Origin of the sequence: Mucilaginibacter sp. SJ, from assembly GCF_028993635.1 — a bacterium.
Classification (GTDB): Bacteria; Bacteroidota; Bacteroidia; order Sphingobacteriales; family Sphingobacteriaceae; genus Mucilaginibacter.
The window spans coordinates 2,592,298-2,649,968 of the sequence record NZ_CP118631.1; the positions used below are offsets into that span (position 1 = coordinate 2,592,298).

Below are 57,671 nucleotides of genomic sequence, written 5' to 3' on the forward strand. Positions count from 1 at the left end.
TTGTGGTTCCGGGGATGTGGCTCACTATGGCACGCTCTTCATTAAGCAGGGCGTTCAGCAGGGTTGATTTACCCGCATTTGGCCTGCCTGCTATTACAGTGTTTACACCATTTTTAATGGCATTACCCAACTCAAATGAGTTAACTAACCGGCCAACGATTTTGGTGATTTCATGGATCAACTGTTTCAGCTGATCACGGTTGGCAAACTCTACATCTTCCTCAGCAAAATCGAGTTCCAGTTCAATGAGCGAAGCAAAGTTTACCAGTTGCTCGCGCAGGGCCTGTAACTGAGTGCTGAAGCCTCCGCGAAGTTGTTGCAGGGCCACCTGCTGCGATGCTTTGGAGTTGGAGGCGATCAGATCGGCAACAGCCTCGGCCTGGCTCAGGTCGAGCTGACCATTGAGGAATGCCCTTAGGGTAAATTCACCGGGTTTGGCCGACCGTGCACCTTTTTTGATGAACAGTTTAATGATACTTTCAATAATATAACCCGAAGCATGGCACGAAATCTCAACCACGTTTTCGCGGGTGTATGACCGCGGACCAACAAACAACGATACCAGTACCTCGTCCAAAATCAAATCGCCATCAGCAATACTGCCGAAATGGATAGTATGCGATGCCTGTTTGCTCAGGTCTTTGCCTTTAAAAACACTGTTGGCTATGTTTATGGCATCAGGGCCCGAAAGGCGGATCACAGCAATGGCGCCCACGCCGTTTGGTGTGGCAAGGGCAACTATGGTATCGGTATTATCTGTCATTTTTTTGTTGATAGTTAATGGTTCATAGATCATGGCCTAAGCCCGCCTAATTTACCAAAGTGCAAAGGTCGTTATTTCGTGGTGATTTTTCTTATCTACTCCTTCTAATCCATCTCCATATGACTTGAACATGAAAAACGCAGGCACGCCATGAACTATGATCCGTGAACCATTAACTAAAATCTTTACCTTCGCAGGCAATTATGGTAACTTTTTTTGAAGCTTCGCTCGATACTATTTCGGTACATCACGTTGGTAATCAGTCGCAGGAAGAGATGTATGCACTTTCCGAACAGCCGTTGGAATTAAAGGATGAGATTATTCCCAACCTGCTTATGCAATATTTTCTGAAACCTTTTGAAAAGGCTAACGAGGTTTATCACCTGATGCATAGCAGTGGCGACCTGGAACTGAACGAACTCCATCACTTTGCCACACAGGTATTTGATGACAACACTAAGTTTCATGAGGCATCTGAGAAAATAGCGAAACATTTGTACAAGGTTACCAATCACCCTAATATTAAAGGCGGTGAACTTTATGTGGTTTACTTTAATAAAGTACAAATTGAAGGCAACCCACTGGATGTCATCGGGATCTTCAAGTCGGAAAACAAGGAAACTTACCTTAAAGTTTATCCCGACAAGGGTGGTTTCCAGGTTGACTATGAGCAGGACGCCATCAACATCAATAAGCTGGATAAAGGTGTATTGATCTTCAATATCGAAAAAGAGAACGGCTACAAAGTAGTGGTTGTTGATAAAATCAACGGCGGACAGGAAGCTGCCCGTTTCTGGAAAGATGATTTTTTGCAGCTAAAGATCCGGAATGACAGTTTTAACCAAACCAACAATACGCTCGGTATCTACAAAAACTTCGTGACCGAAAAGCTTGATGATGAGTTTGAAATGAGCAAAGCCGACAAGATAGACCTGCTGAACCGCTCCATGAAGTATTTTAAAGAAAAGGAAACCTTTGATATGGAGGAGTTTTCGAACGAGGTAATCGGCAACGAACAAGCCATCGAATCGTTCAAAAATTTCAAAAACCAGTACGAGCAGGAATTTGACAGCCCTATTGCCGATAATTTTATTATATCAGAAAATGCTGTAAAAAAACAGGCCCGTGTTTACAAAAGCGTTTTAAAGCTTGATAAAAACTTCCACATCTATATTCACGGCGATAAAGAACTGATTGAGAAAGGCTTTGACGATGGCCGGGCGATGAATTATTATAAAGTTTATTTTAAGGAGGAGGCGTAATGGCAAAAAACAACAGATAGTGAATAAACCTTTGTTTCTCGCGTGAGTCATACCTGCAACACAAGAAAAATAAACTAAGTCACATGTCTGCTCTAAAAAACACGCTCATTATTCTGTCAATTCTACTGATATTCTCCGGTTGTAGTGTAAAACATTATACTATTGGGATGAGTGAAAGCGAATTTAAAAATTCCGAGAAATACAATTTGGAGTTAGTCGAAGAGACATCGCAACACGCAGTTTACAGGCGAATAGCTTCAGCAGATGCCCAATCAAAACCATTATCATATCATTATTATTATTTCAATAACGGCACATTGGTACGCACAGAGCTTGTTGATGCGCCTAAGCCAGACATTGTAGTTTTGGGCAAATAGGATACTACTATATTTAAAACTGCACACCCCAGCGTTCTTCAATCCCCAAACCAAACAAAGCAAAATCATATTTAACCGGGTCGTTAGGATCGAACTCGCGGAGTCTTTCGGTCAGTTCAACGGCCGTTTGCCAATCGGTTTGCTTGCGGTTAATAAGATTGAGTTTGCGCGATACCCTGTCAACATGCAAATCAAGCGGACAGATCAGACCGGCCGGTTTGACGCGGTTCCAGATGCCAAAATCAACGCCGTTATCGTCCTTCCGCACCATCCAGCGCAAAAACATATTCAGCCGTTTGCATGTTGATTTTTGTGACGGTGATGATACGTGTTTTTTTGTACGATGGGGAAAATCAGGCAGGGAAAAGAAATATGACCGAAAGTAATTTAAGGCAACCTCAACTACCTGATCCTTTTGCTCCCCCTTTAGGGGGCCGGGGGACATCGGCATAAACGCGTCTTCCAACGATTCAAACTTTTCGTAATGCTGCCTAAAAAACGCGATAAAATACAGCGTATCCACATCATTAAATGTCCGGTGCTTAAACTTCAGCAGTTTTTTCAGATCGGGTTCTTCGTGGTTGATGATAAAATCAAATGGAGCACCATCCATCAAGGCTATCAGTTCCTTACATTTTTTGATGATGGTAACCCGTTGTCCCCAGGCCAGTGTAGCAGCCCAAAAGCCCATAATCTCGATATCCTGTTTTTGGCTAAACATATGCGGGATGGAGATCGGATCATTCTCAATAAATTCGGGGCGGTTATATTGGGCAACTTTCGCGTCGAGGAAGGCTTTGAGATTTTCTGTCATGATTTTATTAGTGGCAGTTGCGGTAGCAGTAGCAGTTACTCATTTAACTAAATTAAAACAACTGCTACTAACCGCTGCCACTGCTACTTTAACTTAAAGCTTGTTTAATATCCTCGAGCAAGTCCTCAATATCTTCCACACCAACGCTCAGGCGCAGCAGGTTATCAACTACGCCGGCTTTTTCACGCTCGGCTTTGGGAATTGAGCCGTGGGTCATGCTTACCGGGTGATTGATCAATGATTCAACTCCTCCTAATGACTCGGCCAATGAAAATACTTTAAATGACGAAGCAATACGGAAAGTCTCCTGCAGATCGGCACCTTTCAATACGATGCTGATCATACCACCAAAATCGCGCATTTGTTTTTTGGCGATATCATGATTAGGATGATCGGTAAAGCCAGGCCAATAGATCTTTTCAACCTTAGGGTGATCTTTCAAAAACTCGGCAATCTGCCTGCCGTTTTCGCAATGGGCTTTCATACGCAGGTGCAGGGTTTTGATACCTCTCAAAACGAGGAAACTATCCATCGGTCCAGGAGTGGCTCCGCAGGCGTTATAGATGAACCAGAGCTTTTTATAAAGTTCTTCATCGTTCAGCATCAGTGCACCCATTACCACATCGCTATGGCCGCCAATGTATTTGGTTACCGAATGCATTACAATATCAGCACCCAGATCTATAGGATTTTGCAGGTATGGTGATGCAAAGGTATTATCAACCACAAAAAGCAGATTCTTTTCTTTGGTGATCTTACCGATGGCTTCCACATCTACAATGCGCATAGTAGGATTGGTTGGTGTTTCAATCCAAACCAACTTGGTTTTATCATTCACATGAGCGCGAACAAGCTCCGGATCAGACAGATCTAAAAAGTGGAACTTGATACCGTAGTTGGCAAAGATCTTAGTAAAAATCCGGTATGAGCCTCCGTAAAGATCGTTACCGGTAATAACCTCATCGCCCGGGGCAAGCAGCTTCATCACCGCATCGGTAGCGCCCATGCCGCTCGAAAACGCCAAGCCAAACTTTGCATTTTCCAAAGCAGCCAAACAATCTTCCAAAGCCTTACGGGTAGGGTTGGTACCACGCGAGTACTCATAGCCCTTATTATCCCCCGGCGATTTTTGCCAGTAGGTTGATGTTTGATATATTGGCGTCATGATAGCGCCGGTAGTTGGATCGGGCTCCTGCCCTGCGTGTATTGCTTTAGTTGCGAATTTCATGAGTGGTGAGTGGTTGTATTTTTTAGGTGAGTGGTTGATCGGGTTGATTAAGTGAGTGGTTTGCTTTCGGAATTAACAACTCACTCAATCAACCATTCACTTAATCAACTGTTCCTTTTTTTGTCTTTAAATACTGAATGTAACCATTTATTAATCTCAGGCAACTATCGTATTCTACCTGAAACGCTTGCAGTGTCTCGTTTGTTATAATCTCTTCATCTAATGCGATTATCAAATGATCGAGTGTTTCTGTTAAGGATCCTCTGGCCATTATACAAAAGCGAATATTATCCTGATAATGAAACCTGCCGTGTCCCTCAGCTAAATTATTGCCTATAGAACGAGAAGAACGGACAATTTGATCTGTAAGTCTATACCTTTCTTCAACAGGAAAGTTTTTTACAAATCCAGAAATGATATTTCTAATTTTCCGTGCTTGTTTCCATGTTTCAAGATCTGTAAATGAAGCCATTATTATTCAATTAGTGAATAGTTGTTTAGGTTATCCGATTGATAAAGTTATGAAGAAATTCTAATCCTCAGCAAGAAGATTGAAATACCAACCACTCACTTAATCAACCCATTCAACCACTCACTAACATTTAATACGCCCTCGCAAATAACACCCGCTGCGTCGATGGCTTACCTGTCAAAATACATTTACCTTCTTCCTGTTTATTATTTAAAGGTATGCAACGGATTGTCGCCTTAGTTTCCTCTTTTATTTTTTGTTCGGTTTCGGATGTGCCATCCCAGTGCGCGCTGATAAAGCCGGGTTGCTCGTCGAGCATGCGTTTAAACTCGTCCCAGGTATCCACCTCGGTGGTGTTTTCGGCACGGAAATCAAACGCTTTTTTATAGATATTTTGTTGGATCTCTTCAAGCAGGTTTTCGATAGTTTGTGCAAGACCTTCCTGGTTAACAGTTTCTTTAGTCTTGGTATCACGACGGGCCAGCTCAACTGTTCCGTTCTGCATATCACGGCTACCGATAGCTACACGTACCGGTACACCTTTCAATTCATATTCAGCAAATTTAGCACCCGGGCGGTGGGTATCGCGGTTATCAAATTTAACCGATATGCCTTTGGCCTTAAGTTCTTTGCTCAGGGCTGCTACGTACGCCGAAATGTTATCAAGCTCTTCCTGGTGTTTGTAGATAGGTACTACAACCACTTTTATAGGCGCAATTTTGGGAGGCAATACCAAACCGGCATCATCACTATGCGCCATGATCAGCGCGCCAATCAAACGGGTTGAAACACCCCATGAAGTAGCCCAAACATAATCGAGCTTATTTTCTTTATTGGTGAACTTTACATCAAAAGCTTTGGCAAAGTTCTGTCCTAAAAAGTGCGATGTACCGGCTTGTAAAGCTTTACCATCCTGCATCAGCGCCTCAATGCAATAAGTATCCAAAGCACCGGCAAAACGCTCATTAGCAGTTTTACGGCCTTTTACTACCGGCAATGCCATCCAGTTTTCGGCAAAATCGGCATATACGTTCAGCATTTGCTCGGTTTCGGCTACCGCTTCTTCAGCCGTTGCATGCGCGGTGTGGCCTTCCTGCCATAAAAACTCGCTGGTACGCAAAAACAAACGGGTGCGCATTTCCCAGCGCATTACGTTGGCCCATTGGTTAACCAGGATAGGCAGGTCGCGGTATGATTGGATCCAACCCTTGTAAGTGTTCCAGATAATAGTCTCTGATGTTGGGCGGATGATGAGCTCTTCTTCAAGCTTGGCTTCCTCGTCAACAATAATATTTCCTTCGCCATCATTTTTGAGGCGGTAATGGGTTACAACAGCACATTCTTTGGCAAAACCGTCAACATGGCTGGCTTCTTTACTAAAGAATGACTTGGGTATTAAAAGCGGGAAGTAAGCATTACTGTGACCGGTATCTTTAAACATCTCGTCAAGTACCGCCTGGATCTTTTCCCATATCGAATAACCGTACGGTTTAATGATCATACAGCCTCTGACCGGCGAATACTCGGCCATGTCAGATTTAATTACTAAGTCGTTAAACCATTGCGAATAATCTTCGTCTTTACTAATAACACCTTTGCTCATATTGATTGGATAGAATTTGGACTTGTGTAATTGTTGTATATTGCTGCCAAATTTATAAATTTAAAACTTATTTGACCTTGAACTTTTTACTAACCTGCATATGAAACGGAACATCGCGATAGGAATGTTTATCATCGGTGCCATGGCATTGAGTTCCTGCTCTACAACCAAGCTTGCATCAAACCAAAGTAATGACAACGTTTATTTTTCTGATGCACGAGCGGGCGATGAACCTGTTTATGCACAACAGCCGGCTTATAACCAAACCCCGATTGCAGAAGATGGATATAGTGATGATGACGATGATTACTTTTACTACGATGATTATTCGGCACGTATAAACCGTTTCAGTTATTTTTCCCCTTTTGGTTATTACGATGACTTTTATTCAGCATATAATAGCTATCCTTACTACAACTACGGCCTTGGTTATGCTGGCTTAGGCGGCTATTACGGCGGCCTCGGTTATGGCGGCTACGGCGGCTGGGGACCAGGATACGGATATGGCCTTGGCTGGGGATATGGCGGTTGGGGATTAGGCTACGGATATGGTGGCTGGGGTTATGGAGGTTATGGATACGGCGGTTATTACGGCGGCGGTTACGGATACGGTGGATATGGCGGTTACTATGGTGGAGGCTATGCTTCATCAGGTACAGCACGTCCTTACCGTGGTAATGGCAATCCGTTTGCAGGCAGTGGTGGCCGTCCTGTTAGCAGTGCCGTTTCAGGCATAGGTTATGTTCCCGGAGGCCGCAACAGACCATTGGGCAGCCGCACAAACACCTACAGTACCGGCAACAATAACGCAAACAATACCTATAACAACAGCAATGGCACCCGTTATGCACGTCCTGCCCGTACGGATGCAGCACCATCACGAGGTGACGCACAACCGGTTTACAGACAACCACAGGTTGAACGTACAACACAACAACCATCATATACACCATCATCAAGTTCAAGCAGCGGCGGCAGCTCACGTAGTACCGGCAGCAGCAGTGGCGGTGGTGGCGGCAGACCATCAAGACCTTAAACCTAAATCTTATATTTTTACCTGAATTTTATGAAAATCAAGTATTTACTAAGCGTAATTGCTATAGTAGCAATTACTAAAGATAGCTTTGCGCAATACTCACAGGATGCCATCAGGTTTTCAACCTTTCAAACCGGATCAACCTCACGTATCAAAGCTATTGGCAACGCCGGCACAGCTGTAGGCGGCGATTTGAGCTCGGTTAGCGGCAATCCCGCCGGCTTAGGCTTTTTTACACACTCGGAGGTTAGTATTACCCCCGAGTATGATAACTCCAAAATAAGCTCCAGCTTTTTTGGGCAGGCAGGAAGCGCCAACCGTAACGATGTGAACATGAGCAACGCAGCCATCGTATTTTATCAGCAGCTAACCACTCGTGGGCGCGACAAAAGCAAAGGCTGGCTAAGTATCAATTATGGCGCTGGCTACAGCCGTACCAATAACTTTTATGAAAACGTTGCTTACGGCGGCACCAACCAAACCAGTTCTATTTCTGATTATTATGCAGGTATTGCCAAGCGCGAAGTATCTCAATATGGCAGTGTTAACCCCACCGGGCTCGATGGCTGGGCATATGATCATATCCTGATCGATAATTTTGGCCCTGCAACTGACCCAAATTCGTATGCAAGTACAGTGAATGTTCCGGTAAGGCAGCTGGCAGGGATTACCCGTACCGGCGGCCAGTCGGAGTTTAACCTTTCGTTTGGCGCCAATTACAGCAATAAGCTTTATATAGGTTTGGGACTGGCTATTACCGATATCAGGTATAACTCGCATGCCAGGTTTACCGAAAATGGCAACGCCATTATAACCAATGGCGGCAACCCTACCGACTTTTCATCCACTTTTGCGCAAGACCAAAGTACCAAAGGCTCGGGCTTCAACGCCAAATTGGGTATTATTTATAAACCTATACAGGCCTTACGTTTAGGTTTTACATTTACCTCACCAACGTTTTATAATATTGATGATTCATATGCCGAAGGGCTTGCCACACAATACACAGGTGGCAAGAGTTATCAAAACGTATCCGAACCATATCAGCTAAGCTACAATCTGCGTACGCCGTTAAAATTGGCAGGTGGCGCGTCTGTTTTCATAGGCAAATATGGTTTCATAAGCGGCGATGTTGAATATATCGATTATACCACTACTCATTTAAGCAGTAACGACAGCTATACTGCCGATGGTGATAACAGCGATATCAAATCACTTTACCGCTCAACAGTGAACCTTCATGTGGGCGCCGAAGTAAACGTGAACAGCCTCGTTTATCTGCGCGGCGGTTACAGCCAGCAGGGCAACCCGATGAAAGACCTGGGCAGCAATATTAAAACAGTTAGTGGCGGCATAGGCTTCCACTTTGGTGCTTATTTTGTTGACGCTACTTACGCGAGGGTAACCGGCAAACAAACCATTTTCCCTTATGAAGTAGGTGCGACCAGTCCTTTCGCCGATTTGAAAAAAACTAACAACAATGCATTCCTTACTTTAGGGTACCGCTTTTAACCGTTGATTTTTTTGACTGATTACGCTGATTGCGTTGATCTGTTCTACAGCCTGTCTTTTCGCTACGAAAAGACAGGCTGTTTCATTTAACGTATATCGTTGTGCCGTCGTTGATGTCGTCGCCAGCAATGCCGAAAAAGTCAAAATGTGCTATTATCAGCGAAATCAACGTAATCAAAAATATCAACGGTCAAATTAAGTAACTTGCCATTCATAATTTAAATTGACCATGAACAAAAATCTACTTAAAAGCACCGGTTTGTTAGTGCTATTGACTGGTATCGGCATTAATGCCCGGGCGCAGCAATCGGCCGAAACAAAAGCCTGGGTAGCCAAATCAAATGAGTATACCAAAATCATCATCGATCTGGATAAAAAATACTCGCCCGAATACGGATCATCGCAAGGCCTTGCAGAGTACGACAGCGACATCGCTGTACCAACCCTCAAAAACATCATGGCCGAACGCAAGGATGAAGAGGCCGTTGTCGCTAAACTTACCGAAGCCCTTAAGACTGAAAAAAATACTTTTATTCAACAGGATATCAATATCATTATAACCCACCTCAAACTGGGTTTTCGCCAGCAGGACTTTGAGTTGAGCCGCCAGGTCCCTTTTTTAAATGCGTCCTCAACCATTTACAGCGGACTGGAAACACTGCTTGACGATCAAACCCCCGAAGCCCGTCGCCAGGCAGCGGTAATGCGTATCCGTAAGTATGTAGGACTGGAAAAAGGTTATAAACCATTGACAACCATTTACAGGGAACGTGTACAGCACCAGATGGAAGGTAAAAACATGATCTATCCGTCAAAGCAACGCATGGAAACCGATCTATCGCGCAATGCGAGTATCGTAAGCGGCATCGCCGAGCTTTGTACCAAATACAAGGTGACCGGATGGGAACAACCTTATGCAATCCTGAAAAAACAGCTGGAAGATTATGACAAATGGGTAAAAACAAATGTACTGATAAAAGCCCGTACAGATTTCAGGCTCCCACCCGAAGAGTATGCTATGAACCTCGAAGCTTATGGCATAGATATTCCCCCTGCGAAAGTAGCTGAAATGGCACATGCCCTGTTCAACCAGATCCAGGACGAGATGAAGCCTATTGCCGGGCAGATAGCTAAGAAACGTGGCCTGCCCTCAGGTGACTATCGATCTGTAATTCGTGAACTTAAAAAAGAGCAAATCCACGGAGATTCTATTATTCCGCTGTACGAGCAGCATTTAAAAGATATTGAAGGCATCATTCGCGATCATCAACTGGTAACGCTGCCAAACCGCCCGGCTATTATCCGTTTAGCTACGGCCGCCGAAACCGCGCAGAGCCCGGCCCCACACATGGTGCCGCCGCCGTTCCTGAACAATACCGGCCAGCGCGGTGTATTTGTGTTGCCTTTGAACATGCCTTCGTCACCCGGTGAAAAGGCTACGGACAAATACGATGACTTTACTTTTGATGCCGCTTCATGGACTATCATAGCCCACGAAGCCAGGCCAGGTCACGAACTGCAGTTTGATAAAATGGTAGAGGAAGGAGTATCACAAGCCCGTGCATTATATGCATTTAACTCAACCAACGTAGAAGGCTGGGGTTTATATTCCGAATACATTACCCGCCCTTACATGCCTTTAGAAGGTCAGTTAGTATCGTTAGATTACCGCCTGCTCAGGGCAGCCCGCGCCTTTCTTGATCCCGAATTGCAGGCCGGTAAAATCACCCAGCAGCAGGCGCTTGACGTGTTAATGAATGATGTGGTACAATCACGTGCATTTGCCCGCCAGGAGGTTGAACGCTATACCATTAACGCCCCCGGACAGGCTAACAGTTACTTTTATGGCTTTACCAAGATGATTGCCCTCCGTAAGGATACAGAAGTAGCCTTAGGCAGCAAATTCAACGCTTTGCATTTTCATGATTTCATCCTGTCGCAAGGTATTCTGCCACCGGCATTGATCCGTGAGGCAGTGATGAATGATTTTGTGCCGAAGGAGAAGGCGTTGTAAACTTATCTCAGGAATTAGATAAGCCCAAAAACGTCATTGCGAGGTACAAAGCAATCCCAAACTATACAGAGCAGCTCTGCTTATCGGGGATTGCTTTGTACCTCGCAATAATGCTTTTTTATTCGATGCTTCCTTTTACTTCTTCGCCTGTTTCAAAAGCCATTGTGCGATATCATTCGCAGCCTTATCATTCTCATAGCCGGCCGGCAACCTGCCATTCACGTACTCATTATACAGCCATGGATCGCCAACGGCGATTACCGTTCCTTTACCATATTTGGCAGATGCTATAATAGTTGCTCCTTCTTTATTTTTAAGCACAGATACAGCAACACCGCTTAAGCCAATTGAACATGCATCCTTCATGAAAACCTTGGTTGCTGTTTTAAGTACCGGATTATTTTTAACATAGATAGCGCCATTTTCAAAATGGGCATCATCAATAACATGGTTTTGCAGATCATTGTTAAAATGCATCCCGAATTTGGCAGCAAGGTTGTTGAAATGCGATAGTTCTACGTTTACACTGTCATTCGCCATCATCAATAAAACACCGCCCTTTTTCACCCATGCGCTTATCTGCTCAATATCATCTTCCTGGATATAGTTAGGGTTCAGGCTCTCCTTTTTGGTATCAGGATCAACTATGATATAAACAGATGAACCTTTCAGGTTGCTCAAAGTTGGTGCTACATCAAGTGTATCCAGCTTAGCGCCGCGGCTTGTAAAAGCCTCGCCAAAGATCTTGAAACCGTTGTTGTCCGCTTCATCCCACAGATAATGAAAGCGTTCCGGTTGCCCGGTTACTCCTTTATGTACTTCGTGGTTGAAGTAATAATCGAGCGTTACGGTTTGTGCACTTGCGGCAAAGCCGGCAAGGGAGAACAGGGTTATAATGGATAATCTTAGTTTCATAGTAGGTCTATTATTTGGTTAGCCTGTGGTAGGTGTTATCACCATAGATTTAACTTTTTTATCTATTTTCCAGGTGTTCAATTTTTTTAGGTGTAAACACTTTCACTTACCTTCAAAAAAACAATACTGATAATCAACAAGTTAACTTTATTAAAAAGCACCTCTTTAACAGAAATGAACACATACCCATTGATAATCAACAAGTTAATATTTTACAAGATCAAAAATTGAACACTGTGTTTTTTAAAAAATTGAACACTTGTGTTTGTGCCCAGTTTTACGGCCATATATCTCAGCGGTCATGCTGAACTTGTTTCAGCACCTCACTCGCCAGGTAACCGTCATGTATGAAGCCGACCTTAACAATGGGATCCCGAAATAAATTCGGGATGACCTTAGTTATATTATTCCCCTAAACTCCTCCAAAAATCGAAAACCCTCCGTCAACGCAGATCATCGAACCGGTTACAAATACCGAGGCATCGCTCAGCAACCATACCAGTGCTCCTTTCAGTTCGTCGGCATGGCCAAAGCGTTTAAAAGGTGTTTGTTTGATCACCAGTTCGCCCCTTTGGGTATAACCGCCTTCGGGTTTAGTGAGCAGGTAACGGTTTTGTTCTGTAAGGAAAAAACCAGGCGCCAACGCGTTCATCCTTATTGCATCACCATAACGGTTAGCCAGCTCAACCGCAAACCATTGGTTATAGCAATCAACAGCGGCCTTGCCTATATTATAGCCTAATACCTTGGTTATGGCGCGTTTTGAGTTCATTGATGATATATTAACGATGCTGCCCCTACCTGTTTTGGCAATGGCTTCGCCGAAAACCTGTGTAGGGATCAGTGTACCCCAAAGGTTCAGCTCCATTACTTTTTTCATGCCATCGATATTCATTTTAAAAATATCCTCATCGGGCTGTAAAACGCCTTCGGGCATGTTGCCGCCCGCACCGTTCACCAGGCCATCTATCCTGCCAAAAGCTGCCAGCAATTTATCTTTGGCGGCCACCAGTTCAGCCTCGTTCATTACATCGGCCACCAATGCTATGGCTTTGCCCCCGGCTGCATTTATGGCGTTGGCACGTTCTTCTGCTACCTGGGCATTACGGCCAAGAATGCCTACCGCGCCCCCCGCCTCAACAATACCATCTATAAATGCTTTGCCTAATATGCCTGTTCCGCCTGTTACTACAATTACTTTACCGGCTAATGAAAATTGATTCTCCACTTAAACTATATTTTTAAGGTTGATGTATAATTATTTCAGATCTGTTATAGCTATGGCGTCCATGTCGGTGTAGTCGAGGTTTTCGCCTGCCATACCCCAAATAAAGCTGTAATTTGCCGTACCGCTGCCCGAGTGGATGCTCCACGGCGGCGATACCACAGCATCGTAATTATCCATGGTGATATGCCTCGTTTCCTGTCCTTCGCCCATATAATGAAAAATCTTCTGACCGGCAGGTACATCAAAATAAAAATATGCCTCCATACGCCTGTCGTGCACATGGGCCGGCATGGTATTCCAAACACTGCCTTCATGTAGTATGGTAAGGCCCATTACCAGCTGGCAGCTCCGTACACCTTCCAGGTGGATATATTTATTAATAGTGCGTTTGTTTGCCGTTGCTACCGAACCCAGCTCAACCTTAACCGCATCGGCGTGCGTAAGCAGGGTTGTGGGGTATACCGCATGCGCCGGTGATGACAGCAGATAAAATACAGCCGGTACTGATGGATCGGCACTTTCAAAAGTTACGTTTTTTGTCCCTTTACCAATGTACAGGCAATCAAGCTTGTTCACTTCAAAGACCTGCCCGTCGGCTTTTACTATACCGGGGCCGGCTACGCTGATGATCCCGATTTCGCGGCGTTCTAAAAAATATTCTGCACGCAGGTTTGGGTAATTTGGCAGCTCAAGTGTTTTACTTACCGGGTTGGCCATACCTACAATCATTCTGTCGTAATGGGTATAGGTACAATTGATCTGGTCGGGCTGAACCTGTTTATCTATCAAAAATCTTTCGCGTATGGTAGTGGTATCGTAGCTTTTAAAATCCGTTGGGTGGACGCTGTGTATTGTTTTCAAAGCAAATATGTTTTAGAAAATCTTTTGTTAATAAATACAATTCTACAATCTTATAAACGATTTCAAAAGCCATTTAAGCCTTATTTTCACTCCAACGTTATAGTTTATCTGCCGTACATTAGCACAAATAAAAATCAAACTATAACGTTAAAGTAAATATTTAACGGTTAGTATATTGTTTTATTTATTTAAGCTTGTATAATTGATACTTAATGAGCTGCCGAACCAGGGCAACGCCAATTCAATAACCGGTAAACTAATAAACTATGAAACAATTAGCAGCCTATAAAAACATCGCGCTACTAACCGTCTTTTTGCTTGTTGCAGGCATTGCTAATGCCCAGCAGCAGGAGCTTACAACTAAAAGCGCAAAAACATGGGTAAAAAGCCGCATCTGGGCTAATGGCTTAAAGCTTAAATTAAACTCCTCAACCAATAACCTCGAATTTGCAAAACAATATGCCGCCAATAAAGCGGTATGGGATAAGGCTTTTGAATTTCTGCGCGAACGCAATCTTGACCAGATAGCTCCCGGTAAATATCCTATAGATGGCGATAATGTTTATGCATCCGTTACTGAAGGCCCTTCCAAAGAGTTTGAACAATCGGCCTGGGAATCGCACCAAAACTATATCGACCTGCAATATGTAATCAAAGGCAAGGAAAAGATCGGTGTCGCCCCTATTGAAAGTCTTACGGTTACCAAACCCTATGACCCGGCTAAAGACGGTGCCAACTACAGCGGCGAGGGTAAATACTACACCGCCACTCCCGACGAGTTTTTCCTTTTTTTCCCCGGCGATGGTCACCGGCCTAATATCAAGGTTGACGGCTATGATAAGGTGAAGAAATTGGTTATTAAGATAAAAGTGGTGAAGTAAATTTTACCTGTCATTGTGAGTGTTTAAATCCATGTACTCTGAAGGTTAGATGAAAAAGGAGGGCTTGTCAGTCTGAGCCTGTCGAAGACTCGTGTGCAGAGGCCTGCCCGCCATACTTCGACGGGCTCAGTATGACACCCATTTTTTAAGTTGTCATGGGTGGGAGGAACGACAAAGCAATCGCACGGAAACACAGCCGCTCTACATAGTATGCGATTGCCATGCTATCGCTTATAACGACGTGATGGTAAGTTGCCGGTTATTAAATATATTTCTCGATCGATATTATAAATATGAGCGTTGCCTACGGCCCGTGCTATACGCTCATACTGCACAGGCATTAACCACATTGGCCGGTATCCGCTACTATCACTAACGCGCCCCACACACACCTCCGCTAAAATGTATTTTACAACTCATCACAGTTTTTTCAGGATTCCCTGACGATTACTCACAATAACATATTTTTCAGGTATCTACCTACACCTGCACCGTTTTCACCAGTTTCCTTACGTCAAATCCCTGATTGGCAGCCTGCACCACCAACTGATTATAGATCTGTTCATCAAGTGTTGAACGGCGGCTCAGGATCCATAAGTAATTTCTATTCGGGTGCCCTACCATGGCATAGCTGTAATCATCAGCCAAAGCAATGATCCAGTATTTACCTTTAAACGGCCACTGAAATTGTACGTCCAACTTTGCGTTACTGGTTTTATCAGCAACAACAGCACTGCCCTCGGCAATTTTTATCTTAGTATCTTTTATACAACGGTTTTTAACAATGATACTACCATCTTTTGCTAAACCATAGGCTGCCGAAGTAAAACTGCAACCCGACTCAAAACATTGCGGGAAAGCTGCAATTTCAAACCAGGAACCAACATATTTTTTCAAATCTACATAAGGAACAGTTTCAAGCGGTTTGCAGCGGGTTGCCTGTAAGGCTAAAGCAGTTAAACCTAATGCTACAGAGGTTGCAATGATCTCTTTCTTCATAAACCAATAACGCCTGTTATGCCCAAAAAGTTTAAAACAAAAGCATATTAACGAAAGCCAAACGCCATATCATTATTTAATTACCTTTGCGCCAAAGCATTATTTTTATAACATGCCCGGTAAAACGAACATCAGTATTTTGGGCTGCGGCTGGTACGGCAGCGCATTGGCTAAAGCGTTAATTGCCGATGGCATGCAGGTAAAAGGCTCAACCACTTCTACCGCAAAAATGGATAACCTGGCTGCTTTGGGCATCCGGCCCTATGTAGTTAACTTTTCGCCGGGCGAGGAAATATATGATGCCGATTTTTTTGATTGCGATGTTTTGTGGATAGCCATTCCGCCCAAAAGCCGCAGCGGTGAGGGTGATATTTTTTTAGAGAAGGTTAAAGGCATTGTCCATGCCATAAAAAGGTTTGCTATACAGCAGGTGATTTTCGTCAGCTCCACAGCGGTTTATGCCGATAACAACAGGCACGTGAATGAAGAAACCAATCCCCAGTCCAATACCGCAGCCGGCAAAATATTATTTGAAGCCGAGAACCTTTTCCGTGCTGAAGATAGCTTTAAAACAACCATTATCCGTTTTGCAGGGCTGATTGGCCCCGGACGCAATCCCGGCAGGTTTTTTGCCGGTAAAAAGGAGATCCCTAATGGATACGCGCCAGTGAACCTCATCCATCTTGATGATTGTATCGGCATTAGCAAAGCGATATTGGCGAAAGAAGCATTCGGTTATCTTTTTAATGGATGCGCGCCGGTTCACCCTGCTAAGGCTGATTTTTATACACAGGCTGCTCTTGATTCGGACTTTGAAAAGCCGGAGTTTGTTCGTGAATTGAAAGAATGGAAGATTGTGGACAGTGTAAATGTAGCAGTTGTGCTGGGTTATGAATATAAGACTTTGCTGTAGCAACCATTAAAGCGCAACAGCTACTCTTTGTACTCAATTGTCTTTTTGAACACCACATCTTCGGCGGATCGTGCTATCATCACATCAAACATGCCCGGCTCGGTTACCAGTTTCATATTGTTGTTCCAAACGGCAATATCTTCGGGTTTTACAGTAAACTTTACCGTTTTGGTTTCGCCGGGTTTAAGAGTGATCTTGTCAAAACCTTTGAGTGCCATTACCGGCGTAGTTACCGAATTTACTTTGTTGTCCAGATACATTTGCACCACTTCCTTACCCGCCATACTGCCGCTGTTGGTTACATCTACCGAAACCGTTATAGCCTCATTTTTTCCGAACGACGCTGCCGATACCTGCAGATTACTGTATTTAAATGAAGTATAGCTCAAGCCATAACCAAAGGGGAACAGCGCATCCGGCGATGAAAAAACATAGTCTTGTCCCGGTTTTTCGGTTGAACCCGGATTGTGATAAAACCCTTTATTGGATGCCACATGGTTATAAAAAACCGGGATATGCCCGGTTGACTGCGGGATAGATACCGTAAGCCTGCCTGATGGGTTTACCTTGCCGAACAGGATGTTGGCAATGGCATTGCCTCCCCTTTCGCCGGGATACCAGGTCTCCACAATAGCCGGGATATTCTCTTTTTCCCAACTGATGCTTTGCGGCCTGCCGTGTACCAGTACCAAAACTACAGGTTTACCTGTTTTATAAACAGCCTGTAACAGTTCACGTTGTACCCCATCGGGATCAATGTCGGTTACATCATAGCCTTCGCCGCAGGTAAACGGGTCTTTAGGCTCGCTTTCGGGTGCATGCCCGTTCCAACCTACGCCGGAGAACACCACGCTGGTGGTGCCCAAAACTACTATTACGGCATCACTGTTTTTTGCAGCCGTGATGGCTTCGGCAAAGCCACTTTTGTCCGGGCCCGACAGGGCGCAGCCTTTAGCATAATTGATTTTTATTTTATTGCCGGTCAACTGTTTTATGCCATTAAGCACTGTTGTGCCCGAGCGGCTGTCGCGGGTTGAACTGTAATCGCCATACTGAACCTGGTTGGCATTTGGGCCTATTACCGCCAGCGATTTCAGGCTGTTCATATGGAGTGGCAAAAGCTGCTTATCATTTTTAAGCAGGATAATCGATTCTTCAGCAATCTGCTGCGACAGGGCGATATGCTCAGGCGTGTGTACCCGTTTTTTTAGCGCTGATGTATCGGGCAATGCCTTTTCAAACAAGCCTGCTTTAAATTTTATAGTAAGGATGCGGGCAACAGCGCTATCAATCAACGCCTCATTTACTTTTCCGCTTTTCACCAGGTCAATCAGTTTATTATATACATCGGGGCTTGGCGCTTCCAGGTCAACCCCGGAATTCAGGCCGATTGGAGCAGCGCCTTCGGCATCTTTAGCAATATGATGAAAAGTGTATAAATGTTTTAAACCTTCATAGTCCGAAAAAACATAGCCTTTAAAACCCCATTCCTCCCGCAATATGGTTTGCAGCAGGAAATGGTTGGCATGTGCAGGCACGCCGTCAATTTCGTTGTAAGCCGGCATCACGGCATAAATATTTGCCTTTTGCACTGCATCTTTAAAAGGCGGTAAAAACATCGACCGTAGCTCTCTTTCCCCTACTGATGCCGGGGCTAAATTGATACCTGCCACAGGGATGCTGTAGGCCGCGAAATGCTTGGCTGTACACATCACTTTGTCTTTACCAATGCCGTTTATTGTTTGCGAAGGATCACCCTGCATCCCAATTACAAACGAGGTACCCATCCTGCTCACGAGATATGGATCTTCGGCATAACATTCCTCATTACGGCCATAACGCGGGTCGCGGATGAGATCGAACAAAGGCGAAAGCGCCTGGTCAACTCCTGATGAGGACGCTTCATAAGCTATTACCGAACCCATTTTTTCAATCAGCGCCGGGTTCCAGGTGCTGCCCTGCGCTATAGCCTGTGGAAAAATGGTAGCACCTGCCGCCAGTTGCCCATGCAGGCATTCGCCTATTTGGATAGGAGGGATGCCAAGTCTTGTTTTTTCTTTAGCATATTTTTTTGCAGCAATTGAGCGTGATGCTATATCATTGATATTGGTAAAAGGGCTTTCACAAACGCCATAAGCAATTGGGTTTTGCATGGAACCTTTTAACGAGTTCATGCTCATCTGGCCCACCTTTTCTTCCAGCGTCATGCGGTTTAACAAGTCTTTTACCCGCTCGGCTACGGCCGCTTCAGGATTTTTGTAGATCTGCGCGCTGGTAATATTTATTACAAAAGCAAACGCGGTAAACAGGCATAATTTCTTTTGCATAGTATCCAAATATTTAATTTTCATCATGTTCCCTCAGGGTCCTCTGCGAAAGACCCTGAGGTTTTTTGCGTTCTAAACATCTACCAGAATATTCAGAACAGCGAACCAGCGTGGCGTAGACATCAGGGTCCTCTGCGAGTTTAAGTTTACCCACAAAATCAATAGTCAATTTGGGTAATCTTCATAAGTTGAACCCCTCCGGGGTTCGGGTAAGGGGTGTGACATTATTTCTACAAACCTTTTCCCCCTCCGGGGGGATTTTACAATTTAATAAACATATATTAATTGCTCAAGGACAGGTGCACCAGAGGTGCAAAAGGGTTGTAGCTTGTAAAGTTATAGAATATCCTTTGCCCCAGAGGGCCAAAACACAACGCCTTGCTGTTTAAGCGAGAAGCTTTGTGAGTAAACCTAAATCTGCGAGAGACCATGATGGGACGTTAATCTACTGAAATTCAATGCATCAAATAAAACTTAGGATAAAGCTTTTCCCCTCCCTTCATTTTCAATTCAATCAGGGTTTGATTCTCATTGACCTTATCAGCAATATAATGTCCTCTTAAAGCGTAAACACCTTTTTTCAAGTGTAATAAGGCTTTCTGCGGTTCAACATAAATATTCATCCCCATTTTAATTACCGGCACTTCATCCAAAAACAAAGCAGGACTAACCTCAAAGCCGGTCGTCAATTCATAATCCGCTTCCTTATCTATTTTGATAAAACCTTTAATTTTAACCCAGTTAATAAAGCCTTCGGTAACAATTTTAACGGGTACAATCAGGCTTGTTTCGCCGGTTTCCGTTGGCTTTTCATTTTCCAGTTTATCTATATCACGTTCCCTCGTTTTAAAAACCTGGTAGGCCATGCCGGGTTTGAGGTTAGCAACTTTTTCATGTGCAGGCTTGATATTCACCCGCCTGATGTTGGCCATTTGGCGAATGTGCTGATCATTCAATGTCCAGGTGGTGAAGGTTCTTAAACCGATACTATCTTTTAAAGATACATTGATATTTACCGGGAAAGGTACAGCCACGCTATTGGCATCCGGCATTTTACCGTTTAACGCGTACCGCACTTTAGCTCCTTTCAGCGGGTAGCTCAGCGTTAGTTTAAACCGGCTTTTATTGGTAATTACATTGTCTACGCCGTCAATATCAGGCAGGCGGGCGTTGAAATCCCACAACTTAAACAGGCCGTACTGGTTTTTCATTTTCCAGCCGAAGCGCTCCAGGTTTTTTTCATTTTTCGGGCTCCAGGTGAGTTCGGCCACGGCGAGGGCACGGGGGTAAACCATGTATTGCAGGTGCTGCGCGTTGGGCACCTTTTCGTTCCAGATATTGCCCTGGGCACCTAAGATATACTCGGCTTCGGCATTGGTTAGTTCTTTCGACTGCGGCTCATAATTATAAACCATTTGCCAGGTAACCGGCGGGTTCCAGCCTATCGGTTCCAAATCTTCGTTAGCCTGCGGAGCATCAAAGTACATGTATGGCAGCGGTGTCATTACCACATGATGATGCATCCTGGCGGCAGCTATCCCTCCTGCTTCGCCCTGCCAGCTCATTACTGTTGCTGACTCGGCAAGGCCACCCTCCAAAATCTCGTCCCAACCAACCAACTTCTTATTTTTTGACAGCAGGAACCTTTCTATTCGTTTAATAAAATAACTCTGCACTTCCTTTTCGCTTTTCAGGTGCTCGCGCTTCATGAGTGCGACTGCTGTAGGGCTTTTGAGCCAGTCGGCCATTTCGGCCTCATCACCGCCAATGTGAACGTATTGGTTCGGGAACAGGGCTATCACTTCTGTCAGCACATCTTCCATAAATTTGAAAGTATATTCACTCGGGTCAAGCATCCGCACGCGGTGTTTAGCCCCTGTCGAATCCTGGCAGCCCAGTTGCGGGTAAGCAAAAATAGCAGCCTCGCTATGACCCGGCATTTCAATTTCGGGCAGGATGGTCACAAATCTGTCCTGCGCATATTTGATCACATCCCTAATTTCATCTTTGGTGTAAAAACCATCGCGACCGTCATCTATCAGGTTGTCCAGCTTGCGGAATTCGCCCCGTTTGGCATAGTAGCTGATCCTGGCGCCAACTTCGGTGAGGCGGGGATATTTATCAATCTGGATGCGCCAGCCTTCATCATCGGTTAAGTGCCAGTGAAACACATTCAGTTTGTAATGTGCCATTACATCGATGTATTTTTTCACTTCATCAACCGTAAAAAAATGGCGGCTTACATCAAGGCTCAAGCCACGCCAGCCAAAACGTGGTTGATCAGCTATGGTACAGGCGGTAATTTTTAGGGGCGCAGTTTTATCTGTCGGCAACAACTGAATTAGTGATTGTACCCCGTAAAAAACACCGGCCCCGCTACCGCTGATACTCACCGATGCAGGATTTACATTCATGGTGTATGCACTCTCAGCATTTGACCAAACATTGTTTAACCTGATGGTTGTTTTGGCTGGGATCTTTTCAAAAACTTTTACCGTTGTTTGCAGGCCGTAGTTTTGATTAAGGTAATCCTGCAGGTATTTGCCTATCGGTTCAGTTTCTTTATTAACTCCGATCACAGCATACTTGCCTAAAATAAAACTCCCCTTCCCTGCTTTTAAACTTACCGGCTGCGGGATGATATGAAACTGTGCTTTTACCGTTATTCCCGATAAAAACAGTGAGGTGAAAAGTAAAATATGTTTAAAAGATAGTGTTTTCTTCATTTGGGTAGATGATGGATAAAGATTATACCTTAATGGTAATATTCCTTTTGTAGAGGATCCAAACCGGGATAAAAATGATCAGCACAGTTAGGATAGCTCCGGCCAGTGAAGCGTTTTCGGGCGAGAGGTATGGTACAAACAAATGATTGTAAGTGAACGACCATAAATTGGTTTTACCTACCGGGATAGCGGCTATTAAAGCAGGGATAATATCGGCCAAAACATAGGCAGCAATGGCATTACGCCCGAACGCTAAAAATGGAGGCAGCAGGGCTTTATTCCCTTTGATATCAATAAACCAGTATGACAATGCAAGAATATTGATAGCCAGCCCGGCAGTAAGCAGAACAAACGAGCTTGTCCACAATTGTTTGTTGATTGGGAAAAATGGATTCCAGATCAAAGCCAGTATGATCAATACGATGCCGGCTCCCATTATTTTAAGCAGATCAGCACGGGTTGCAAGCTTGCCCATTTTGAGCCAGGTACCGGTGAATACACCTAACAAACAGGTAGCAACAGATGGGATTGTCCCAAGCAAACCCTCCGGGTCCCAGGTTTTGGAGGAACTCCAAAGGTGGTTTTCGGTAAATACCGATCTGTCAATCCAGGCGCCCAAATTGGTTGCCGGTTCAAGGTTAGGTGTACCGAAACCCGGTACAGGTGCCAGCGTCATCAATAAATAATAACCAATTAAACAGCTTACAGCAATGATTACCTGTGTACGGATGCCGGTTTTAACGTACAGCAGGGCAGTTATGCCAAAAACAAGCCCGATGCGCTGCAACACACCGGGAAAACGCAGATGCGCGAATTGAAAATCGTTGATCAGTGGTAAACAAACGCCAAGGGCTATGATAATCAGCGTGCGGCGCAGGGTGGATAACAGTAATTTGTTATGATTAGCTATATCCGCTTTTCTACTTTCCATGGCATATACGATAGATACGCCTACCATAAACAGGAAGAAAGGAAACACCAGGTCGGTTGGTGTACAGCCGTTCCAGTTGGAGTGTTCAAGCGGCCAGTAAATATGGCCCCAATCGCCGGGATCATTTACCAGGATCATAGCAGCTACGGTAAATCCCCTGAAAAAATCAAGCGACAAAAGTCTTGGGCGGCTTGCCTTTGCTGTGCCTGTGTTTTTAAGCGGTTCCTGCTGATTGATTACCATAGTTGCCATGTATTATAGTACCATTAGGTGTTTTTTTTATGGGTTTTTAAAATGTATTTGAACTGGTAAGTACCCGAGCCCACATCCATCTGCATATCACCGCCGTCCGGTTTGATGTTAGCGATATCTTTATTGGTATTAATGTCGATATTACTTTCTGTCACCGGGCCATCAACCGCCGGCAAAGTGATCGTAGCAGTAGTATTTGGCGGCACAATTACATCAAGGGTAAAAATGCCGTTATCAATACTCCAGGCCGATTTTACCTTTCCGTAAAGTGTTTCCAGCTCGGCATTGGCATTGGTCAATTTACCGCCGGGATGCGGGAAGATATTTATTTTATGAAAACCAGGGCCTCCCTCGTCAGTGTTGATCCCTGCAATAACCCGGTACATCCAATCGCCAATGGCGCCGTAAGCATAGTGGTTAAAGGAGTTCATCTCCGGATCTTCAAATGTGCCGTTGGGTTTTATGCCATCCCAGCGCTCCCAAATGGTAGTTGCCCCGTTTTTTACAGGATAAAGCCATGACGGGTATGACTCTTTCATCAACAGGTCATAGGCAATATCGGTATGACCGAAACGACTCAACACATGGCAGATATAAGGTGTGCCTAAAAAGCCTGTTGTAATGTGTTCATCATAATCTTCAATATTGTTTACCAGCCTTTTAGCGGCAGATTCGCGCAGGTTCTCTGGCAGCAGGTCGAAGTTGAGGGCAAGTACATATGATGTTTGCGTACCCGAAATCATACGTCCGTTAGGTGTAACATATTCTGCCTGGAAAGCCTTTTTGATATCAGCTAACAGCGCGGTATATTTTTTAACATCATCTTCCTTACCCAATATTGTGGCGGAATTAATAACCAATTGAGTTGAATAGGCATAAAAAGCCTGCGCTATCAGGTTTTTATCGGTAAGGGCAGCGCCATCCTCATAGTCGGTGCCAGCGTAAAACAGCCAGTCGCCAAAGTGGTTGCCGGTGTCCCAAAGGCCGTTTCGGGTATGCCGGGTAATATATCCTACCCAGGCGGTCATGCTTGGGTACTGGTTTTCCAATACCTTTTTATCGCCGTAAGCCAGGTAAATATTCCAGGGGACAATAGTTGCCACATCGCTCCATCCTGAGGCTGCCGCCGACGCGCTATCCAGCATGTTAGGGATCACATAAGGTACCGCGCCGTTTTTATGCTGATCGGCCGAAAGATCTTTCAGCCATTTGGTAAAAAATCCGGCCACATCCATATTGAAGGTAGCGGTGCGGGAAAAGGCCTGGGCATCGCCCGTCCAGCCCATACGCTCGTCGCGTTGGGGGCAGTCGGTAGGTACATCAATAAAATTGCCCTTTTGCCCCCATTGAATATTATGCTGCAACTGGTTGATAAGCGGATTAGAGGTAGAGAACATACCCGTTTGCGCCATATCCGAGTACAAGGCAAAGGCAGCCACATTGGTCGAATCCAACTGGCCTTCATAGCCTTCAACCTTCAGGTACCTGAAGCCCTGGAAGGTAAAATGAGGTTCGAATGTTTCAACGCTATCGCCCTTAAAAACATAAACGTTTTCCTGCTTGGCTGTACGCAGGTTTTTTGTGTAGAAGTTCCCTTTCTGATCCAAAACCTCGGCATGGAACAGCTTTACCGTATCGCCTGCTTTTGCCTTTAATTTAAACTGTACCCAGCCAACCAGGTTTTGCCCAAAATCAACCACATGCTCGCCTGCAGGAGTGGTAAACACTTTAAGCGGCTTAAACATTTCGTGTTTGCGCACCGGCGGACCAAATGTGGCCACTAAATTATCTTTAACGGTATCAATGGTGCGTACCGAATCCCAGTTTAAATCTTTGTAAGCAATGGTCGACCAGCCTTTCTTCTCCTTGCGGGCATCATAAACTTCGCCATCAAAAAATGATGATGAACGGATCGGCCCATAAGCCACCTTCCAGGTTTTATCCGAATTAATGAGTATCCGTTTACCGTTAGTGTACACCACCTCTAACTGAAAAAGCAAACCAAGCTTGGTGCCATACACATTCTTTTTTCGATTATAGGTATAACCCCGGTACCAGCCGTCGCCAAGGGTTACGCCAACAGCGTTATCGCCTTTCAACAGATCGGCAGTTACATCATAAACCTGGTATTGCAGGCGTTTATTGTAACTCGTCCAACCGGGGGCAAAGTAGTCGCCGCTAATCCGTTTACCATTAAATTGCGCCTCATATAAACCGTGGGCAGTAATGTATAAATGCGCCGCGCGCACCTTATGATCAAGCTTAAATGTTTTCCTGAACATGGGGCATGGGCCACCGGTAGTGTCCGACAGGTAATTATTTTCTATCCATTTGGCGCTCCAGTCGGCGGGTTTAAGCAGGCCCATTTTCCATGAGTTAACCATGCTCCATGGGGTAACCTGCTGCCTGTTGTTCCAAACACGTACCTGCCAGTAAACTTTTTGACGTGAAGCGAGTGCGGGGCCGCCATAGTAAACATGTAACGATTCGCTGGAGTTAACTTTTCCCGAGGTCCAGAGCAGGTCTTTGCCTTTCAGTAAGGACACGGCATTGCTGCCTACCCTTATTTCATAGGCAATTTGCTGAATGTTACGATCCCGGCTTATTAGTTTCCAGCCAAGACGGGGAGCGGCATCGTCGACAGAGATAGGATTTATTTTATACTCACAAACCAGGTTATCAACCCGGAACGGCGGAGGAACCACCGGCACTTTTTGTGCTTGTACAATTATTGGCAGAAAAGAAAAAAATAATATAATGACGCGTGTGCATACCTTTTTACACATACCTTTTTTGGGGTTTTAATAGTTCATGCTATTAAATATACTTTAACAGCAATATTGTTTTGATATGCACCTGAAATTTTTCATTGAGCCTGCCCACAAAACGTGCGTTCATCGCAATATACACCTATAAACGTAATATGGCCCGGTAAAAGTTTCACCCCGGCCATGTAACATTATTAATGTTCGAGGTTTGCTTCATTTAAAGGATACTGGAACAGCAGGCGGATATTGCTATAGGCAGCAGAATTAATTTGCCATGAACCATTTTTATAGGCCCGTTCGCGGGTAGCATGCGCTTTCATTACCTCTGTCGCTTTACCTGTACGCAAAAGATCAAACCAGCGGTGATTTTCAAAGGCAAGTTCAACCTGGCGTTCATGAGCTATCGCCGCGCGAAACCCATCCTGGCTGGTAACATTTAAATCTGGATTAGCATTGCCCATTGATTTAGGTTCAAGACCGGCGCGCTGCCTAACCAGGTTTAAATATTTAAACGCGTCGCCGCCAGCTGCAAAACCCTGTTCGTTTAAACACTCGGCCAGCATCAGGTAAACATCTGCATAACGATAAACCGGGAAGTTGTTGCCGGTAATGCCTTGTACCGATCCGATGCTCTGATATTTCTTTATGAAAGGCAGATCGATACCGTACTCATCTGATGTAAAGTCAATTAGTGAAGCATCTTTCCTTTTATCGCCCTCTTCATAGGCATTTACGAGGTCCTGTGTAGGGATATTCCAACCGTTTTGCGCATTGTTACCAATGTAAAAGCCGGTAACGTCATTATCATAGTAATCCCAGGGGATAAAAGTATCTATAAAATCAGACCCCAGGCCGTTAGAGCCTTCAATATACTGAATTTCAAAAATTGACTCGGGGCCGTTTTCTTTTGTAATATCAAAATTATCCGCATAATCAGCGTTAAGATTGTAAGCGCCAGATGATATAACACTGCGTAACAGCGGTATGGCCAAATCAAATTTCTTTTGGGTCATATAAACTTCGGCCAGCATGGTCTCGGCGGTACCTTTGGTTACCCTGCCTTTATTGGCGGTGGTTTGGTATTTTACAGGTAGTTTAGCTATGGCAGCCTGGGCATCTGCGATGATCTGCGTATAAACAGCAGCTGCCGGTGACTTAGTAGACAGGTCATAAGCATCACCCACCGATTTTGGCTCGACAAGCACCAGGGGTACATCACCAAACATGCGTACCAGGTTAAAATAATTGAACGCCCGTAAAAACAAAGCTTGCCCCCCTATAGTATCGGTAGTGGCGGCATCAAGCCTGGCAGCCGGCAAGCGATTGATGATAACATTGCACCGGCCGATACCGGTGAAACATGAGCTAAAGTACGCCTGCACAATATCATTATTATTCAATTCGCGAAACTCATCCAACTCCTCCTTATTGGTACCTGAACGATCATAAGGATCATATTCATATGAAGTATTATCAGACCGCATTTCACCCATTGCCCAAAACGACCCGGTATATAAACCCTGAAGAGGGGCATAAGCACCATTGATTGCCTGAACAAACTGGGCCTTTGTTTTAAAAAAGTTGGCGCTGTTTTGAGTATCTGTGGGTTGCAGGTTAAGATAATCCTTTTTACAGCCGTAAAAACCAATAGCTGCGAGGCTAAGAAAAAGGTATATGTTTTTTTTCATGTCTTCTGATTCTTAATGTTGCTCAATTGTGTTTTCAAAAATCGCTGTACTGACTAAAATGTTACGTTACAACCTAATGTGTAAATTGCCGAAACCGGATAGCCTGTAAAATTCACATTGGGTGATAACGAACGGTTACCCTGTTGTCCCTCAATGCCAACCTCGGGGCTGCCTCCTTTATAACCTGTAATCAGGATGGCATTTTGAGCGCTGAAGTATACCCTGAAGTTTTTGCTGAATTTTGTTTTGAAATTGTAACCGAGATCAATATTCTTCACCATTAAATACGAGTTGCTCACTACCCAATATGAGGGATAAAAATCGCGGGCAAGGCCAGTGTTTGAAGTTGTGGTGGGCAATATGCCGGCTCCCGGCTGCTGCGGTGACCTCCAGCGGTTTATAACACTTTGCTCAACATTAAAAATACCATCCAAATTGGTTGTAAACTGTTTGTACATATCAAACACATGCCCCCCTACCGAGCCGGCCGAGATAATGTTCAGGTCAAATTGTTTATAACTGAAGTGGTTGTTAAAACCAAATGTAAATTTAGGCCAGGGGTTGCCAATAGGTACCTGGTCTTTACCATCAATAACGCCGTCATTATTAACATCCTTATACCTGATATTGCCTACATTTTCACCTTCAAAATGCGGGTATTTGTCAAGTTCGGCCTGGCTTTGGAATATACCCTCGAAAATATATCCGTAAAACTGCCCAAGCGGCAACCCTACCAGTGTAATACTGGTTGGGTTGTCATTCCGGGGCGCGTCATAGATTTGAGGTGTAGGGCCAAGGCTTATAACCTTATTACGATTTAACGATATATTAAAATCTGTACTCCAGTTAAAAGCTTTGCTAACTATGTTTTTGGTTGTTACCGTAAACTCAAAACCGCGGTTACGCACGTTGCCAACATTTGATAAAGCATATCCGTAGCCCGAAGCTATCGGCACGGGTATATATTGCAGTAACCGTTCGGTAAAGCGGTTATAATACTCGGCAATTAAGTAAACCCGGCCTTTAAATAAAGAAAGGTCCATGCCTATATCAAACTGTTTGGTTGTTTCCCAGCCAACTTCAGCATTACCGAGATCGGTAATTGACTTTCCGGGAGCCAGTGCTCCGCCAAAAGTATAATTGGTTTCGTCTACAGTGGCTATATAATCGTAGTTACCCACGCTGTTATTGCCCGCGTGACCGTAGCTGGCTGTGAATTTCAACTGATCGATCACATTTGTTTTTGGGAAGAATGATTCGTCAGAGATCCGCCAGCCGCCCGATACCGAAGGGAAAGTTCCCCACCGGTGCCCCGGCGCGAATCTTGACGACCCGTCGCGGCGTATGGAGGCGCTTAATAAATACTTATCCTTATATGCATAGTTCACCCTTCCAATCAGCGATAATAGCCTCCATTCCTCGTCACCGGCATCAGCCGTGATAATGGTAGCGGCCCTTACCGAACGGACTACATCGTCGGGAAAACCGGTGCCATAGGTTAAACGATAGTGGCTGGTTTCCTGCTGTATCGAATAGTCGCCCAAAACAGTTAAGGTATGATTGCCCCAGGTTTTTTTGTAGGTTACGGAGTTTTCGCTAAGCCAGTTGAAGGAATTAGACGAATTAAATGATCCTACAGCTTTGACCTGGGTTCCGTCCTTATTGGGAATGCGGAAGCTTCCTAAAAACGACGGACGGAAGTAATCGCCATTGCTATTCTGATAATCAATACCAAAAGTAGATTTTACATCTAAGCCTTTAATTATTTCCCAGTTAACGTATGTGTTAGCCAACGTGCGGAATTGTGAATACTTATTAGTGGTATTAACCAGCTCACTTACCGGATTGGCGTTAAGTGCTGTACCTGCAATATTCCCGTTTCCCTCCGAACCTACCACATTAGTATATGAACCGTCGGGCTGTTTTACCGGCGTAAGCGGGCTTTCAAGATAGGCCTGGCTTAATACAGCCTGGTCAAAATGCCCGTCTGTTTGTTGTAATTTACGCTGGCTGTAAGTTGGAGCGATGCTAAGGCCGGCCGTAACATTTTTAAACAGATCGGCATCCATATTGGCTTTTACCGAATATCTCCTGAATCCGGTATTAAGCACCGTACCCTGCTGATCAAAATATCCCAATGAAAACAAAGAGCGCACTTTATCGGTACCATTTGAAACAGTAACATCATAATTTTGCATAGGCGCATTACGGGTAACTGCATCATACCAATCAGTACCTTTGCCAAGTACTTTTGGATTCCTGAACGCCTCTGGCACCTGGTCCATGCTGAACGGTACCCCGTTCACTTTATCCAGATCCTGCAAAGCTTCAATACGCCATTGCGCGTATTGCTCGGCTGTCATCATTTTTAATTTGCTTTTGGGCAATATGGTTTGGATTCCTGTTGAAGTATTTACCGTGACTGACGACTCACCTTTTTTCGCCCTCCTGGTAGTGACCAAAATAACACCGTTTGACCCGCGCGAACCATAAATCGCTGTAGAAGCAGCATCTTTCAATACACTGATATTTTCAATATCATCCGGATTGATGGTACTTAAAGGATTTTGATATTGATCAAATCCCGGGGAAATGGGGAAACCATCTATTACATATAAAGGATCATCACCGGCACCCACTGAACCGGCACCGCGTATATTTACAGAAACACCACCGCCCGGAGTACCGGTTACCTGGTTTACGGTCACACCCGCGAGCTGGCCGGCCAGTTTCAGATCAAGGCTCGCCGTTTTGATTTCCTTAACATTCGCCATTTTTACCGAACCAACAGCGCCTGTTACATCCTTACGCTCCTGGTTGCCGTAGCCTACAACAACTACCTCTTTTAATTCCTTGTTATCTTCACTTAAAACAACGTTGATAGTTGTTCTTTTATTAACCGGTTCTTCTTTGGTTTGAAAACCGATAAATGTAAATACCAAAACTGCATTATCTTCGGCATTTAAGGTATACTTACCGTCCACCCCGGTTATGGCACCAACATTGGTACCTTTTACTTTAACATTAACACCTGGTAAGGGCTGATTTTTATCATCTACCACAATACCGCTTATGGTTATGGGTACCTGGGCAGTGCTTACATCGGGCGTTTTCTTTTTATTTACGATGATATTTTTATCATCAATAATATACGTTAAGGGCTCATCCTTGAAGCATTGCTGCAACGCTTCCTGTAATGAAGCGTTAGTTAGTGAAAGATTAACCGGCTTGGTTTTTGAAATATCCTTATACCTGTAAAAGAAATAATAGCCGCTTTGCTTTTCAATTGCTTTAAAAGCTTTATCAAGTGCTATCCCCCTCGCATTGAGGGTTATGGATTGTGAAAAGCTTTTTGCACTTAGCTGCAGGCAGCCGAGAGTTAATAATAAGACGGTTAATCTCATCGTCAAAAACAGTTTTGAATGTGTACCAAAGGCACTAAATACTTTACCAGTAAAGTTTAAATGCATAACTTCGTGATGTTTGGGTTAAAAAAATCTGTTATTGAAAACTCAGGAAAGCTTGATCCAATTCATTATGCCGGAAGCGTTGCAGCGCTTCCGGCTTTTCTTTCATTTAGATAAGGGGAGCTTAGGTTGGAATATTTTGAGATTTTATCGTCAGTGTTTCTTCATAGTTTTGGGTTTAGCAGTTAAGAATCAGCTGCCGCTATTTAAGGCGTAACAATTATTTTTTTGTTCTCAATCCTAAAACGCACGTGGCTTAATTCAAGAATGTGCAATACCTGCGATAGTTTTACATCCCTGCTGATCTTACCTACAAACTCATCATCAGGTATTTTACCTTCGTATACTACTTCGGTACCATACCACCTCGAAAGCTGCTTCATAATATCTTGTATGTTTGCCCGCTCAAAGTCAAAGAAGCCATTTTTCCAGGCTACCGCTTCGTCGGTATCAACATCAATAATTTTAATGCCTTTATTGTTTATTACGCCCTGCTGACCGGGCTTTAACGTATTAGTTACATTACCCTGTGTTAATTTCACCGATCCTTCAAGAAGGGTGGTTTTAACAGCGGCCTCATCAGTATAGGCCATAATATTAAAATGTGTACCCAACACAGCTATTTCAATGTCTTTAACCTTCACATTAAAAGGCCTCGCTTTATTTTTAGCCACCTCAAAATATCCCTCGCCAGTGAGTTCAACTTCACGTTGGGCACCTGTAAATACCGTAGGGAATTTTAGTGACGAGGCAGAGTTAAGCCAAACTTTTGAACCATCAGGAAGCACTACCCGGTACTGGCCGCCCCTGGGGGTGCTAATGGTGTTATAGGCAACCGGGCCGTTTTGCTGTTGGTCTTTATCCGCGGTGTAAACCACCTGCCCATCCTGCGTTTTATTAATGCTGATGTTACCCGATTGATTCAGCAAGCCGATCTTAGCCGAATCCAGTATCAGTTTGGAGCCATTGGCAAGGGTTAAAACGGCCCGGTTATCACCAGGCTCGACATCGTGTTTTACAATTGCTTTGTTTTGAACAACCAGTTTTTGCTGCCAGTGTTTATTACACCAATGATAAACAGCAGTACCCGACACGGCCAACAGAATAACAGCAGCGGCAACATTTCTGAAAAAATGCAACCTTATAACTTTTGGACCCTTGTTAGCCACCGGCCCGGCTATCGCCTGCCTGATGTTGCTTAACATGCGGTCTTCCAGTTCCTGCTTTACATCAATTATTTTTTCATCCCATTCGTCGGTATCACCCTGAAAGCTTTCGAAAAAATTCAACAACTGCTCCTTCTCCGCGGCAGTTGCCTGCCCGGCCAGGTATTTATCTATCAATTGTAAAAATTCTTCTTTTTGCACAAGTATGGTTTTGTGAGGGAGAGTAAAAAAACAGGGGTATCCCCTACGCCGTAATGAAAAAAATTAAAATTAATTTCAGGCGGCAGAAAAAGAAAACGTTTTTACATTGCTATTTTCCCAATCGTCGATTGGGATATTACCAAATCATGAAAGATCGCCATAAAATAATTAGAATTATTTATCTAAAAAAAACATCAACGCTTCCAGGATAAAAGCGGAGCCCAACGAGCCGCGCAACTGACGAAGCGCTTTAGTTAAATGATTTTCGACGGTTTTAGTGGATATGTTCAGTTGCAGGGCTATTTCCTTATGGCTAAGACATTCTTCCCGGCTCAGTTTGTAAACTTCCCGGCATTTTTCGGGCAGGGTATCAATCACCTGGTTTATTTGCAATAGCAGTTCTTTATGCTCAATCGTGTTGTGGGTAGCCGGGGTGTGCAGGCGCTCTATCAGATCGTCAAAAATCTCGCTTCTTACGGGCGTCCCTGTGCGGATTTGCCTGTAAACCCCGTAACGTACCGATGCATACAGATAAGCTTTAAGCGATATAGTGATCTCCACTTCGGCCCGGCAATCCCAAAGCTTGATAAACAGTTCCTGGATAATATCCTCGCATGCCTGCCTGTCTTTCAAGATGTTATAAGCCGCTTTAAAAAGCAAAGCCCAGTACCTCCTGTAAACCATGGTAAGCGCCGCTTCATCATCAGCCTTTAGCCGGCCAATGAGCTGCATATCGCTCATCACAATTTTGTCGGGCATAGTTTACCAATTAAGTTCGTCCGGGAAACAAAGGCTAAAATTACTTAAATATTAATTTAATATATTTAAAAAGTAAAAATAAGCTTACCTGCTAATTATGAATCCCTTAACCATCATTTCAAACTACCGGTTATTAATATAAAATAACCTAAAGGTTATCAAAAAGCATAAGCATAACTTATTTATTATACAGGTTAGTCAATACTATCCGGCAAATCGAGTAGGAAGTAAGGGAGTGAAATTCTCCCTTACCGTCCGCTCACACCACCGTACGTACCGGTCTGGTATACGGCGGTTTGTCAGAATATAGATAACTGGTGTTTAGTTTTCCAAAAGTATCTGTTCTCGAACCCTGTGTATCCTAAGTTATTAAAGTACAGATTGTTAAGCGTGGTTTGCAGTATGGGGCTGTGGGCTACCCGACAGTATCCCTTACTGCTATTTCCCCACTCATAAGCTTTCCTTTTCTTAACGCCCAGCTTTATTAGCCGCTTCACCCTTGCTTTTGGTAGCTTCCATTGTTTCCATTGGCATATCCGTAAACGGGTTCGTACCAGTTCATCCAACATTCGCATCTGCGATTTTGCCGTGGCTATCCAAAAATAATTTATCCAGCCCATGATGACCGTCTCCAATTCTCTTATCTTTTCGGCTATTGGGTTCGGGTGCTTCCGCTCCGTATGCCGGCGAATCTTACCTTGAATCCGTTTTACCGTCAGATTCGATAGCCGTATCTCCCATTTTCCTTTGCTGCGATAGAAAGAGAAGCCTAAAAGCGTGCTTTTCGCCGGGGCGCTGACTTTCGTCTTTGTCCTGTTCACTTTTAGCTTAAGCTCCTTTTCTACGTACCGGATAATACTGCCTTCTACCCTATGAGCTGATTTCCAGTTCTTAAGGTAGATGCTGCAATCGTCGGCGTACCTCACAAAGCTGTGCCCGCGCCGTATAAGTTCTCTGTCCAGTTCATCTAACATAATGTTGGAAAGTAGAGGGCTAAGCGGTGAACCCTGTGGGGTGCCTTCCAATCGGACGCTTGAAACCCCGCCTTCCATAATACCGCTGCGCAGATAGCTGCCGATCAACGCAAGGATGCGTTTATCTTTTACCTTTCTTGATAGCGATCCCATGAGTTTGTCGTGGTTGACACGGTCGAAGAACTTTTCCAAGTCCAACTCTACTATCCTTGTTTTACCTTCATTGAGGTACTCCTGGGCCTGCATGACCGCCTGACGGGCGTTCTTGCCTGGCCTGAAACCGTAACTTGTTTTGGAAAACTCCGGTTCGTATTGCGGACTTAGCCATTGACTGATGGCTTGTTGAAGGAGCCTGTCGATTACGGTTGGTATGCCTAACATCCGGCGACCGCCTGTGGGCTTGGGGATTTCTACTTTCCGTACCGGGCTTGGTTGATAACTGCCCTCTAAAATACTTGTTTTGAGCGGACGCCAGTGCTCGTTCAGGTAGTCGCGAAGTTCATCGGTCTGCATACCGTCAACCCCACCAGCGCCTTTATTGCTCATTACCTGTTTCAGCGCTTTGCTGATGTTCCTGTAATCAAGTATTTCTTCGAGCATACTTCTTTTAAAAAAAAAACATTTGTTTCCGGCTTACAGCCGCCTTGTTCGCATGTCGCACCTCAACTCCTCCTGCACTTTACTTTCGGCTTCCGGCCTATCCTCCTGCAGGCAGTTCGCTTATGGGGTTCCGTTGTTAGCGGTGACGACACAGAGCCATCAGCGTCTTGGCCAATTCTAACATGCAGTCCTTCATCCTTTTGTGAGACCTCTCCGCTTTGCGGAGCTCGTTTCGGAACTAATATGACGTTTGCTGACTTCTGCGCTTTACGAACTCGTCGTTACGCAGACCTCCCAGGGTAAGTGTGTCCGCTTTCCGTTCATGTAGCCTCTGCATTTACGTTATAGTATCCTGTACAGTGTCGGGCTTTTGCTTCTTTTGCAGCATCACCCATACTATCCCGCCTGATATGCAGTTTCTGTTCGTAGGCTCGAACTTTTGCCGCTGGCTTCCTTCAGATTTGTGTTCACACACTTTCTCCTTGCCTTAAGCTAAGACTTCCCACTGTAATGCGTCTTCGGGACTTGCACCCTATAGATGACACACGTGCCTGGCACACAAAAAAAGAGCCGCCCCTCCGGGCAGCTCTCCACTCTTAAACACTCAACTTTGAAAACAATCAATTCTTCAGTATCTCGTTTGCCAGCACAATTTCTTCATGGGAAATAGTATGCTGGCGGCCTTTATATATTTTGAGGGTTACATTCGCATTTAATTCTTTTAATATTTCAACACTGTCATTAACCCTGCTAACTGGTACATGCGGGTCGGGGTCGCCGGTGGTGACCAGTACCGGGGTATTGTTAAAATCGCCTTTATAGTTTTCCTTAACCAGCTCCTCTCCTATCAATCCGCCGGTGAAAGCGATAATCCCCCCGTACCTGCCGGCATTGCGGCCGGTATAGTCAAGCGTTAAACATGCGCCCTGCGAAAAACCAAGAAAATAGATATTTTCCTGTGCTATTCCTTTTTGCCTGAGGTCCTCAACCAGTTCGTCAATTACTTCAAGGGCCGAGTCCAATGCCGGTTGATTATTTTGAACCGGGGCCATAAAGCTGTAGGGATACCAGCTATGTTGATTGGCCTGTGGTGCATAGATAGCGTACCCATCTAATTCAAGATGATCCTTAAGCGAGATCATGCTGCTTGCCGATGCGCCGCGGCCATGCAGCATAATGATGGCTTTTTTGGCCTGTTCGGCGGGAACTCCCGCCGAAACAACCTGTTTTGTGTGCCTGTACATCTATTTGATTAAACTAATGATGGTAATATTTTCTCCAACTCGCCGCGCAGGTTTTCATACTGTGCAGGTAATTTTAATCCTGTGCCCAATAATTCGGCTGGTTCATCAACCGCGAAGCCTGGGTTATCGGTTGCTATCTCAAACAAAACACCACCTGGTTCGCGGAAGTATAATGAGTAAAAATAGTTTCTGTCTATTTTATCGGTGATATGCAAGCCAAGGTTGGCTATCTTTTCACGGTATTCCATCAATACTTTTTCGTTTGGTACGCGGAACGCAACGTGGTGAACAGAACCACCTGCTACATGACCGGCAACTTCTCCCGGAACTTCCACCAAATCAACTATAGCTGCATTTTCGACAGCATCAGTAATAAACCTGTAGCGGTTAACATGCTGTTCCAGTAAGCGATAGCCTAATACACCGGTTAATATTTTGGCAGTAGCCTCAATTTTATTTGATGTAATAGTAATGCTGTGAAAACCTTTGGTTGCATTGGCTGCGGTTACTTCGGCAGTTTCCCATGGCGTACGGTTATCGGCTTTTTGGGGAACGATAAGCTCAAATTTCAAACCATCAGGATCGAGGAAAGTAAGATACTGCTCACCAAATTTTTCGGCCGGTTTGTTGTAGATCACATTGTTATCCTCAAACCTTTTCAACCAGAAATCCAAGCTACCTTCAGGTACCGAATAACCAATTTCAGTTACCTGCCTTGCACCCCGGCGACCTGCTGTGATGCCTTCCCAGGGGAAGAAAGTAAGGATAGAGCCGGGAGTACCGTTCCCATCGCCATAATACAAGTGATAAGTACCGGGGTCGTCAAAGTTTACGGTTTTTTTAACCAACCTTAAGCCTAATACACGGGTATAAAAATCATAGTTTTTTTTAGCATTGCCTGCAATTGCAGTGATGTGGTGAATGCCGTTTATAGTGTTTTCCATTGTTTTCCTTGTTTTAAATATTTTAATACTTGCTGTGTTATTATGATTCAAAATTACGGTCAAAATCGCCGGCAGCACTTGATGTAGGATAAGAAAAACGGGGGAGTGTTTTTTTATTGAGAAGGTAAAGGTTTTCATTTAAGGAGGCCTGTCAGTCTGAGCTTGTCGAAGACTCGCGCGCAAAGGCCTGCCCACCATACTTCGACAAGCTCAGTATGACACCCCCCGTTTTTACTTCTCATGGTAGGACTAAGCACCCGCTTCGCTCTTTATAGCGAAACTGTTTGTCGGAGGAGACAATAATTTCTTTATCTGCCTTTCTGCAAAAAAAGTATATTCGGCTTTACATTTACTTTGATGGTCAAGCTGTTTACATCCCGTATTTTTTTCAGTTGTATTTTATTGTGCATCCTTTTTGCAATGGTTGCGCATGCACAGGTTAAGGAAGAAGGTATTATTCCGAGACCCGTTAAGATGGTAAAAACAAACGAGGTTTTTACGTTTAACAAATCAACAACCATAGGAACTGCTCAAAAGATCGATGCGGATGAACTTACGTTTTTCAATGCTTATTTTAAATCTGCTGCCGGTTTTAGTCTTCCTGTAAGTCATAAGTTGAATACTTCCATTTACTTAACTATTGACAGTGAAGCAGTAACCCATCCCGAAGGATACAAGCTGTCTATTACAGCTAAAAAGATCAAGATCATTGCTCATGATGAAGCAGGTGTGTTTTATGGTTTGCAATCGCTTATCCAATTACTAAAAGTATCCAATGGAAAAGTAACGGTCCAAAGCTGCGCCATTATGGATTACCCCTGTTTTGCCTACCGCGGAATGCATTTAGATGTAAGCCGTCATTTTTTCAAGCCCGAAGCTATCAAAAAATGGATAGACCTGCTGGCACTATACAAGATCAATACTTTTCACTGGCACTTAACTGATGACCAGGGCTGGCGCATCGAAATAAAAAAATATCCTTTACTGCAAAGCATTTCGGCTTACCGCGATGAAACTATTATCGGTCATAAAAAGGATAGTCCGCATAAGTTTGATGGCGTACGTTATGGCGGTTATTATACCCAGGATGAGGTTAAGGAAATTGTAAAGTATGCCACTCAAAGGCACATCACTGTGATCCCGGAAATTGAAATGCCGGGCCATGCATTGGCGGCGCTGGCCGCTTATCCGCAATTGGGCTGCACCGGCGGGCCGTATAAAACCGCAACATTTTGGGGCATTTTTGACGATGTGTATTGCGCCGGCAATGACGAAACGTTTACCTTTTTACAAAATGTGATGGATGAGGTATTGCCGTTGTTCCCTTCAAAATATATCCATATAGGTGGCGATGAATGCCCTAAAACCAAATGGAAGGCCTGCCCCAAATGCCAGCAGCGCATTAAGGACGAGCATCTGAAAGATGAAAAGGAACTGCAAAGCTATTTCATCGGCAGGATGGAAAAATACCTGAACAGCAAAGGCCGGCAGATCATAGGCTGGGACGAGATCCTGGAAGGCGGGCTTACCCCCGGTGCAACCGTCATGAGCTGGACTGGCGAAGAAGGTGGTATAGCTGCCGCCAAACAACATCATGATGCCATCATGACGCCCGAAAAATATGTTTACCTTGACTATTACCAATCGCTTTACCCCGCCGAGCCATTAGCAGGCGGAGGTTATACACCACTAAGCAAGGTCTATAATTATGAACCAATAACCGGCGACCTGAGCGGCGATGAAGCTAAATATATCAAAGGCGTACAAGCTAATGCCTGGAGCGAATACATGGCCAATCCCGCACAGGCCGAGCGGCAATTGTTTCCGCGGATGCTGGCTTTGGCTGAAGTTGCCTGGAGTTCAAAGAAAAATAAAAGCTATCCGGATTTTTTGAAACGACTAAGGTACCAGCAGCCTTTGCTCAAAAAGTTAAATATAAACGCGGCTGATGTATTTGATGAGATCACCGATTCGGTAACAGAAACTGTAGATCATCAAGTGGCGCTGAACCTTCAAACAACTTTACCCAACAGCAAAATTTATTATTCAAACGATGGTAGTACACCTGGTTTAAATAGCAAGATTTATGCGGGTGCAATTACCATAACCTCATCGGGGATTATTAAAGCAGCTGTTTTTAATAATGGCAGGCAGCAGGGCCGGACCTATGAAAAGTCATTTACCATTCATAAAGCCATAGGCAAAACGGTAACGCTTAAAAACCAGCCGCAAGGAGGGTTTAGTCCGGGTAATACCTTTGGTTTGGTAAACGGCATCTTCGGCAGCAAGCTTTATAATGACGGGCAATGGTATGGTTTCAGCGGAGATGATCTTGAAGCGGTAGTTGACCTTGGAAACGTGCAAAGCATATCAAAGCTTGGCATTAACATATTAAAATACCACTGGCAAAAAATGTGGGAGCCAACATTGCTCACGTTCGAGGTATCAACAGATGGCAGTAATTATACCGAAGTTTACCGCCAGACTGATTTCCCGGATAACGGCATCAACGCTGTAAGGGCAAACATCAAAACACAGCAGGCAAGATATATCAGGGTAAAAGCAACTAACAAAGGGATTATTCCGCCGGGTGAATACATCGCCGGCGCGAAGGCTTGGTTGATGGTGGATGAGATAATTGTGAATTAATGAACTATGGTCGTCTGAACTCGAATTTATTGAGTTAGGGAATTTATTGAATTTGCTGAGCATTCTGTCCATTCTTTTAATTCAATAAATTCGAGTTCAGACAACATTCATAATCAGCGTAATCAACGAAATCACCCTAATCAGCGGTTATTTTTTTATATTTTTATACCAAACACTAATGCCTGCGTTATGTTGAGTAAAAAGTTTTTAATATTTGTCACGAATACTCATTCCCCAAGTATAACTCAATGAGCAAAGTATTTACTATTACCGAAGGTTTGGAAAACATGGGGGCTTTACGAACGGGCGGCCAGGGCTCTGTTTATAAAGGTCGCCGTTATGGGCCTATTATCACAGCGGTAAAGCTCCTGCCCACTCCTATTCACACCGAAAGCACCGACGATAAAAATTTTCGCAATTTCCAGAACGAGGTTGAAAAACTAAAAAAGGTAAACGAAGAGCCTAACCCAAATGTGGTTAAGATCCTTAATTCGGGTATTACCGAAAGTGGTTCGTTCCCGTTTATCGAAATGGAATATATTGATGGCCCCGATTTGGAAGACCTGCTGAAACCACCTCATGAGGCTATCTTCAGCATTAAAGAGATCATCAAACTGGCCGATCAGCTGGCAAACGCGTTATCGCACTGCCACAAAGTTTCGGTAAAGCATGGCGACATCAAAAGCAACAATGTAAAGTTCAACGTACATACCGGAAATTACGTGCTGCTTGACTTTGGTCTTTCGGCCATGTCTGATGATCAGCGCCGTACCAGTATACGTCATGCGGGCGCTATTGAATTTATGGCGCCCGAACAAAACGAGGGCCTGATGTATTTTCAAACCGATGTTTACAGCTATGGCATCATCCTGTATGAATTGATTGGAGGGCAAGTGCCCTTCCCGCTAAAAGATAATGGCGAAACTGCCCGCAACGCCGTGATGCTGGCCCATATGGAGTCGGAGATGCCTGATGTAATGGAACTGCGCCGCAAAAACCTGCCCGAAAGCTGGTCGGACGAAAAAAAGGAAATGCAAATGCAGGTTCCGGCCTGGCTATTGCAGATTGTAGCTAAATGCCTGCAAAAAGACATCAATAACAGGTATGCCAACGGTATTGAATTACAGGAAGCTTTGATGCAGGGCAGTATCGGCGCTATCAGCCCAACGCACCCCGATGAATCGTGGAACACCGAAGTTTTATTGAAGGAAAATGAACGCCTGCAGGGGCTGGTGCTATATTACCAGGAAAACGAGAACAAGCAACCGGCACAGGTAGTTAACAGCGAACCTGTGGACAATAAAGCGGTGCGCATGTCAAAGCCAATTTTTGTTTTGTTCATGATATTGCTTTGCGGTTTCACCGTTTTCTCTGCAGTGGTGATGGATAAGTTTGGCGGGCGTATTTATAATGGGGTGGTTAGCAGGCTGTTTAAACCTTCGAAAAAGGCAAGCGATTCGGCTGCAAGTAGTAAAATTATCCCCTCCCAAAAAAAAGACTCTGTACAGCAGCCTAAGGCCAGTGATTACAAAGATGAGAGCAATATTCCACCGGAAGTTGATTCAACCGCCGATTCGATATTGCGTAACATACAACGGGCAAAACAACAAAAGGAAGATACGCAGTTTTATCGCGATAGTGTGAAAAAAGCGGATACCTCTAACTTAAACTTTTAATGATTTAGCAAATACAGCATGGAACCTAAATCAACATTTTGGAAACGGATAGGCCTTCAGGACTGGTTTTTACCAAACGGAAAACCAGTAAACGAGGAGGCTGTAAAAATAAAAGCGCTAACGCCCGATGACGTGTATTTATACATCATCGAAAAATTCAAGGAATCGATCAAGCAGCTTTCTTTTGCCGACAGGATAGTTTTTTACCATGAATTTATCATCAGCTTTAACGAGGAAGATTACCAGGATTTTGTAAATAACCGCTCTGGCTTGTTCGGCATTATTGTTAATGAATCTGTAAAAAAGTTTTATGAATTGCTGCGCGAACACCAGGAAGTAGGCAAAAAGGTGGAACCTTCAAGCTCAAAATGGGTATTCAGGCTGGTATCACACCCGGATTATAAACGCGGCGATAAGGGCTTCATAGGCAAACTGCTGCCCGGCACAAGCGCCAAAAAAGAAGAGAACCTGCGGGTTACCTTCATTCCGCGCCAAACGGGTGTTGCCCAAACGCTGGATATCAGCAATGAGGTTTTAAAAGGCTTTACTTATTACAGCGAGGGTTATTATGAATTGCCTTATGCTAATGACCTGCAGCACAACGAAAAGGACGTAGTTAAGCCCGGAACCAAGGTGCTGGCCCGGCTGGAAACCATTATGCCCGATAAGCAGTTTGTTGGCCGCAAGGTGGAGTACCTGATCAAGGATGATGATATTGTTGTATCGGGCAGTGATGAGGAAAGGGACGAGCAGGCCGTGTTTAAGGTACCGTCTGAATGGGTGAACACCCCCCACCTGCGCATCCGATTAAATAAAGCCGATGGCAAGTTTTACATGGCATCTTTTGGCGAGCGTACCCTGATCAACGAATTGGAAGTAGCCGGTAGCGACGTGAATTCGCCGCAATGGGTTGAGCTGCCGTTCAACTCCAGGATCCTGCTCAATGGCATAGTAGGTATTAACATATTTAAACCCGAACCATAATGTCACAGGTATTATCAATAGGGCTGCTGGCAATATGTGTGCTGTTATTGGTAGCTCATTTTATCGACATAAAAAAATCCAGTTAAAACCATGGCAAATAATTTTTTCGGGATAACAGATACCGGTAAGCAAAGGCAAAACAACGAGGACGTTTTTATTGCCGAAAAATCTGGTGATGGTAATTTTATCATTGCCTGTGTGGTTGATGGGGTTGGCGGTTATGCCGGTGGCGAAATAGCTGCCGAAATTGCCCGCGCCACCATCCTGGAGCAATTGCAATATATAGCCGGCGATATTGTGCCGCTGCTGGTAAATACTTTTACCATTGCCAATCAACGGATCTACGACGAAAAAGTACAAAACAAAGATCTTGAAAACATGGCCTGTGTGCTTACGCTGGCCGTGGTTGATGTGATCAACAATAAATTTTATTATGCCCACGTTGGGGACACGCGCCTGTACCTGCTGCGCGATTATTCGCTGATCAAGATCTCGAAAGATCATTCTTTTGTAGGCTTCCTGGAAGATTCGGGCCGGCTGACCGAGGAAGCGGCCATGGACCATCCCAAACGCAATGAAATTAATAAAGCCCTTGGCTTTGCCGGGCAGATAGGCCAGGATCCCGATTTTGTGGAGACTGGTAACTCGCCCTTTTTACCGGGTGATATCCTGCTCATTTGCAGCGACGGCTTAACCGATCTGGTTGATAAAAGCAAGATCACCAGTATCCTTACCAGCAGCGATAACCTGCCCGAAAAGGGAAAAAAACTAATTGATGCAGCCAATAACCGTGGTGGAAAGGATAATGTGACCGTGGTACTGGTACATAACGATAAGGAGCGCAAGCAACACAGCGCCACTAAACCAGTGGTAGCTGCTGTAAAAGCGCCCGAACAGCAGGAAGCAATTACGCCCGCCCCGGTAAAAAGGCCGGAAGAGCCTGATCCTGTGGTGAAAACCAAAGGCAACGGCGGCACAGTAGCTGTACTTACCCTGCTTTGCTTTATCTTTTTGGGTGGATTTATCTGGCAGTTTAAAAAGAACGCCGATCAGGCTGCTATTCCTAAAAAAACAGATACGTTGGTAGCTCAGCATATTAAAAACGCGGTAGAGCTCAAGCTTCAGGATACTATTAACAAATTAAAAGGCCATACGCTGTTACTTTCGGCGGCTGATTTTCAGCAGCCTATTGTGCTGAGCGATACGCTGCATATCAATAAGGATAGCCTGTATATTAAAACAAAGGGTGCCGTCGTATTTAAGAAAGATTCTACCTATTCGGGCCCGGCTATCGCGCTGGCTGCTAATTGTAAATATGTAGTGTTGGATAGCGTTGCTTTTGACGGCTTCCGCACAGCCATTATTACACACAACGATGCCTTGGTGCTGAAAAATGTGCAGTTTAATAACTGCTTAACGCCGGTCCAGGCATCGTACATGTTCCCTAATAAAAAATACATATCAGGCAGATTGTTTGGCAGCATGTTCAAAACTGATTCTGTTCCAACTAAAGCTACCCACTGATAAATGGCCCAGGAAAATCCCAAGGTACCCGGCAGGAGAATGGAACGGCTGTTCCTGTTGCTTACAGGCATATTACTGGCCGTTTTATTTTTGAAGCTCTATAGCGTATTGCAACTTAAATTCACTGATGTTGATAAGCGCCTGAAGGACGGTACTATCGTAAATCTTAACTCGCCCAATACCGCTCAAAACGTAAAGGCGCTGCTTAAAAAGGGTTATTATTTCGATGATCCCAGGGATGTTGATTACATTGAATCGGTAATAGCATCGCGTAAAACAACCGGCGACCTGGTTGATAATACCGGCGAACTTAACAAACGTAAATACTACGTAAATGCCGACGAGGCCTTTGAAAAAGGCGGTGAAACTTTCAAGAAACGCGTACTTACCTCCCGCACACTTTTAGGCTATACCGGCGATGATTCCATCCGCTTTGAACAGGAATTGAAAAATCCACCATCATTGGGTGCCCAAACCGATCTCAACCTTGGCGAATACAGCATTAAAGGTACAATAGCCCACAAAGGCGAACCTGTGCCCGGTGTACTGGTAAAGCTCACCATGATTTTGCCCCGCGACAGCATTTTCAGCGATGAGGAGACCGGGGCTAAAACCTCCTATTCGGAAAATGCCTCATCATACAAAAAACTGTATGTACTTAACGATCAGAAAAAGAAGGTACTGCAGTCATTAACCGCCTTTGCCCGTACCGATGAACAGGGGCGGTTTGTATTTGCCAAACTGCCAACCGGCAAAGCATTTTCGGTATTGCCCATGCAGCCCGGCTTTGAGTTTGGCCGCTCGCAGGGCGTTGACGAACTGGACAAAGACGTAACCTTTAAATTTAACCAGGCACCTCATAGTATCAAGCTACTCTCTACCCGCGATTTTAACATCCTGAAAAAAGAGGGTGCCTTTATCGTGCGCTACCAGGAAGAGTTTAACATGTGGTACTGGATTATAGCCGGAAGCTTTTTTGCAAGCTTTATCATCGTACACCTGTTACTCAGCGCCCGGTATCCTAATGCCGATCAGATCATTTTACCCCTGATCATGATGCTTACCGGTATCTCATTCCTTACGCTTTTAAGCCTGCAAGACCCACTGCGCGATAGGTTCCTGGCTAAGGATACGCTTGTTTATTTGGGCATCGGTATGGCGGGGATCTGCATCATTCAGCTATTTAACCTTCGCCGTCTTAACCCCGACTCAGGCTTTTACCGTTTGCTTATTTTTAAATGGAGCAGGAGTGCCGCCAATGGCTGGCCCTGGGCTATTGTTGCCATGGGCATCCTCTTTTCCACTATCTTGTTTGGTACCGGCCCCGAGGGTAGCGGTGTAAAAGTTAACCTGCTGGGTTTTCAGCCAAGTGAAATTGTAAAATACCTCATTGTTATCTTCCTTGCGGGATTTTTTGCCACCAACGAAAAATTCATCAGTCAATACGCCAGCTGGGGCAAGCGTTGGTCGTTCTTTTCTTTTGCACTTATAGCCACAATAATAACCCTGCTGCTGTTTTTGGTTTTAGGCGATCTGGGTCCGGCCATGGTGATCTGTTTTACGTTCATCATCCTGTTCTCTTTTTCCCGCGGCGATTTCCTTTATATGGCGGGCTTTGTGGTGCTATTTGTGCTCACTACCTGGTTTTTTGATAATATATGGCTTAGCGCGGGCATCACATTTTTTTCGCTCGGGAGCGTAGTATTTTTCAGGCGGAGGAGGTTGAGTGAATCGGCCATTATGGCGCTCGTAGTGATCACTGCTTTTTTAACCATCGATAAAATTCCGGGGCTCGATAAAATTATCCCCGGTCCGGTGGAACGCCTGGTTGAGCGTAAGGCCATTTGGCAAGACGCCTGGAATAATGAAGTTTATGGCGGCGACCAGGTAGCTAACGGACTTTGGGCCATGGCCAGTGGAGGGGTAAGCGGACAAGGTGTTGGTCAGGGCTTTGCCAAAACTATCCCCGAGGCACATACCGATATGATATTGCCATCCATTGGCGAAGAGTTTGGCTGGGCCGGCATGGCCGCGGTGTTCATCTTGTTTTTGTTGTACCTGCACCGCTCCATCATCATAGGTCGGCAAACGGGGATGCCCCTGCTGTTTTACCTCAGCGCAGGTATCGGGGTATGTACCTTTGTGCAGTTTTTGCTGATTGCGGGCGGCTCTATCGGAGCATTGCCATTATCCGGGGTTTCCCTTCCTTTTGAAAGTTACGGCGGCTCATCATTGGTAATAAATCTGCTGGCAGCGGGCTTCCTGTTGTCGGTATCATCTGTTAGGGGTACGACTGTGCAAATGGATTATATCACCAAACAACAGGATAAAAACCTGGTACCTGCATTGGCAGCCGCGCTTGCCGGAGTGGTATTATTGGTGGTGAATGTATCGCGTTACACAACAGATAATAAGCAATGGGTTGTAAAACCTGCTTTGGTTGCCGATAAAAGCGGCCTGCGAATGTTTAGCTATAACCCACGTATAGCCATATTGATGAACAGGTTGCAGGCCGGTACCATCTATGACCGTAACGGCCTTATCCTCGCTACCAGCAAACCCGAGCTTATCGAAAAACAAAAAAACAAATTAAGCGCTTCGGGCATGCTACATTATGACCTGGATTCGGCTATGCACAAGCGTTTGGACAGGTTTTATCCTTTTGAAGAACAAATGTTTTTTTGGACGGGCGATCAAAACACCGGTGTCTTCAACGGCAGCACCAACGGTTATTTTGCCGAGTATGAACATGCCGCCGAACTTCGCGGGTTTCATATGCCTATCACCAATTATAATGTGAAGGCATCACGTTACCAGGAAGACCGGTTCCTGCCCCGCGGAATGAAAGAAATGACCGTAGCTAAAAAGGACTACAGCGCCTTGGCCAATCTCCTTGTAAGTGATATCAACGGCCCAGAGGTAGAGGCTTTCAAAAACAAAAACCGCGATGTAAAGCTCACGATGGATGCCGATCTCCAAACCAGTATTCAGCAATCTATCGCTTCCGACACTTCGCTGTATGATAACAGGGTTTCAGTAGTTATCGTGGAATCCAACACCGGCGATGTGCTTACATCGGCACAATACCCGCTGCCTCCTGTGCACAACTGGGACCAGTTGACTATGCCACTGGCCGATCAGAATAAACTGGCTACCTGGTTAACCACTACCGATCTGGGTTTTACCTATGCCAGTCAGCCTGGTTCAACGGCCAAAGTTTTAACGGCGATGTCGGCATTTAATAAATTAGGCATCGCTGCATCTGAAATACAATATCATGTGAGCACCCAGGAGCGGATCCGTACCAAGGGCATTGAGCCCGACGAGACAGGGATGATCACCATGGAGCGCGCCATTGCCAAATCAAACAACGTATATTTTATTAAACTGGCCAACCAGGAACACCTGGAAGAGTACATGGCAACGCTGTACCTTAAAACAGGGATGTTTTTGCATGGCGTAGGCGGTTACTATTATAATAAACCGGTATTGAATGCCACTCAGGAAGATAAGTGGCGCACCTTATGGCGTAAAACCGAATTTAATACCAAACCACGGTACGATCCTAACAATATCCATAAAACAAGGGCAAAAGGTATTTCGGGCATGGCCTGGGGGCAGGGCGAGCTGATTGCTACCCCCGCGGCGGTAGCAAGGCTGGTATCAGGCGTGGCTAACGACGGTATGTTACTGGCAAACAGGTACGCGCTAAAAATTGCCGATTCAACAGTGGCTGTAAAAAGCGGTATCAAGCTGGCCGAAGATCCGCGTTATGCTGCTTTGTTAAAACAATATATGATTGAGCAAAGTGCGCCTAAAACGCCTATATTAGGCATCAAGGTAGCGGGCAAAACCGGTACGCCGGAACGTATTGTAAGGAACCAGAGCGTTAACGATGGCTGGTATGTTTTCTTTGCACCAAAAGAAAAAGGCAGCGGCTATTTGGTGGTTTGTATCCGGGTAGAATCAACCCGCGGATCATCAGACGCGGTACACCTGGCCGGCAATCATGTGATCCCTTTCCTGCTGAAAAAAGGTTATATAAAAAGCATGGAAACGGAAACCACTACCGAAGAATAGTGTTTAAGCAGAAAGGAAAGAGCAAATGGCATTTAGTTTATTTAAAAGGAGCGGCGAAAAACAACCCTGGGATGTAAAAAGCTTACGTGAGGCTATATTACGTTTCATTAAAGAATCGTTACAAAAGATAGAAGGTGGAGAAGGTGGCCATATCAAAGAGCTGAAGCTTTTTATAGTTGCCGATGCCGAGGATAAGCCTATTTATGAGGGCGCGGTTTATGTACATGATAAAGCGTTGTTCAAAAACGAGGTTCAAAAAATAGCCGACGATTTTGACATCAATTTGCCCCCTGACTGGACGCTGGACGTTGAGTTCACGGAAGAACTCCCGGCGGAAGCGAAAAGGATTCCCGATCTGGATGCAGCCTTTATCATGAATACCCGCAAGCAGGTTGCTCATAATGCGGCCTCCTTTACAGCCTATTTACGGATCCTGAGCGGTGAGGCCGAAAAAGAAGAATACCTGATTAAAGCTACCGACCCCAAACTCTACATTGGGCGAGATAAAAAGTCCGTTACCGAAAATGGATCGTTCAGGCTAAATCAATTTGTTTTTCCGGGAGAGAGCAGGGACGAAAGTAATAAATACATCAGCAGGCAGCATGCCCATATTGAATGGGATGCAGAAAGCGAGCGCTTCATGATCTTTGCTGATGAAGGCGGCGTACCTCCGCGCAATAAAACCAAGATCCATATCGCGGCCGATGGTAAGATGATCAAACTCAATTCCACTCAAATTGGCCACCCCCTAAGTGAAGGCGACCAGGTAATATTGGGAGAATCGGCGGTGTTTTTGTATACTACGATAGCAAACCGATAGAGCTGAGAAAAGAACGGGCGTTAGGAAGCGAAAGAAAAATCCCTAACCATGCACTGTCGAAATGACCTTCCTACCGGCATATGGTTAAAGGGAACTTATTTCCTGTACTTTAATCGCTTCCAAAATCCCATCCCAAAGTGCAATGCGCGCCTGTAATGCTTCTTTAACAGCAACAGTCGCTTCGGCCCATTTGCTGTCATCATCGCCGCAAAGTTCGGCGGTCATTTGATAGGCCAGTTGGGAATGATGATCGCCGTCAACTTCTATATGGCGCTCAAGGTAGTATAACAATATATCAACCTTACCCGGCAATTGTTGGCTCAGCTCCTTTACTATGCTTACAAACATATCCGGAATCAGGTCTTCACGGCCAAAGGTGAATACTGCAGCTTGCAGATGATCTTTATTGGTACCGATAACATCAAATGTGTGCTGCACAAAATTTCGGGCGGCAACAGGAATATTGGCAATGATCAGCGCTTCATCAATATGCTTACCGAAGTTTAATTCATTAAACAGGTTATTGATGCCTTCGGCGGTACTCCCCGCTTGCTGCATGGCACGCAGGTAAAGCTCAAAATGGCTTGCACGGTTTCCCTGCTCATCCATATCGCTTTCTTCGCCCGCAACAATTTCATTAATAAGATAACGGGTATTGGCGTTCCCGGTTGGCATCCATGGGGTGACGGTGCAGGTAAGTTTTTGCTGCAAAGCTTTTAACAACGACATAAAATCCCAAACAGCAAACACATGATGCTCCATAAAAACAGTAAGCTCATCAAGCGATGTAATATTTTTATAAAGCTCGTGACTGATAAGCTGATCGCGTAAAGGCTGGATCTCGTTTTTTAACTGTGCAATGCGGTTGCTGTAATTTGCCATATATCAAAAATTGTATGGGTGGCAAAAATAGCAAACAACGTGGCCGCTAATGAAATGATTATTTTTTTTGACGACGGGGTGATGGGGGGATTATTTAATCATAATTACTTTAATAAGGATTAAAAGCACAGCTAACTCGGAACGGATCAGATTACTGCTACAAGCGATATCATTAACTTAAATTTAAGAAATTGACAGGCTGCCCCAGAGGGGCAAAAGGTTTGTAGAAAAATAATGTAAATTTGATTAGAGCACCAGAGGTGCTCAACTTAACGAACCTGATCACGAAGGATGGCAAGAACACTTATTCTCAGTTACATATCCACATCGTTTTCGCCGTAAAATATCGTATGGCGTTAATTGAAGATACCTGGGCCGAGCGGTTAAGAATGTACATAACTTCGATTATTCAAAACCAAGGGCACAAATTAATAGCTATTAACAACATGCCCGATCATCTGCATTTATTTATCGGATTAAATCCCAATCAATCTATTTCTGAAATTGTGCGCATCATAAAAAGCGACTCATCCGAATGGATTAATAAACAAAAATTAGCCAATGGCGGATTTCAGTGGCAGGAAGGATATGGAGCTTTTAGTAATAGCAGGTCACAAATTGATAAGGTGGTAAACTACATAGCAAACCAGCAAGGGCATCATCGAAAAATTACATTTTTAGACGAATACAGGAAAATGCTAAATGATTTCAATATCGAATTTGACGAACAATATATCTTTAAATTGCCTCAATAATTAACTTGTTGGCTTTGTTCAGCCCCTCTGGGGCTGTAAAAGGAGGGGCATTTATTTTTCTACAAACCTTTTGCCCCTCTGGGGCAGATCGTCATGCTTAATAATTCACCTCCATAAGTTTACCATAAAGATTCGAAGCATCACTACCTTTCACATAACTCCTTACTTCCCCACCACTATCTTCTCCCCCATTCGTACGTTGATATCCGAACCAAGTGCATAAAAAGCAGAAACCGGCTCTTTTTCCAAAAACGGCTTAAAAGCTGCGCCATAGAGTGCGGCAACATCAGCGTCAAAAACATACTCGCGCACCAAACCCGTTTGCCATGAAACATGCTCAACCTGGTACTCCATTGTTTTTATTTCACTTAAACCGTTGTATCCCCAGTAATGTTCTAAAATAAACTCTTCCGGGCTGCCGGGCTTAATATCAACCAGGGTGTCGCTTGCCGTAGCGCCAAGCTTGTTCCAGCGCCCCTTAAGTTTCCATTCGTATAAAAATTGGGTATGGTGATCTGTTGTCGCGGTTATAAAGCTACGCATGGGCAGTGCACGGTAATGTTCCTTATAAAGATTGTTGGCAATGAGCGCAATCATGCTTTTAGGTACTATTTCGCTTATAAAAACGGCGCCGCGCTTCCATTCGGTACCATTAAAGTATCGCACGTAAAACCGCAGGTTAACTTCTTCAAAGTTTATATGCCAGGGCCATTTAATACCCAGTACCCGGGTATCCAAAAACATGAAGCCAACCATGCTTACCAGCGCTTTTCCTTCCCAAAGGTCGAACAGCGTTCCTGCCGGCGTATAAGGTTTTAATATTGCCGCATCAACCTCGTAATTGAGCATTACGAGGTTTTTCCACTGGGCCTTTAAAAATTCTTTTTTAGCCATAAAAGAAAAATCCCGCCTTTTCACGGGCGGGATCAAATAAAATGATTAATTATTTTTTATAATATTTCATGGCCTCGGGTATGAGGTTTTGGATATTGGCAATACGGGTTGCATCAGCAGGGTGCGTGCTCAAAAATTCGGGTGGAGCACCTCCTTTATTTTGGGCTGCCATGCGTTGCCAAAAAGCAATGGCATTATGCGGGTCATAACCGGCCATAGCCATAAAGGTTAAACCTAAACGGTCGGCCTCCGATTCCTGGTTACGTGAATAGGCCAATAATTTCAGCTGGCTTCCTACTCCATATAAAGTACTTATGGCAGTTTGCGTAGCCTGCGATTGCTGGCTTGTGGCTGCGCCTACTAACTGACCACCGCCTTGTACCAACATCTCCTGTGAGATCCGTTCGGCCGAGTGGCGGGCAATGGCATGCCCAATTTCATGGCCCATAACTACAGCAAGATAGGCATCGGTATTGGCAACAGGCAATAAGCCGCTGTAAACCGCAACTTTACCGCCAGGCATGCACCAGGCGTTAACCTCATTGCTTTGAATCAGGTTAAACTCCCATTGAAAGCTATACTGATCGCCATAACCGTTTTCTTTGAGGTATTTTTCAATGGCTACAGCCAGCCTGTTACCAATGGTTTTAACGCGTTGCGCGTCGGCGCCGCTGGCCACCACTTTGGTTTTAGGGTCGGAGAGCAGTTGCTTATAACTTGCCGCGGCCGACTGGTTCACTTCGGCATCGCCAACAAGGCTTAATTGTTTACGGCCGGTTAAGGGCACAGTTGAGCAGGAAAAGACAGCCATGATGGCTATCAGGACTAATACAGGTTTAAACTTTTTCATGGTGATCAGGCAGCTGTTGTTTTCTTCTTAAAAAAATTAACTTTCGATTCTTTGCCTCTTATTAAGCGTTCAATGTTTTTTTGGTGGGTTACCAGCACAAGCACGCAAATACACATGCCATAAATTACTATCGACCGGATAGGTGTCGGAAAAACAAATGTAACGCCTATAGGATAAGTAAAGGCAGCTGCAATTGAACTAAGCGACACATATTTTGAGATCAGTAACACCGTTATAAAAACCACTATACATAATAAGGCAGCATGAAAATGTATAGCCAAAATCATTCCAAACAAAGTTGCAACGCCTTTACCGCCCCTGAAACCTGCAAAAATAGGGAACAGGTGGCCCATAACTGCCGCTATGCCTAAAGCCAGTTCATAATTGGTATATGCGGTTGAATTGATAGCACCTGTAGCAGATGCGCCAATGAAATAAGCAAAGTTTGTAGCTGCCCAGCCTTTAAATATATCAAGCAGCATCACAGGGATACCTGCTTGTTTGCCAAGCACCCGAAAAGTATTTGTTGCACCGGCATTACCGCTTCCGTACTCGCGTACATCCACATTGTAAAAAGCCATACCAATCCAAACAGCCGTAGGTATTGAGCCGCACAGATAAGCCATTATAAGTGCTGTAACAGAGTAAACGGTTATCATTCTCCTGCAATATTACAAAATTGAAGCGGTAAAAGCGTTTTAATCATAGCGCTTTTACCACTAAACTTTGTTTAACAATGTGTTATTTGATATTTTAATTACCCTATTTTACGGCTTTCAGGCTAAGGTCAAGGCTTTTAACCGAATGGGTAAGCGCCCCAACAGAAATATAATCGACCCCGCAATCGGCATATTCACGTATACTATCAATGGCGATACCGCCCGAAGCTTCGGTAATATAACGCCCTTGTATTATACCAACAGCCTGCCGCAGGTCATCAAAATTGAAATTATCAAGCAGTATGCGGTTCACCCGGCCGGTTTGTAAAACCTGCTCCAGTTCATCAAGGTTACGTACCTCAATTTCAATGGCAAGTTTTTTTCCATTGTCGGTTAAATATTGATTAGCGCTTTCAATAGCTTGCCTTATTCCGCCCGCATAATCTACATGGTTATCCTTAATCAGGATCATATCGTACAAACCAAATCTGTGGTTTACGCCTCCCCCTATACGCACCGCCCATTTTTCGAGATAACGAAGCCCCGGCGTGGTTTTACGGGTATCTAAAACTTTAGTATTGGTTCCTTTCAGCAAATCAACTATCTGCCGGGTTTTTGTAGCAATTCCCGACATACGTTGCATACAATTTAGTACCAAACGCTCGGCGGTCAAAATGCTGCGCGAATTGCCCTCAACCTCAAAAGCTATGTCTTTATATTTAACTGGGGCTCCGTCCTGCAAAAACACATTAAGTTTAAGGCTTGGATCAACCACATGAAATATTTCGGCAGCCAATTCAACACCGGCCAATATTCCTTCGTCCTTAACTAAAAGTTTTGCTTTGCCGGTAGCGTTGGCAGGGATGGTTGAAAGGGAGGTATGATCGCCATCGCCCACATCCTCACTTAAAGCATTATTTATAAACTGGTGTATTAGTTCTTTATCCAATTGTGTACTTTTTGAGTGTCAAAAGTAACAACAATTTTTAAATGGAGGGGTTTGATTATGGTAAAGATAATGGTTCATTGTTCATGGTTCATGGCAAATCTCTGACTATGAAAACGGTTCAGCTCCAAACAGGTGCTATGAACCATTAACTATGATCCATGAACTACGTCACTTCACCTTTTCATCCTCAATCTTCAGCTCAACAACGTTAGTGCCTTTACCCGCGTCTTTAAGCGTGATGGCAACCCGAAATTCGCCTTTATCTGTATTCAAAATATAAACACCAAAATGATAATTACCCCCCGAATTTATTTTATGTAACAGCTTAATACTTTTAGGCTTATTCCTGGCGAAGAACTTATCCAGTATAACCGTAGCCTGGTTTTGCGAGTAAACATTCTCGTCTTCCATAATGGTGATCTCCACATTATTGGCAAATAGTTTGGAAAGCTCTTTTGTATTACCTGTTTTTAAAAGATTGGCCACGTTATCTATGGCATCTGCCGTTGAGGCATATGGAAGCAGCAGTAAAAAAATAAACGACGGCAGGTATATTAATTTCATACAATAATAACGTACTAATTGGTGCTAAAGTTACAAAGAGCAGTTAAGTGTTTACTTGCTTTTCAATAAACTAAAAAGCTGTGTTTCTTAAAACTGTATAATAAACACTAACAGTATAATTTAAGTTTTATTTCAGACTGCTAACCTAAATTAAAAAATTATATATAAAGTACCCCGTTGCCTTTATATTTGCATTGTGGAAAACAAAAAGAAACTCGCACTAATAATACTTGATGGCTGGGGTTATGGCCGCAACGATCAATCAAACGCTATACTGGCTGCCAATACTCCTTTTGTTGATGGCCTGCTTAAGCAATATCCAAATTCAAAACTTGAAGCCTCAGGAACATCGGTAGGTTTACCTGCCGGGCAAATGGGCAATTCGGAAGTTGGTCACATGAATCTTGGCGCCGGTCGCGTAGTTTACCAGGAGCTTGGCCGTATTCATAAAGCGGTTGATGATAATGAGCTGCCAACCATCCCGGTATTAAAAGATGCCTTTGAATACGCCAAACAAAACAATAAAGATGTACACTTCATCGGTTTAGTATCTGATGGTGGTGTACATTCGCACATTCGCCATGTAAAAGGCCTTTGTGATGCTGCTAAACAACTGGATGTTAACAATGTATACATCCATGCTTTTTTAGATGGCCGCGATACCGACCCTAAATCGGGTTTGGGTTTTGTTACCGAATTAGAAGAGCATATTGCCGGTACCGGCGCTAAAATTGCTTCGGCAATTGGCAGGTACTATGCTATGGACCGCGATAACCGCTGGGAGCGCGTTAAACTGGCTTATGACCTGTTGGTAAACGGTATAGGTGCACCAACTCAAAACGTTACCGATTTAATCAAGCATTCATACCTTGAGGATGTTACCGATGAGTTTGTAAAACCGATAGTTGCTGTTGATGACGCAGGAAAACCTTTAGCCGTGATTAAAGATGGCGATGTGGTGATCTGCTTTAACTTCCGTACCGACAGGGGCCGCGAAATCAGCATCGCGTTAACTCAAAAATCATTCCCTGAATATAATTTACACCCGCTGGATATCCGTTACATCACCATGACACCATATGATGAAACGTTTAAGAATGTTCAGGTTGTTTTCAACAAGGAAGATCTGACCAAAACATTGGGCGAGATCCTGCAAAACGCAGGTAAATCACAGATCAGGATTGCCGAAACCGAAAAATATCCTCACGTAACCTTCTTCTTTTCGGGTGGGCGCGAAAAAGAATTTGATAACGAAAAACGTTTATTAGTACCATCACCAAAAGTGGCTACTTATGATCTTCAGCCAGAAATGAGCGCTGCGGGTATCCGTGATGCCATTATCCCTGAACTGGAAACCGGCTGGCCTGATTTTGTTTGCCTTAACTTTGCCAACACCGATATGGTGGGCCATACCGGTGTTTTTAGCGCCGTAGTTAAAGCAGCCGAAACTGCCGACAGCTGCACCAAAGCTGTTGTTGAAGCAGGTTTGGCCAACGGCTATTCGTTTATTATCCTGGCCGACCATGGCAATGCCGATTACATGATCAACGAAGACGGATCGCCCAATACGGCACATACTACCAACCTGGTACCATGTATTGTGATTGACAAAGATGTAAAAGAGGTAAAAGACGGAAAACTGGGCGATGTGGCGCCAACCATATTAAGCATATTAGGTGTTGCCATCCCTCCCGAAATGACTGGTAATGTATTGGTGTAATCCAAAAAACATAAGCAAAGCCGCCCTGATGGGCGGCTTTTTATTGTTAATAGCAAATTTATATTCCTGCCGGCCCGATAACAGGCAAAGCGGTGCCAAACTGGTTTACTTCGACCTGAAAGAATTTTTCAGGGCCGATTCGGCACGGCTTACCAGGCTAAACCCCGAAGTAAACAAAACGGTTACCCACAATGGCGTTACCGAAACCAAAATAGTACACATTGGCAACTGGAACCAGGAGCTTAATTTGTTTATCCAGTCGGACATTAACCGCCCGGCCTGGAAAAACAGCTATACAGTTAGTACAAGTGATAGCGCTATTATTTATAAGGCCCGTACCCCCGAGCTTAAAACCCGCCGCATCATTATCAAAAAAGCCGGCGATAAAGTGGAGTGGATCCTGATCTACAACCACACAAAAAACTTACTGTACGAAACCAACGAAAAGTTGAGTTATTTTCCCGATTCACTCTACCTGATCCAAAAAACACAACACGTGAAACTGATGGGTCGGAACGATTACAAGGTGCAGGGAACGTTGCCCAAAAGATAAAAGAAAAAATTCAAAAAAATTCTTAATGCTTCACCAGCGTATTGCTTGTAGTAGCCTGGATCAATTTTTCTTTCGACTGATCGATCAGCGCAGAAATATCCATACGGCTTGGGTTATCGGAAAGCACCTTTTCCAGGTCGGCGATAGATGCTTTTAATGAATTGATACCTCTTGCTCTATCGAAAAAATGGGAGGTTGGTTGTAATTTAAACATACCATAGTCGCGGTAAGCTATGCCCCTGTTTTGGTAGTATTTGTTATCCCTGAGATCGCTGTTAATAGAGATGGCTTTTGTAAGATCCACAATAGCGCCTAACAGGTAAAGCTCCTTGTCCGCCGCCGAAGCCTGGCTGTCTCTGCCAAGGTAGCTTTTTGCCCTTGCCCTGTAATAGTAAGCGGTCGCATCGGCCGGCTTTATAGCAATTACTTTGGTATATGCCAGTATCGATTTTTTGTAGTTATCGCTGTGGTAGTATGAGTAGCCCAGCATCCACATGGCATTGGCGTTTGTTGAATCAGTTATGCACGCCTTTTCCAGGTGTGACACTGCCGAGCGGAAGTCGCCATCCATGAGTGCCTGCTGGCCAAGCCGTACATAAGCGTTTTGCGCTATAGCCGACTCAAGCGAAGACATGATCAGAAGGGGCAGGATAACTGATAACTTCATTAAACGGATTACTGGTAAAACAAAAATGGTATAATATTAACTATTAATACATCAAATTATTATGCCTTATCGCGGTTTTGTTTAAATATTTTCACACGTAAAAATAATTTGAGCACAGCGATACTATGACTTTTTTTCATCTTTACCAATAAAATCTTATTTATTTACAATTCGTTTTACAAATTTGTAACAAACATGTACCCAGTACGTTAAATCACCAAATTAATTGTTGTTATTTATTATCGTAACTTGGCACAGCTCTTGAACCATTGTTATGTGCGATTGATAATCGCAATTTAACCTGTAATTGAAGTGGATACTATCTTGCAGGCTGACAACATGACGTTTTATTCTACTAAAATATAATAATGAATTTCGATCCGTTTGATTTTAAAAATGCCTTACCGGTTATAAATGAGGATTCAGAGTTTTTCCCGCTAATGTCATCGGAAGATGAGGAGGAGATGAATAATGAGGAACTGCCCGATGTAATGCCTATTTTACCCTTGCGCAATACCGT

44 protein-coding genes (2 of these 44 only partly in view) are annotated in these 57,671 nt (G+C 44.3%); 17 read left to right on the forward strand and 27 right to left on the reverse strand.

Annotated features, from left to right (window positions below):
* Nucleotides 1-796: the 5' portion of a tRNA uridine-5-carboxymethylaminomethyl(34) synthesis GTPase MnmE gene (mnmE, locus tag MusilaSJ_RS10325; protein ID WP_274989898.1), read on the reverse strand. It extends 701 nt beyond the left edge of the window; the window shows 796 of its 1,497 coding nt (coding positions 1-796); its start codon is at nt 794-796; its stop codon lies beyond the left edge, outside the window.
* A gap of 170 nt (nt 797-966) precedes the next feature.
* Between mnmE and MusilaSJ_RS10330 the strand changes: the two genes are divergently transcribed.
* Both MusilaSJ_RS10330 and MusilaSJ_RS10335 read left to right on the forward strand, forming a co-directional pair.
* Entirely contained in the window at nt 967-2,025 is a 1,059-nt protein-coding gene (locus MusilaSJ_RS10330; protein ID WP_274989899.1) for a nucleoid-associated protein, read from the forward strand.
* 83 nt (nt 2,026-2,108) lie between these two features.
* A complete protein-coding gene (locus MusilaSJ_RS10335) occupies nt 2,109-2,402 on the forward strand; it encodes a hypothetical protein (protein WP_274989900.1) in 294 nt (97 codons plus the stop codon).
* Nucleotides 2,403-2,415: 13 nt separating this feature from the next.
* On the opposite strand, the gene MusilaSJ_RS10340 is transcribed toward MusilaSJ_RS10335, so the two are convergent.
* From MusilaSJ_RS10340 to proS, 4 genes are all read right to left on the reverse strand, one after another.
* On the reverse strand, nt 2,416-3,216 hold the full coding sequence (locus MusilaSJ_RS10340) for a TIGR02757 family protein (RefSeq protein ID WP_274989901.1): 801 nt from the start codon (nt 3,214-3,216) through the stop codon (nt 2,416-2,418).
* Between the two features lie 88 nt (nt 3,217-3,304).
* Entirely contained in the window at nt 3,305-4,444 is a 1,140-nt protein-coding gene (locus tag MusilaSJ_RS10345) for a cystathionine gamma-synthase (RefSeq protein WP_121230793.1), read from the reverse strand.
* A 100-nt stretch (nt 4,445-4,544) separates the two neighbouring features.
* Nucleotides 4,545-4,916, reverse strand: coding sequence for a four helix bundle protein (locus MusilaSJ_RS10350; RefSeq protein ID WP_274989902.1), 372 nt, complete (start codon nt 4,914-4,916; stop codon nt 4,545-4,547).
* 130 nt (nt 4,917-5,046) lie between these two features.
* The gene (gene proS, locus MusilaSJ_RS10355; RefSeq protein ID WP_274989903.1) at nt 5,047-6,519 is read right to left on the reverse strand and encodes a proline--tRNA ligase; all 1,473 of its coding nucleotides are present in this window, start codon (nt 6,517-6,519) and stop codon (nt 5,047-5,049) included.
* A gap of 100 nt (nt 6,520-6,619) precedes the next feature.
* On the opposite strand from proS, the gene MusilaSJ_RS10360 reads away from it, so the two are divergent.
* The 3 genes from MusilaSJ_RS10360 to MusilaSJ_RS10370 all read left to right on the forward strand — a co-directional run bounded on the left by MusilaSJ_RS10360 (nt 6,620) and on the right by MusilaSJ_RS10370 (nt 11,081).
* A complete protein-coding gene (locus MusilaSJ_RS10360) occupies nt 6,620-7,555 on the forward strand; it encodes a hypothetical protein (RefSeq protein WP_274989904.1) in 936 nt (311 codons plus the stop codon).
* A 30-nt stretch (nt 7,556-7,585) separates the two neighbouring features.
* The gene (locus MusilaSJ_RS10365) at nt 7,586-9,067 is read left to right on the forward strand and encodes an OmpP1/FadL family transporter (protein ID WP_274989905.1); all 1,482 of its coding nucleotides are present in this window, start codon (nt 7,586-7,588) and stop codon (nt 9,065-9,067) included.
* Nucleotides 9,068-9,296: 229 nt separating this feature from the next.
* On the forward strand, nt 9,297-11,081 hold the full coding sequence (locus tag MusilaSJ_RS10370) for a DUF885 domain-containing protein (RefSeq protein WP_274989906.1): 1,785 nt from the start codon (nt 9,297-9,299) through the stop codon (nt 11,079-11,081).
* Nucleotides 11,082-11,216: 135 nt separating this feature from the next.
* Here the strand turns inward: MusilaSJ_RS10370 and MusilaSJ_RS10375 are convergent, their stop codons facing one another.
* The 3 genes from MusilaSJ_RS10375 to kduI form a co-directional block, all read right to left on the reverse strand.
* The gene (locus MusilaSJ_RS10375) at nt 11,217-11,996 is read right to left on the reverse strand and encodes a DUF4350 domain-containing protein (RefSeq protein WP_274989907.1); all 780 of its coding nucleotides are present in this window, start codon (nt 11,994-11,996) and stop codon (nt 11,217-11,219) included.
* 412 nt (nt 11,997-12,408) lie between these two features.
* Nucleotides 12,409-13,224 (reverse strand): SDR family oxidoreductase, encoded by an 816-nt coding sequence (locus MusilaSJ_RS10380; RefSeq protein WP_112654753.1) that lies wholly within the window; start codon nt 13,222-13,224, stop codon nt 12,409-12,411.
* A 30-nt stretch (nt 13,225-13,254) separates the two neighbouring features.
* On the reverse strand, nt 13,255-14,085 hold the full coding sequence (gene kduI / locus MusilaSJ_RS10385) for a 5-dehydro-4-deoxy-D-glucuronate isomerase (RefSeq protein ID WP_274989908.1): 831 nt from the start codon (nt 14,083-14,085) through the stop codon (nt 13,255-13,257).
* 266 nt (nt 14,086-14,351) lie between these two features.
* Here kduI and MusilaSJ_RS10390 point away from each other — a divergent pair, with 266 nt between their 5' ends.
* Nucleotides 14,352-14,966 carry a NanQ anomerase/TabA/YiaL family protein gene (locus MusilaSJ_RS10390; RefSeq protein WP_274989909.1) on the forward strand — a complete coding sequence of 205 codons (615 nt, stop codon included), beginning with the start codon at nt 14,352-14,354 and terminating at the stop codon, nt 14,964-14,966.
* A 480-nt stretch (nt 14,967-15,446) separates the two neighbouring features.
* Here the strand turns inward: MusilaSJ_RS10390 and MusilaSJ_RS10395 are convergent, their stop codons facing one another.
* Nucleotides 15,447-15,965 (reverse strand): lipocalin family protein, encoded by a 519-nt coding sequence (locus tag MusilaSJ_RS10395; RefSeq protein WP_274989910.1) that lies wholly within the window; start codon nt 15,963-15,965, stop codon nt 15,447-15,449.
* A 112-nt stretch (nt 15,966-16,077) separates the two neighbouring features.
* On the opposite strand from MusilaSJ_RS10395, the gene MusilaSJ_RS10400 reads away from it, so the two are divergent.
* Nucleotides 16,078-16,878: an NAD-dependent epimerase/dehydratase family protein gene (locus MusilaSJ_RS10400; RefSeq protein ID WP_274989911.1), complete on the forward strand. Its 801-nt coding sequence runs from the start codon at nt 16,078-16,080 to the stop codon at nt 16,876-16,878.
* Between the two features lie 20 nt (nt 16,879-16,898).
* Here MusilaSJ_RS10400 and MusilaSJ_RS10405 read toward each other — a convergent pair whose 3' ends face one another.
* From MusilaSJ_RS10405 to MusilaSJ_RS10455, 11 genes are all read right to left on the reverse strand, one after another.
* Complete coding sequence (locus MusilaSJ_RS10405; protein ID WP_274989912.1) at nt 16,899-19,205, reverse strand: glycoside hydrolase family 3 N-terminal domain-containing protein; 2,307 nt, start codon at nt 19,203-19,205, stop codon at nt 16,899-16,901.
* Between the two features lie 455 nt (nt 19,206-19,660).
* The gene (locus MusilaSJ_RS10410) at nt 19,661-21,931 is read right to left on the reverse strand and encodes a beta-N-acetylhexosaminidase (protein WP_274989913.1); all 2,271 of its coding nucleotides are present in this window, start codon (nt 21,929-21,931) and stop codon (nt 19,661-19,663) included.
* Between the two features lie 22 nt (nt 21,932-21,953).
* Nucleotides 21,954-23,114, reverse strand: coding sequence for an acyltransferase family protein (locus MusilaSJ_RS10415; protein ID WP_274989914.1), 1,161 nt, complete (start codon nt 23,112-23,114; stop codon nt 21,954-21,956).
* Nucleotides 23,115-23,128: 14 nt separating this feature from the next.
* The gene (locus tag MusilaSJ_RS10420) at nt 23,129-25,900 is read right to left on the reverse strand and encodes a family 78 glycoside hydrolase catalytic domain (RefSeq protein ID WP_274989915.1); all 2,772 of its coding nucleotides are present in this window, start codon (nt 25,898-25,900) and stop codon (nt 23,129-23,131) included.
* Nucleotides 25,901-26,076: 176 nt separating this feature from the next.
* Nucleotides 26,077-27,570 carry a RagB/SusD family nutrient uptake outer membrane protein gene (locus tag MusilaSJ_RS10425; protein WP_274989916.1) on the reverse strand — a complete coding sequence of 498 codons (1,494 nt, stop codon included), beginning with the start codon at nt 27,568-27,570 and terminating at the stop codon, nt 26,077-26,079.
* A gap of 53 nt (nt 27,571-27,623) precedes the next feature.
* Nucleotides 27,624-30,974, reverse strand: a complete 3,351-nt coding sequence (locus tag MusilaSJ_RS10430; RefSeq protein ID WP_274989917.1) for a TonB-dependent receptor — start codon at nt 30,972-30,974, stop codon at nt 27,624-27,626.
* A gap of 269 nt (nt 30,975-31,243) precedes the next feature.
* On the reverse strand, nt 31,244-32,404 hold the full coding sequence (locus MusilaSJ_RS10435) for a FecR family protein (protein ID WP_274989918.1): 1,161 nt from the start codon (nt 32,402-32,404) through the stop codon (nt 31,244-31,246).
* A gap of 174 nt (nt 32,405-32,578) precedes the next feature.
* On the reverse strand, nt 32,579-33,163 hold the full coding sequence (locus tag MusilaSJ_RS10440; RefSeq protein ID WP_274989919.1) for an RNA polymerase sigma-70 factor: 585 nt from the start codon (nt 33,161-33,163) through the stop codon (nt 32,579-32,581).
* Between the two features lie 299 nt (nt 33,164-33,462).
* Entirely contained in the window at nt 33,463-34,737 is a 1,275-nt protein-coding gene (gene ltrA, locus MusilaSJ_RS10445; protein WP_274985539.1) for a group II intron reverse transcriptase/maturase, read from the reverse strand.
* 620 nt (nt 34,738-35,357) lie between these two features.
* Nucleotides 35,358-35,981: an alpha/beta hydrolase gene (locus MusilaSJ_RS10450; protein WP_274989920.1), complete on the reverse strand. Its 624-nt coding sequence runs from the start codon at nt 35,979-35,981 to the stop codon at nt 35,358-35,360.
* A gap of 8 nt (nt 35,982-35,989) precedes the next feature.
* Nucleotides 35,990-36,925 carry a ring-cleaving dioxygenase gene (locus MusilaSJ_RS10455; protein WP_274989921.1) on the reverse strand — a complete coding sequence of 312 codons (936 nt, stop codon included), beginning with the start codon at nt 36,923-36,925 and terminating at the stop codon, nt 35,990-35,992.
* A 357-nt stretch (nt 36,926-37,282) separates the two neighbouring features.
* Here MusilaSJ_RS10455 and MusilaSJ_RS10460 point away from each other — a divergent pair, with 357 nt between their 5' ends.
* From MusilaSJ_RS10460 to MusilaSJ_RS10485, 6 genes are all read left to right on the forward strand, one after another.
* A complete protein-coding gene (locus tag MusilaSJ_RS10460) occupies nt 37,283-39,574 on the forward strand; it encodes a glycoside hydrolase family 20 protein (protein WP_274989922.1) in 2,292 nt (763 codons plus the stop codon).
* Between the two features lie 248 nt (nt 39,575-39,822).
* Nucleotides 39,823-41,250: a serine/threonine protein kinase gene (locus tag MusilaSJ_RS10465; protein ID WP_274989923.1), complete on the forward strand. Its 1,428-nt coding sequence runs from the start codon at nt 39,823-39,825 to the stop codon at nt 41,248-41,250.
* 18 nt (nt 41,251-41,268) lie between these two features.
* Nucleotides 41,269-42,234 carry a hypothetical protein gene (locus MusilaSJ_RS10470; RefSeq protein ID WP_090531839.1) on the forward strand — a complete coding sequence of 322 codons (966 nt, stop codon included), beginning with the start codon at nt 41,269-41,271 and terminating at the stop codon, nt 42,232-42,234.
* Between the two features lie 90 nt (nt 42,235-42,324).
* A complete protein-coding gene (locus MusilaSJ_RS10475; protein ID WP_274989924.1) occupies nt 42,325-43,758 on the forward strand; it encodes a protein phosphatase 2C domain-containing protein in 1,434 nt (477 codons plus the stop codon).
* Nucleotides 43,759-43,761: 3 nt separating this feature from the next.
* The gene (locus MusilaSJ_RS10480; RefSeq protein ID WP_274989925.1) at nt 43,762-47,838 is read left to right on the forward strand and encodes an FtsW/RodA/SpoVE family cell cycle protein; all 4,077 of its coding nucleotides are present in this window, start codon (nt 43,762-43,764) and stop codon (nt 47,836-47,838) included.
* 25 nt (nt 47,839-47,863) lie between these two features.
* A complete protein-coding gene (locus MusilaSJ_RS10485; protein ID WP_274989926.1) occupies nt 47,864-48,658 on the forward strand; it encodes an FHA domain-containing protein in 795 nt (264 codons plus the stop codon).
* A gap of 84 nt (nt 48,659-48,742) precedes the next feature.
* Here the strand turns inward: MusilaSJ_RS10485 and MusilaSJ_RS10490 are convergent, their stop codons facing one another.
* Nucleotides 48,743-49,540: a DUF3050 domain-containing protein gene (locus tag MusilaSJ_RS10490; RefSeq protein WP_274989927.1), complete on the reverse strand. Its 798-nt coding sequence runs from the start codon at nt 49,538-49,540 to the stop codon at nt 48,743-48,745.
* 242 nt (nt 49,541-49,782) lie between these two features.
* Here MusilaSJ_RS10490 and tnpA point away from each other — a divergent pair, with 242 nt between their 5' ends.
* Nucleotides 49,783-50,295 carry an IS200/IS605 family transposase gene (gene tnpA / locus MusilaSJ_RS10495; protein WP_274989928.1) on the forward strand — a complete coding sequence of 171 codons (513 nt, stop codon included), beginning with the start codon at nt 49,783-49,785 and terminating at the stop codon, nt 50,293-50,295.
* A 162-nt stretch (nt 50,296-50,457) separates the two neighbouring features.
* On the opposite strand, the gene MusilaSJ_RS10500 is transcribed toward tnpA, so the two are convergent.
* The 5 genes from MusilaSJ_RS10500 to MusilaSJ_RS10520 form a co-directional block, all read right to left on the reverse strand.
* The gene (locus MusilaSJ_RS10500) at nt 50,458-51,189 is read right to left on the reverse strand and encodes a YqjF family protein (protein WP_274989929.1); all 732 of its coding nucleotides are present in this window, start codon (nt 51,187-51,189) and stop codon (nt 50,458-50,460) included.
* A gap of 49 nt (nt 51,190-51,238) precedes the next feature.
* Complete coding sequence (locus MusilaSJ_RS10505) at nt 51,239-52,039, reverse strand: M48 family metallopeptidase (RefSeq protein ID WP_274989930.1); 801 nt, start codon at nt 52,037-52,039, stop codon at nt 51,239-51,241.
* A 5-nt stretch (nt 52,040-52,044) separates the two neighbouring features.
* On the reverse strand, nt 52,045-52,698 hold the full coding sequence (plsY, locus tag MusilaSJ_RS10510) for a glycerol-3-phosphate 1-O-acyltransferase PlsY (RefSeq protein ID WP_274989931.1): 654 nt from the start codon (nt 52,696-52,698) through the stop codon (nt 52,045-52,047).
* A 103-nt stretch (nt 52,699-52,801) separates the two neighbouring features.
* A complete protein-coding gene (gene nadC / locus MusilaSJ_RS10515) occupies nt 52,802-53,647 on the reverse strand; it encodes a carboxylating nicotinate-nucleotide diphosphorylase (RefSeq protein WP_274989932.1) in 846 nt (281 codons plus the stop codon).
* Nucleotides 53,648-53,815: 168 nt separating this feature from the next.
* A complete protein-coding gene (locus MusilaSJ_RS10520) occupies nt 53,816-54,211 on the reverse strand; it encodes a DUF4783 domain-containing protein (RefSeq protein ID WP_274989933.1) in 396 nt (131 codons plus the stop codon).
* A gap of 196 nt (nt 54,212-54,407) precedes the next feature.
* Between MusilaSJ_RS10520 and gpmI the strand changes: the two genes are divergently transcribed.
* Entirely contained in the window at nt 54,408-55,931 is a 1,524-nt protein-coding gene (gpmI, locus tag MusilaSJ_RS10525; protein ID WP_274989934.1) for a 2,3-bisphosphoglycerate-independent phosphoglycerate mutase, read from the forward strand.
* The gene (locus tag MusilaSJ_RS10530) at nt 55,918-56,484 is read left to right on the forward strand and encodes a hypothetical protein (RefSeq protein WP_274989935.1); all 567 of its coding nucleotides are present in this window, start codon (nt 55,918-55,920) and stop codon (nt 56,482-56,484) included. Before gpmI ends, MusilaSJ_RS10530 begins: the two co-directional genes overlap by 14 nt.
* Nucleotides 56,485-56,506: 22 nt before the next feature.
* Here the strand turns inward: MusilaSJ_RS10530 and MusilaSJ_RS10535 are convergent, their stop codons facing one another.
* Nucleotides 56,507-57,151, reverse strand: coding sequence for a tetratricopeptide repeat protein (locus tag MusilaSJ_RS10535; protein WP_274989936.1), 645 nt, complete (start codon nt 57,149-57,151; stop codon nt 56,507-56,509).
* Between the two features lie 368 nt (nt 57,152-57,519).
* On the opposite strand from MusilaSJ_RS10535, the gene lon reads away from it, so the two are divergent.
* A protein-coding gene (gene lon / locus MusilaSJ_RS10540) for an endopeptidase La (RefSeq protein ID WP_274989937.1) crosses the window boundary here: on the forward strand, nt 57,520-57,671 show its beginning. It continues 2,323 nt past the right edge of the window; 152 of the gene's 2,475 nt are visible here — the first part of the coding sequence; its start codon is at nt 57,520-57,522; its stop codon lies off the right edge, out of view.

Bases quoted from the DNA above. Each gene is read 5' to 3' on its own strand.
- MusilaSJ_RS10330 (WP_274989899.1), top strand. From the start codon at position 967: ATGGTAACTTTTTTTGAAGCTTCGCTCGATACTATTTCGGTACATCAC.
- MusilaSJ_RS10335 (WP_274989900.1), top strand. From the start codon at position 2,109: ATGTCTGCTCTAAAAAACACGCTCATTATTCTGTCAATTCTACTGATA.
- MusilaSJ_RS10340 (WP_274989901.1), bottom strand. From the start codon at position 3,216: ATGACAGAAAATCTCAAAGCCTTCCTCGACGCGAAAGTTGCCCAATAT.
- MusilaSJ_RS10345 (WP_121230793.1), bottom strand. From the start codon at position 4,444: ATGAAATTCGCAACTAAAGCAATACACGCAGGGCAGGAGCCCGATCCA.
- MusilaSJ_RS10350 (WP_274989902.1), bottom strand. From the start codon at position 4,916: ATGGCTTCATTTACAGATCTTGAAACATGGAAACAAGCACGGAAAATT.
- proS (WP_274989903.1), bottom strand. From the start codon at position 6,519: ATGAGCAAAGGTGTTATTAGTAAAGACGAAGATTATTCGCAATGGTTT.
- MusilaSJ_RS10360 (WP_274989904.1), top strand. From the start codon at position 6,620: ATGAAACGGAACATCGCGATAGGAATGTTTATCATCGGTGCCATGGCA.
- MusilaSJ_RS10365 (WP_274989905.1), top strand. From the start codon at position 7,586: ATGAAAATCAAGTATTTACTAAGCGTAATTGCTATAGTAGCAATTACT.
- MusilaSJ_RS10370 (WP_274989906.1), top strand. From the start codon at position 9,297: ATGAACAAAAATCTACTTAAAAGCACCGGTTTGTTAGTGCTATTGACT.
- MusilaSJ_RS10375 (WP_274989907.1), bottom strand. From the start codon at position 11,996: ATGAAACTAAGATTATCCATTATAACCCTGTTCTCCCTTGCCGGCTTT.
- MusilaSJ_RS10390 (WP_274989909.1), top strand. From the start codon at position 14,352: ATGAAACAATTAGCAGCCTATAAAAACATCGCGCTACTAACCGTCTTT.
- MusilaSJ_RS10395 (WP_274989910.1), bottom strand. From the start codon at position 15,965: ATGAAGAAAGAGATCATTGCAACCTCTGTAGCATTAGGTTTAACTGCT.
- MusilaSJ_RS10400 (WP_274989911.1), top strand. From the start codon at position 16,078: ATGCCCGGTAAAACGAACATCAGTATTTTGGGCTGCGGCTGGTACGGC.
- MusilaSJ_RS10405 (WP_274989912.1), bottom strand. From the start codon at position 19,205: ATGCAAAAGAAATTATGCCTGTTTACCGCGTTTGCTTTTGTAATAAAT.
- MusilaSJ_RS10410 (WP_274989913.1), bottom strand. From the start codon at position 21,931: ATGAAGAAAACACTATCTTTTAAACATATTTTACTTTTCACCTCACTG.
- MusilaSJ_RS10415 (WP_274989914.1), bottom strand. From the start codon at position 23,114: ATGGCAACTATGGTAATCAATCAGCAGGAACCGCTTAAAAACACAGGC.
- MusilaSJ_RS10420 (WP_274989915.1), bottom strand. From the start codon at position 25,900: ATGTGTAAAAAGGTATGCACACGCGTCATTATATTATTTTTTTCTTTT.
- MusilaSJ_RS10425 (WP_274989916.1), bottom strand. From the start codon at position 27,570: ATGAAAAAAAACATATACCTTTTTCTTAGCCTCGCAGCTATTGGTTTT.
- MusilaSJ_RS10430 (WP_274989917.1), bottom strand. From the start codon at position 30,974: ATGAGATTAACCGTCTTATTATTAACTCTCGGCTGCCTGCAGCTAAGT.
- MusilaSJ_RS10440 (WP_274989919.1), bottom strand. From the start codon at position 33,163: ATGCCCGACAAAATTGTGATGAGCGATATGCAGCTCATTGGCCGGCTA.
- ltrA (WP_274985539.1), bottom strand. From the start codon at position 34,737: ATGCTCGAAGAAATACTTGATTACAGGAACATCAGCAAAGCGCTGAAA.
- MusilaSJ_RS10450 (WP_274989920.1), bottom strand. From the start codon at position 35,981: ATGTACAGGCACACAAAACAGGTTGTTTCGGCGGGAGTTCCCGCCGAA.
- MusilaSJ_RS10455 (WP_274989921.1), bottom strand. From the start codon at position 36,925: ATGGAAAACACTATAAACGGCATTCACCACATCACTGCAATTGCAGGC.
- MusilaSJ_RS10460 (WP_274989922.1), top strand. From the start codon at position 37,283: ATGGTCAAGCTGTTTACATCCCGTATTTTTTTCAGTTGTATTTTATTG.
- MusilaSJ_RS10465 (WP_274989923.1), top strand. From the start codon at position 39,823: ATGAGCAAAGTATTTACTATTACCGAAGGTTTGGAAAACATGGGGGCT.
- MusilaSJ_RS10470 (WP_090531839.1), top strand. From the start codon at position 41,269: ATGGAACCTAAATCAACATTTTGGAAACGGATAGGCCTTCAGGACTGG.
- MusilaSJ_RS10475 (WP_274989924.1), top strand. From the start codon at position 42,325: ATGGCAAATAATTTTTTCGGGATAACAGATACCGGTAAGCAAAGGCAA.
- MusilaSJ_RS10480 (WP_274989925.1), top strand. From the start codon at position 43,762: ATGGCCCAGGAAAATCCCAAGGTACCCGGCAGGAGAATGGAACGGCTG.
- MusilaSJ_RS10485 (WP_274989926.1), top strand. From the start codon at position 47,864: ATGGCATTTAGTTTATTTAAAAGGAGCGGCGAAAAACAACCCTGGGAT.
- MusilaSJ_RS10490 (WP_274989927.1), bottom strand. From the start codon at position 49,540: ATGGCAAATTACAGCAACCGCATTGCACAGTTAAAAAACGAGATCCAG.
- MusilaSJ_RS10500 (WP_274989929.1), bottom strand. From the start codon at position 51,189: ATGGCTAAAAAAGAATTTTTAAAGGCCCAGTGGAAAAACCTCGTAATG.
- MusilaSJ_RS10505 (WP_274989930.1), bottom strand. From the start codon at position 52,039: ATGAAAAAGTTTAAACCTGTATTAGTCCTGATAGCCATCATGGCTGTC.
- plsY (WP_274989931.1), bottom strand. From the start codon at position 52,698: ATGATAACCGTTTACTCTGTTACAGCACTTATAATGGCTTATCTGTGC.
- MusilaSJ_RS10520 (WP_274989933.1), bottom strand. From the start codon at position 54,211: ATGAAATTAATATACCTGCCGTCGTTTATTTTTTTACTGCTGCTTCCA.
- MusilaSJ_RS10530 (WP_274989935.1), top strand. From the start codon at position 55,918: ATGTATTGGTGTAATCCAAAAAACATAAGCAAAGCCGCCCTGATGGGC.
- MusilaSJ_RS10535 (WP_274989936.1), bottom strand. From the start codon at position 57,151: ATGAAGTTATCAGTTATCCTGCCCCTTCTGATCATGTCTTCGCTTGAG.